At 60.1% G+C, this 55594-nt stretch carries 54 protein-coding genes, 4 tRNA genes and 1 pseudogene (1 of these 59 cut by a window edge); 40 read left to right on the forward strand and 19 right to left on the reverse strand.

Annotated features, from left to right (window positions below; translation table 11 throughout):
• Positions 1-492, reverse strand: the 5' portion of a protein-coding gene (locus PMI31_RS04500; RefSeq protein ID WP_008016508.1) for a Yip1 family protein. It extends 111 nt beyond the left edge of the window; 492 of the gene's 603 nt are visible here — the first part of the coding sequence; the start codon lies at positions 490-492; its stop codon lies beyond the left edge, outside the window.
• A 281-nt stretch (positions 493-773) separates the two neighbouring features.
• On the opposite strand from PMI31_RS04500, the gene ttcA reads away from it, so the two are divergent.
• Together ttcA and PMI31_RS04510 are read left to right on the forward strand one after the other, a co-directional pair.
• Complete coding sequence (ttcA, locus tag PMI31_RS04505) at positions 774-1598, forward strand: tRNA 2-thiocytidine(32) synthetase TtcA (RefSeq protein ID WP_008016509.1); 825 nt, start codon at positions 774-776, stop codon at positions 1596-1598.
• A gap of 64 nt (positions 1599-1662) precedes the next feature.
• Positions 1663-2337 carry a DNA-3-methyladenine glycosylase I gene (locus PMI31_RS04510; protein WP_008016510.1) on the forward strand — a complete coding sequence of 225 codons (675 nt, stop codon included), beginning with the start codon at positions 1663-1665 and terminating at the stop codon, positions 2335-2337.
• A gap of 88 nt (positions 2338-2425) precedes the next feature.
• Here PMI31_RS04510 and PMI31_RS04515 read toward each other — a convergent pair whose 3' ends face one another.
• Genes PMI31_RS04515 through arsC form a run of 3 tightly spaced genes read right to left on the reverse strand, consistent with a single transcriptional unit; the run spans position 2426 to position 3800 of the window.
• On the reverse strand, positions 2426-2851 hold the full coding sequence (locus PMI31_RS04515) for a DUF2069 domain-containing protein (protein ID WP_008016512.1): 426 nt from the start codon (positions 2849-2851) through the stop codon (positions 2426-2428).
• A 2-nt stretch (positions 2852-2853) separates the two neighbouring features.
• The gene (wrbA, locus tag PMI31_RS04520) at positions 2854-3450 is read right to left on the reverse strand and encodes an NAD(P)H:quinone oxidoreductase (RefSeq protein ID WP_008016513.1); all 597 of its coding nucleotides are present in this window, start codon (positions 3448-3450) and stop codon (positions 2854-2856) included.
• Positions 3447-3800, reverse strand: a complete 354-nt coding sequence (gene arsC, locus PMI31_RS04525; protein ID WP_008016514.1) for an arsenate reductase (glutaredoxin) — start codon at positions 3798-3800, stop codon at positions 3447-3449. Before arsC ends, wrbA begins: the two co-directional genes overlap by 4 nt.
• Before the next feature lie 114 nt (positions 3801-3914).
• Between arsC and PMI31_RS04530 the strand changes: the two genes are divergently transcribed.
• Positions 3915-4382: a TlpA family protein disulfide reductase gene (locus PMI31_RS04530; protein WP_008016515.1), complete on the forward strand. Its 468-nt coding sequence runs from the start codon at positions 3915-3917 to the stop codon at positions 4380-4382.
• Between the two features lie 102 nt (positions 4383-4484).
• Here PMI31_RS04530 and PMI31_RS04535 read toward each other — a convergent pair whose 3' ends face one another.
• The 4 genes from PMI31_RS04535 to PMI31_RS04550 all read right to left on the reverse strand — a co-directional run bounded on the left by PMI31_RS04535 (position 4485) and on the right by PMI31_RS04550 (position 9303).
• Positions 4485-4889 (reverse strand): META domain-containing protein, encoded by a 405-nt coding sequence (locus PMI31_RS04535; protein ID WP_008016516.1) that lies wholly within the window; start codon positions 4887-4889, stop codon positions 4485-4487.
• The gene (locus PMI31_RS04540; RefSeq protein ID WP_007988765.1) at positions 4889-5323 is read right to left on the reverse strand and encodes a hypothetical protein; all 435 of its coding nucleotides are present in this window, start codon (positions 5321-5323) and stop codon (positions 4889-4891) included. The genes PMI31_RS04535 and PMI31_RS04540 overlap by 1 nt, the downstream gene beginning before the upstream one ends.
• A 77-nt stretch (positions 5324-5400) precedes the next feature.
• Positions 5401-6393: a 2-hydroxyacid dehydrogenase gene (locus tag PMI31_RS04545; protein WP_008016518.1), complete on the reverse strand. Its 993-nt coding sequence runs from the start codon at positions 6391-6393 to the stop codon at positions 5401-5403.
• A gap of 156 nt (positions 6394-6549) precedes the next feature.
• Positions 6550-9303 carry a response regulator gene (locus tag PMI31_RS04550; RefSeq protein ID WP_008016519.1) on the reverse strand — a complete coding sequence of 918 codons (2754 nt, stop codon included), beginning with the start codon at positions 9301-9303 and terminating at the stop codon, positions 6550-6552.
• Between the two features lie 220 nt (positions 9304-9523).
• Between PMI31_RS04550 and PMI31_RS04560 the strand changes: the two genes are divergently transcribed.
• The 7 genes from PMI31_RS04560 (at position 9524) to PMI31_RS04590 (ending at position 17989) form a co-directional block, all read left to right on the forward strand.
• Complete coding sequence (locus PMI31_RS04560; RefSeq protein ID WP_008016521.1) at positions 9524-10243, forward strand: response regulator transcription factor; 720 nt, start codon at positions 9524-9526, stop codon at positions 10241-10243.
• On the forward strand, positions 10233-11621 hold the full coding sequence (locus tag PMI31_RS04565) for a sensor histidine kinase (protein WP_008016522.1): 1389 nt from the start codon (positions 10233-10235) through the stop codon (positions 11619-11621). Before PMI31_RS04560 ends, PMI31_RS04565 begins: the two co-directional genes overlap by 11 nt.
• 224 nt (positions 11622-11845) lie before the next feature.
• The gene (cysM, locus tag PMI31_RS04570; protein WP_008016523.1) at positions 11846-12748 is read left to right on the forward strand and encodes a cysteine synthase CysM; all 903 of its coding nucleotides are present in this window, start codon (positions 11846-11848) and stop codon (positions 12746-12748) included.
• Entirely contained in the window at positions 12748-14100 is a 1353-nt protein-coding gene (rlmD, locus tag PMI31_RS04575; RefSeq protein ID WP_008016524.1) for a 23S rRNA (uracil(1939)-C(5))-methyltransferase RlmD, read from the forward strand. The genes cysM and rlmD overlap by 1 nt, the downstream gene beginning before the upstream one ends.
• Before the next feature lie 121 nt (positions 14101-14221).
• Positions 14222-16465 (forward strand): GTP diphosphokinase, encoded by a 2244-nt coding sequence (gene relA, locus PMI31_RS04580; RefSeq protein ID WP_008016525.1) that lies wholly within the window; start codon positions 14222-14224, stop codon positions 16463-16465.
• Positions 16466-16584: 119 nt separating this feature from the next.
• A complete protein-coding gene (gene mazG / locus PMI31_RS04585) occupies positions 16585-17418 on the forward strand; it encodes a nucleoside triphosphate pyrophosphohydrolase (RefSeq protein WP_008016526.1) in 834 nt (277 codons plus the stop codon).
• A 28-nt stretch (positions 17419-17446) separates the two neighbouring features.
• Entirely contained in the window at positions 17447-17989 is a 543-nt protein-coding gene (locus PMI31_RS04590; protein WP_008016527.1) for a DUF2058 domain-containing protein, read from the forward strand.
• 71 nt (positions 17990-18060) lie between these two features.
• Here PMI31_RS04590 and PMI31_RS04595 read toward each other — a convergent pair whose 3' ends face one another.
• From PMI31_RS04595 to PMI31_RS04620, 6 genes are all read right to left on the reverse strand, one after another.
• A complete protein-coding gene (locus PMI31_RS04595; RefSeq protein ID WP_008016528.1) occupies positions 18061-18249 on the reverse strand; it encodes a hypothetical protein in 189 nt (62 codons plus the stop codon).
• A 377-nt stretch (positions 18250-18626) separates the two neighbouring features.
• On the reverse strand, positions 18627-19847 hold the full coding sequence (gene fabB / locus PMI31_RS04600) for a beta-ketoacyl-ACP synthase I (protein WP_008016529.1): 1221 nt from the start codon (positions 19845-19847) through the stop codon (positions 18627-18629).
• Positions 19848-19858: 11 nt separating this feature from the next.
• Entirely contained in the window at positions 19859-20374 is a 516-nt protein-coding gene (fabA, locus tag PMI31_RS04605; RefSeq protein ID WP_008016530.1) for a 3-hydroxyacyl-[acyl-carrier-protein] dehydratase FabA, read from the reverse strand.
• A gap of 247 nt (positions 20375-20621) precedes the next feature.
• On the reverse strand, positions 20622-22523 hold the full coding sequence (locus tag PMI31_RS04610) for an ATP-binding protein (protein ID WP_008016532.1): 1902 nt from the start codon (positions 22521-22523) through the stop codon (positions 20622-20624).
• Positions 22520-23452, reverse strand: coding sequence for an ABC transporter substrate-binding protein (locus tag PMI31_RS04615; protein WP_008016533.1), 933 nt, complete (start codon positions 23450-23452; stop codon positions 22520-22522). Before PMI31_RS04615 ends, PMI31_RS04610 begins: the two co-directional genes overlap by 4 nt.
• A 1-nt stretch (position 23453) precedes the next feature.
• Positions 23454-25577 carry a TonB-dependent receptor plug domain-containing protein gene (locus PMI31_RS04620; RefSeq protein ID WP_008016534.1) on the reverse strand — a complete coding sequence of 708 codons (2124 nt, stop codon included), beginning with the start codon at positions 25575-25577 and terminating at the stop codon, positions 23454-23456.
• Between the two features lie 195 nt (positions 25578-25772).
• On the opposite strand from PMI31_RS04620, the gene PMI31_RS04625 reads away from it, so the two are divergent.
• From PMI31_RS04625 to pyrF, 11 genes are all read left to right on the forward strand, one after another.
• Positions 25773-26798, forward strand: a complete 1026-nt coding sequence (locus PMI31_RS04625; protein ID WP_043302208.1) for an NAD(P)H-dependent glycerol-3-phosphate dehydrogenase — start codon at positions 25773-25775, stop codon at positions 26796-26798.
• A gap of 31 nt (positions 26799-26829) precedes the next feature.
• On the forward strand, positions 26830-27177 hold the full coding sequence (locus tag PMI31_RS04630; protein ID WP_008016536.1) for a DUF4389 domain-containing protein: 348 nt from the start codon (positions 26830-26832) through the stop codon (positions 27175-27177).
• On the forward strand, positions 27174-27629 hold the full coding sequence (sixA, locus tag PMI31_RS04635; protein ID WP_008016537.1) for a phosphohistidine phosphatase SixA: 456 nt from the start codon (positions 27174-27176) through the stop codon (positions 27627-27629). The genes PMI31_RS04630 and sixA overlap by 4 nt, the downstream gene beginning before the upstream one ends.
• 133 nt (positions 27630-27762) lie before the next feature.
• Complete coding sequence (locus tag PMI31_RS04640) at positions 27763-29430, forward strand: AMP-binding protein (protein ID WP_008016538.1); 1668 nt, start codon at positions 27763-27765, stop codon at positions 29428-29430.
• 32 nt (positions 29431-29462) lie between these two features.
• On the forward strand, positions 29463-29906 hold the full coding sequence (locus PMI31_RS04645; protein ID WP_008016539.1) for a hotdog fold thioesterase: 444 nt from the start codon (positions 29463-29465) through the stop codon (positions 29904-29906).
• Positions 29907-30019: 113 nt separating this feature from the next.
• Positions 30020-30826, forward strand: a complete 807-nt coding sequence (locus PMI31_RS04650; RefSeq protein ID WP_008016540.1) for an alpha/beta fold hydrolase — start codon at positions 30020-30022, stop codon at positions 30824-30826.
• A complete protein-coding gene (locus PMI31_RS04655; protein ID WP_008016542.1) occupies positions 30823-31677 on the forward strand; it encodes an alpha/beta hydrolase in 855 nt (284 codons plus the stop codon). Before PMI31_RS04650 ends, PMI31_RS04655 begins: the two co-directional genes overlap by 4 nt.
• 50 nt (positions 31678-31727) lie before the next feature.
• Positions 31728-32387, forward strand: coding sequence for a glutathione S-transferase family protein (locus PMI31_RS04660; protein ID WP_008016543.1), 660 nt, complete (start codon positions 31728-31730; stop codon positions 32385-32387).
• Between the two features lie 8 nt (positions 32388-32395).
• The gene (locus PMI31_RS04665) at positions 32396-33202 is read left to right on the forward strand and encodes a DUF4892 domain-containing protein (protein WP_008016544.1); all 807 of its coding nucleotides are present in this window, start codon (positions 32396-32398) and stop codon (positions 33200-33202) included.
• A 69-nt stretch (positions 33203-33271) separates the two neighbouring features.
• Positions 33272-34327 (forward strand): AI-2E family transporter, encoded by a 1056-nt coding sequence (locus tag PMI31_RS04670; RefSeq protein ID WP_008016545.1) that lies wholly within the window; start codon positions 33272-33274, stop codon positions 34325-34327.
• A gap of 213 nt (positions 34328-34540) precedes the next feature.
• Positions 34541-35239, forward strand: a complete 699-nt coding sequence (pyrF, locus tag PMI31_RS04675) for an orotidine-5'-phosphate decarboxylase (RefSeq protein WP_008016546.1) — start codon at positions 34541-34543, stop codon at positions 35237-35239.
• A 106-nt stretch (positions 35240-35345) separates the two neighbouring features.
• On the opposite strand, the gene PMI31_RS04680 is transcribed toward pyrF, so the two are convergent.
• Complete coding sequence (locus PMI31_RS04680) at positions 35346-36350, reverse strand: NADP-dependent oxidoreductase (RefSeq protein WP_008016547.1); 1005 nt, start codon at positions 36348-36350, stop codon at positions 35346-35348.
• A 236-nt stretch (positions 36351-36586) separates the two neighbouring features.
• Between PMI31_RS04680 and PMI31_RS04685 the strand changes: the two genes are divergently transcribed.
• From PMI31_RS04685 to PMI31_RS31780, 4 genes and pseudogenes are all read left to right on the forward strand, one after another.
• On the forward strand, positions 36587-37348 hold the full coding sequence (locus tag PMI31_RS04685) for an SDR family oxidoreductase (RefSeq protein WP_008003267.1): 762 nt from the start codon (positions 36587-36589) through the stop codon (positions 37346-37348).
• A gap of 264 nt (positions 37349-37612) precedes the next feature.
• Positions 37613-38998 (forward strand): aminotransferase-like domain-containing protein, encoded by a 1386-nt coding sequence (locus tag PMI31_RS04690; protein WP_008016548.1) that lies wholly within the window; start codon positions 37613-37615, stop codon positions 38996-38998.
• A gap of 987 nt (positions 38999-39985) precedes the next feature.
• Positions 39986-40210, forward strand: a pseudogene (locus tag PMI31_RS31775) (HAMP domain-containing protein); the annotation flags it as partial.
• The gene (locus tag PMI31_RS31780; RefSeq protein ID WP_443216979.1) at positions 40208-41071 is read left to right on the forward strand and encodes a methyl-accepting chemotaxis protein; all 864 of its coding nucleotides are present in this window, start codon (positions 40208-40210) and stop codon (positions 41069-41071) included. The pseudogene PMI31_RS31775 and the gene PMI31_RS31780, both read left to right, overlap by 3 nt.
• Before the next feature lie 375 nt (positions 41072-41446).
• Here PMI31_RS31780 and PMI31_RS04700 read toward each other — a convergent pair whose 3' ends face one another.
• Complete coding sequence (locus PMI31_RS04700; RefSeq protein ID WP_043302209.1) at positions 41447-42205, reverse strand: hypothetical protein; 759 nt, start codon at positions 42203-42205, stop codon at positions 41447-41449.
• A gap of 382 nt (positions 42206-42587) precedes the next feature.
• Here PMI31_RS04700 and PMI31_RS04705 point away from each other — a divergent pair.
• The 4 genes from PMI31_RS04705 to PMI31_RS04720 all read left to right on the forward strand — a co-directional run bounded on the left by PMI31_RS04705 (position 42588) and on the right by PMI31_RS04720 (position 43000).
• Positions 42588-42663: transfer RNA gene (locus PMI31_RS04705), tRNA-Glu, on the forward strand.
• A 2-nt stretch (positions 42664-42665) separates the two neighbouring features.
• A tRNA-Gly gene (locus PMI31_RS04710) sits at positions 42666-42741 on the forward strand.
• Between the two features lie 104 nt (positions 42742-42845).
• Positions 42846-42921, forward strand: a tRNA-Glu gene (locus PMI31_RS04715).
• Positions 42922-42924: 3 nt separating this feature from the next.
• A tRNA-Gly gene (locus PMI31_RS04720) sits at positions 42925-43000 on the forward strand.
• 59 nt (positions 43001-43059) lie between these two features.
• On the opposite strand, the gene PMI31_RS04725 is transcribed toward PMI31_RS04720, so the two are convergent.
• A complete protein-coding gene (locus PMI31_RS04725) occupies positions 43060-43929 on the reverse strand; it encodes a helix-turn-helix transcriptional regulator (RefSeq protein WP_008016552.1) in 870 nt (289 codons plus the stop codon).
• A gap of 410 nt (positions 43930-44339) precedes the next feature.
• Here PMI31_RS04725 and PMI31_RS04730 point away from each other — a divergent pair, with 410 nt between their 5' ends.
• The 11 genes from PMI31_RS04730 to PMI31_RS04780 all read left to right on the forward strand — a co-directional run bounded on the left by PMI31_RS04730 (position 44340) and on the right by PMI31_RS04780 (position 54302).
• Positions 44340-44543, forward strand: coding sequence for a Flp family type IVb pilin (locus tag PMI31_RS04730; RefSeq protein WP_008016553.1), 204 nt, complete (start codon positions 44340-44342; stop codon positions 44541-44543).
• A gap of 36 nt (positions 44544-44579) precedes the next feature.
• On the forward strand, positions 44580-45110 hold the full coding sequence (locus PMI31_RS04735; RefSeq protein WP_008016554.1) for an A24 family peptidase: 531 nt from the start codon (positions 44580-44582) through the stop codon (positions 45108-45110).
• A gap of 2 nt (positions 45111-45112) precedes the next feature.
• A complete protein-coding gene (locus tag PMI31_RS04740; RefSeq protein ID WP_008016555.1) occupies positions 45113-46441 on the forward strand; it encodes a hypothetical protein in 1329 nt (442 codons plus the stop codon).
• Between the two features lie 15 nt (positions 46442-46456).
• Positions 46457-47266, forward strand: coding sequence for a Flp pilus assembly protein CpaB (cpaB, locus tag PMI31_RS04745; RefSeq protein WP_008016556.1), 810 nt, complete (start codon positions 46457-46459; stop codon positions 47264-47266).
• A 75-nt stretch (positions 47267-47341) separates the two neighbouring features.
• Positions 47342-48676 (forward strand): TadE/TadG family type IV pilus assembly protein, encoded by a 1335-nt coding sequence (locus PMI31_RS04750; protein WP_008016557.1) that lies wholly within the window; start codon positions 47342-47344, stop codon positions 48674-48676.
• Positions 48677-48684: 8 nt separating this feature from the next.
• Positions 48685-49170, forward strand: a complete 486-nt coding sequence (locus PMI31_RS04755; protein WP_008016558.1) for a TadE/TadG family type IV pilus assembly protein — start codon at positions 48685-48687, stop codon at positions 49168-49170.
• Positions 49170-49664 (forward strand): TadE/TadG family type IV pilus assembly protein, encoded by a 495-nt coding sequence (locus PMI31_RS04760; RefSeq protein WP_008016559.1) that lies wholly within the window; start codon positions 49170-49172, stop codon positions 49662-49664. The genes PMI31_RS04755 and PMI31_RS04760 overlap by 1 nt, the downstream gene beginning before the upstream one ends.
• Positions 49658-50878: an AAA family ATPase gene (locus tag PMI31_RS04765; RefSeq protein ID WP_008016561.1), complete on the forward strand. Its 1221-nt coding sequence runs from the start codon at positions 49658-49660 to the stop codon at positions 50876-50878. The genes PMI31_RS04760 and PMI31_RS04765 overlap by 7 nt, the downstream gene beginning before the upstream one ends.
• A 3-nt stretch (positions 50879-50881) precedes the next feature.
• A complete protein-coding gene (locus tag PMI31_RS04770; protein ID WP_008016562.1) occupies positions 50882-52324 on the forward strand; it encodes a CpaF family protein in 1443 nt (480 codons plus the stop codon).
• Positions 52321-53307: a type II secretion system F family protein gene (locus PMI31_RS04775; protein ID WP_008016564.1), complete on the forward strand. Its 987-nt coding sequence runs from the start codon at positions 52321-52323 to the stop codon at positions 53305-53307. The genes PMI31_RS04770 and PMI31_RS04775 overlap by 4 nt, the downstream gene beginning before the upstream one ends.
• A gap of 29 nt (positions 53308-53336) precedes the next feature.
• Entirely contained in the window at positions 53337-54302 is a 966-nt protein-coding gene (locus PMI31_RS04780) for a type II secretion system F family protein (RefSeq protein WP_008016565.1), read from the forward strand.
• 199 nt (positions 54303-54501) lie between these two features.
• On the opposite strand, the gene PMI31_RS04785 is transcribed toward PMI31_RS04780, so the two are convergent.
• Together PMI31_RS04785 and PMI31_RS04790 are read right to left on the reverse strand one after the other, a co-directional pair.
• The gene (locus PMI31_RS04785) at positions 54502-54771 is read right to left on the reverse strand and encodes a DUF3613 domain-containing protein (RefSeq protein ID WP_008016566.1); all 270 of its coding nucleotides are present in this window, start codon (positions 54769-54771) and stop codon (positions 54502-54504) included.
• Between the two features lie 18 nt (positions 54772-54789).
• Complete coding sequence (locus PMI31_RS04790; protein WP_008016567.1) at positions 54790-55503, reverse strand: tetratricopeptide repeat protein; 714 nt, start codon at positions 55501-55503, stop codon at positions 54790-54792.
• Positions 55504-55594 lie beyond the last annotated feature (91 nt).

Raw genomic sequence — 55594 nt, forward strand, 5'->3', positions numbered from 1 at the left:
GCCCTCGTCAGATGGAATGTTCATGAATGTCGGTAAGCCCACGTACAGCAAGTACACCGTGTAGCAGATGGCTGCGGTGCCGACGATCATCCCCAGCCACAAGTGCGGGTACAAGGCGGCGAGGCCGCCGATGAACAACGGTGTAGCGGTGTAGGTCGCAAACGCAATGCAGCGGGCCAGGCTTGGGTTGGCGTCATAGGTGCGGGCCATCCAGTGAATGAATGCGCCCATTACCGCAACACCGCCGAGCATCGCCACGTACGACATGATCGTCATCCATATCGCGCTTTCTACGGTCAGCATCACGGGAGCCCGATTGCCGATGACCCAGCCAACCTGTGTGGTGCCTATGAAGGCAGACACGGCGGGGATTGCCGCCAGGATCAGCGTATGGGTCAGGTACATGTGGCTGATGCTTTCCTCCTGGTCGCCACGGATCTCTTTCCATTCTTGGTCAGGGTGGGTGAAGAGCCCCACTACGTGATGGATCATGCCAGTCACTCCTCTTTTTTACCGTCGCCCCCCAGTGGAGCGCCTACGGGCCAATGCGGCCAAGCAAGTCACAGGTCTGTAATTTTCATGAGACCTTATGTCGCAGTATAGGGAGGAGTTTCCCCAGAAGGAGTAGGGGCTTTAGAGCAAATCGCGCTGTAAACACAATTGTTAATCGCCGCCGGGTCTGTGGCGAACAGCCCTTTTGGCGAGGCACTTCGCCCCTGAGGTGTTTTTGCGTAAAATGCCCGCCTTTCGTCACACCTCACGGATTTCGCGTCATGGGCACTCTCACGGTCAACCAGAACAAACTGCAAAAGCGCCTTCGCCGACTGGCCGGTGAGGCGGTTGCCGATTTCAACATGATTGAAGACGGCGACAAGGTCATGGTCTGCCTGTCCGGTGGCAAGGACAGCTACACCATGCTCGATGTGCTGATGCACTTGCAGAAGGTCGCGCCGATCAAGTTCGAGATCGTGGCCGTGAACATGGACCAGAAGCAGCCGGGCTTTCCGGAGCACGTGCTGCCGGCCTACCTGAAAGAACTGGGTATCGAGTACCACATCGTCGAGAAAGACACTTACTCGGTGGTCAAGGAGCTGATTCCGGAAGGCAAGACCACTTGCTCGCTGTGCTCGCGCCTGCGTCGCGGTACGCTCTACACCTTTGCCGATGAAATCGGCGCGACCAAGATGGCCCTCGGTCACCACCGCGACGACATCGTCGAAACGTTCTTCCTGAACATGTTCTTCAACGGTTCGCTCAAGGCCATGCCACCGAAGCTGCGCGCCGACGATGGGCGTAACGTGGTGATCCGCCCGCTGGCCTACTGCAACGAAAAAGACATCCAGGCCTACTCGGACTTCAAGCAATTCCCGATCATTCCGTGCAACCTCTGCGGCTCCCAGGAAAACCTGCAGCGTCAGGTGGTCAAGGAAATGCTGCAGGACTGGGAGCGCAAGACTCCGGGCCGTACCGAGAGCATTTTCCGCAGCCTGCAGAACGTGATCCCGTCGCAACTGGCGGATCGCAACCTGTTCGACTTCACCAGCCTCAAGATCGACGAGTCCGCGGCTTCGCGCTTCGTCAACGTGGTCAACCTCTGATTAAAACTGTGGGAGCAAACCCGCTCCCACATCAGGTTTTTCGTTTTACTCCTCAGGAGAGGGCATGCGCGACTACAAGTGGCTGAACGAATACTGCTTGAACCGCTTCGGTTCGGCCGCTGAACTGGAAGCCCATCTGCCCGTTCCCAAGACTCCCGAGCAACTGCGCAAGATCAGCGACGATCGCTACCTCTCGATGATGGCGCTACGGGTATTCCGCGCCGGGCTCAAGCACAGCCTGGTGGATGCCAAGTGGCCGGCCTTCGAAGAAGTGTTCTTCAGGTTCGACCCGGAAAAAGTCGTGCTGATGAGTGCCGAGCACCTTGAGCGCCTGATGCAGGACACGCGGATCATCCGTCACCTGGGCAAGCTCAAGAGTGTGCCGCGCAATGCGCAGTTCATTCTGGACGTGGCCCATGAAAAGGGCAGCTTCGGCGCGTTGATCGCGGACTGGCCGGTGACCGATATCGTCGGGCTCTGGACCTTCCTGAAAAAACGCGGACATCAGTTGGGCGGGCTGTCCGCCCCGCGCTTCCTGCGAATGATCGGCAAAGATACCTTTGTACCAAGCTATGACGTGGTGGCGGCATTGAATGCGCAGGACATCATCGACAAGGTGCCGAGCAGTCTGCGTGACCTGGCTTTGGTGCAGGACGTGTTCAACCAGTGGCACGAGGAAAGTGGCGGGCGGCCGATGAGCCAGATTTCGATGATGCTGGCCTACACCGTCAATCATTGAAACCGAGTCGCACCCATCGCTGGCAAGCCAGCTCCTACAAGTTCACCGCATACCCTGTAGGAGCTGGCTTGCCAGCGAAGGCGTCCGGTCAGGCGATAGAAATCTCGCCCTCGCCAGCCAGCTTGCGATTCAACTGATACCGCCACCGCACATACAACAGCGCCGAGCAGAACACCGCCAGGCTCGCGCCCATCTCCAGCAAACCGAAGATTTGCCGGTTCGGGTCGTAGGCAGCCAATGCGCCCTTGATGAAATACAGGTTCACCACAAAGCACATCCACGAATGCCCGCGAGGGCTGCCGAGGATCATCCCCGGCGCCAGGATCAGCAGTGGCACCAGCTCGATCAACAGAATCACCCAAGGCCGTGCACCATGCAGGTCGGCGATGGCAAGGTAGTAAACGCAAAGCAACCCGACCAGGCCGATAAAACACAGCAGGCTGATAACGCGCATCGCCTTGACGCGTGGTTCGAGCCATTCGAGTGCGGGCAGAATCTTCGGCTTCCTGGCCACCCTCAGCCCTCCAGTTTCTGTGCAGTCTTCGCCAGGCGCATACCCAGCGCGCGGCACAGCGCCACTTCATGGGCATCCAGGCCGCTCTTGCCGTCGGCACCGGCGTGGTGGCTGGCGCCGTATGGCGTGCCTCCGCCCTGGGTTTCCAGCAGTGCCGATTCGCTGTACGGCAGGCCGGTGATCAGCATGCCGTGGTGCAACAACGGCAGCATCATCGACAGCAGGGTCGTCTCCTGGCCGCCGTGCAGGCTCGCCGTGGAGGTGAATACACCCGCCGGTTTGCCCACCAGGGCACCGGTCAGCCACAGGTTGCTGGTGCCGTCGAGAAAATACTTGAGCGGCGCGGCCATGTTGCCGAAGCGGGTCGGGCTGCCGAGTGCCAGGCCGGCGCAGTTCTTCAGGTCGTCGAGGCTGGCATAAAGCGCACCTTCGTCGGGAATCTCCGGCGAAACGGCTTCGCACTCGGTGGAAATCGCCGGCACCGTGCGCAGGCGGGCCTCAAGCCCGGCCTGTTCGACGCCACGGGCAATCTGCCGGGCCATCTCGTTGGTCGAGCCGCTGCGGCTGTAGTACAGAACCAGAATGTAGGGCGCACTCATGGCAACAGTTCCAGGATCTGCTCCGGTGGGCGGCCAATGATGGCTTTGTCACCGACTTCGAGAATCGGTCGCTCCATCAGTTTCGGGTGGGCGGCGATGGCGGCAATCAATTGCGCTTCGCTCAGGCTGCTGTTGGCCAGGTCGAGGGTTTTGTACTCGTCCTCGCCGGTGCGCAGCAATTGCCGGGCGTTGATCCCGAGTTTGCCGAGCAGGCTCTGGATTTGCGCGGCGTCCAGCGGAGTGTCCAGGTAACGGACCACGGTCGGGGTCAGGCCACGGGCTTCAAGCAGTTCGAGCGCACCGCGGGATTTCGAGCAGCGCGGGTTGTGATAAAGCGTCAGATCGGTCATGAGCGGGTCGCATCTTGCGTAAGGTGGCGGCTATTCTAACTGTGCAGCGCGCAATCCAGAACTGTGAGAGGCGATGGGTCGCAGGTGCATTCAATTTTTGACAAGGAACACGACATGACAAGGCGACTGGCAGCAGCATTGGCGATCATCGGAGCGTTGATGCTGGGGGGCTGCGGTAATGACTATGGCATCGACCAGGACGGCCACAAGATCGCCTCCGACCGACTGGACGGCAAATGGCTGGTACTCAACTACTGGGCTGAATGGTGCGGGCCTTGCCGTACCGAGATCCCGCAATTGAACACCCTGGCCGAGCAGCTCAAGGACAGGAAAATCGGTGTGTTCGGGGTCAACTTCGACAATGTCCAGGGGCAGGAGTTGAAGGGCGCGAGCGAAAAACTGGGGATCAGGTTCACGGTGCTGGCCCAGGACCCTTCCGAACTGTTCGAGCTGCCGCGCAGCGAGGCGTTGCCGGTGACGTACATCATCGATAACAAGGGCAAGGTGCGTGAGCAGTTGATGGGTGAACAGACGGCGGCGGGGGTGATGGCGAAGCTTGAGGCGTTGCAGGCGAAGAATTGACCTTGCAGGAGCCGGCTTGCCGGCGATAGGGGCGTGTCAGACACAGCAATGCAGATGGGTTCGCCGCCATCGCCGGCAAGCCGGGCTCCTACAGGTTTACGATCAACCCTCCTCGAGCCACCAACGCAGCGGCTTGCCTTCGGCTGGCCAGAAGCGGATTTGTTCGATCGGGGAGACGTCCCAGCGCTGGACGTCTTCCAGGGCCTGCAGGAAGCGTTTTTCCTGTTCCATCAGCGCCGGCGCACACAGTTTGCGGGTGCTGCCGATTTTGCCGAAGGTCAGTTTTTCGCCATCAAGGGTGTACGGCGCGAACCAGTGGTTGCAGCCGCCATTGCCGTAGGCCCGGCCGTCCTCACCGAGGGTGATGGTCAGATGGCTGTAGTCCATCAACGGCCGCTCGCCGATCCATTCCAGAATGTAGCTGCGATTGTGTTCAAGTTGCACCGGCTCGGCGGCGCAGCCCAGCAGGCTGGCGCCGACCATCGTGGTCAGAGCAAGGCGTTTCATCACGCAGGCTCCTGGCATTTCGGGCACAGGTGTTTCTCGCCAACGGTGGTCCAGCCCAGCTCGGCAATGCGCGCGGTGGCGGCAGGCTTTTCGGCCTTGTTGCCCAGTTTGGCATCGACGGCGAATTCGAAGCTCAGTTCTTTGGCGCAGCTGTCGCAGTTCACTTGCCAGGTGTGGATCGCCAGTTCGCCGAACACCGGGCCACTGGCAACCGCGACCCATTGGCCGGGCGGGTTGATCAGGTGGCGAACCGTTTCGACGGTCAGGCGCATGGACAAGTCCTTGGCGCCCTTGAGGGTCACGACCAGCACGTCGTTGTTGCGAATCGAGCCACCGTTGCCGGTGACCTGATAACGCCCCGGCACCAGGGCGCGGCATTCGGTGAGGGTGTGTTGCGGGTTCATCAGGCTGTAGCGGAAATCGTGTTCGACCATGGGTCCTCCAAATATGCGCGATATGCTAGCACGGGCTTGCACGCCGCATCGCGCAGGCAGATGACCTTCGATCCGTTTCAGTCTCCTGTCACCAGGTTTTCCGGGGTGCCGGTCGCCCAGGCTGCAATATTGCGCAACGTAGTAGCGGCAATCGCGTCCAGCGCTTCGCGGGTCAGAAAGGCCTGGTGCGCGGTGACGATCACGTTGGGGAAGGTCAACAGCCGTGCCAGCACATCGTCTTGCAGCGGCAGGTCGGAGCGGTCCTCGAAGAACAGTTGCGCCTCTTCCTCATACACGTCCAGTCCCAGGTAACCCAGGCGACCGTCTTTCAAGGCGTCGATCAGCGCGGGGGTGTCCACCAGGCCACCACGCCCGGTATTGATCAGCATCGCGCCCGGTTGCATCTGCGCCAGTGATGCACGGTTGATCAAGTGCTTGCTCTGTTCGTTGAGCGGGCAGTGCAGGCTGATGATCTGCGATTCGGCCAACAGTTGCGGCAGGCTCAGGTAGCGCGCGCCGAGGGCTTCGACCTGCGGGTTGGGGTAGGGGTCACAGGCCAGTAACCGGCAGCCAAACCCGTTCATGATCTTTGCGAATGTGGCGCCAATCTGCCCGGTGCCAACCACGCCGACAGTCTTGCCCACCAAGTCGAAACCGGTCAGCCCCTGCAGTCTGAAATCCCCTTCGCGGGTGCGGTTGTAGGCGCGGTGCAGACGCCGGTTGAGCGCGAGGATCAGCGCCACCGCGTGTTCGGCCACGGCGTGGGGCGAATAGGCCGGGACGCGCACGATGGCCAGCCCCAGACGCTTTGCCGTCGGCAAGTCGACGTGGTTGTAACCGGCCGAGCGCAAGGCGATCAGGCGTGTGCCTCCAGCGGCCAGGCGTTCGAGCACCGCCGCGCCGAGGTCATCATTGATGAACGCGCAGACCGCTTCATATCCTTGAGCGAGCGCCACGGTGTCGAGGCTCAGGCGCGCAGGCTGAAAGTGCAGCTCGATGCCGGCCGGTTGCCCGGCCGCAAGAAAACTGTCGCGGTCGTAGTTCTGGCTGCTGAAAAGAATCGTACGCATGATTTCCTCCTTGTCCCAATCCCGTAGGAGCCGGCTTGCCGGCGAAGGCGGCCTCAAGGGCTACGTAGATTTTGAGGCCGTCATCGCCGGCAAGCCGGCTCCTACAGTGTTTGTGGTGAGTTTGCGCTGATGTTCAATCCGCGCGATTGCGCTGCATCAAGCATTCATGCGCGCCTGGGCTGCCAGCCGATTGATCGCCCGGTCGAGCTCATCAAGTGCCACGCCAGCTTTCGGGTCCTGTTGCTTGAGCAGGGTTTCGCTGCGCTGGCAGGCCGCTCGCAATTGCGGTACGCCGCAGTAACGCGTCGCGCCATGCAGGCGATGGACTCGTTCGATCAGGGCGTTGTGGTCATTGCTTTGCCGAGCAAGACGGATGGCTTCGCGGTCAGCCTCCAGGGAGGCCAGCAGCATCGCCAGCATGTCCGCAGCCAGGTCAGCCTTGCCGGCGGCCAGGCGCAATCCTTCCTCGTGGTCGAGCACCGACAGGTCATGGGCGCCGCCATGCCCATCGCCGGAGCGCTCCGGGCTGTGGTTGCGCAGCGCCAGGCCGCTCCACTTCAACACCACCTGCGCCAATTGCCGTTCACTGATCGGTTTGGTCAGGTAGTCGTCCATGCCGCTTTGCAGCAGCGCGCGTTTTTCGTTGGCCATGGCGTGGGCGGTGAGGGCCACGATCGGCAGTGGCGTGCAATGCCGTTCGCTTTCCCACTGACGGATCGCCTCGGTGCTTTGGCGGCCGTCCATGCCAGGCATCTGCACGTCCATCAACACCAGGTCGAATGTCTCGTTCTGTACCGCCTTGACGGCGGCATAACCACTTTCCACCGCGAGTACCTTGGCGCCCATGTCTTCGAGCAGCGTCTGTACCAACATCAGGTTGGCCGGGTTGTCGTCGACGCATAGCACCTTCGGGGCACGGCTGGGCACCGGTTCGCCCGGCTCGCTGCGCATCGGACGCGGGCTGACCAGGTCAGACAGGGAGCGTCGCAGCTTGCGGGTGCAGGCCGGTTTCGCCTGGAGCTGGCTGTGGGGGTTGGGCACGGAAAGATGGAACAGCGTCTGTTCCGTGGTCGGGCACAGCACCAGCACTTTGCAGCCAAGATGCTCAAGGTCCCAGATGTGTTGATTGAGGCGCTCCGGCGGCATGTCGTTGCTGGTGATGCCGAGCACGGCGAGGTCGATCGCCTGCTCGGTCTGGTGGGCGGCGGTGACGCCATTGGTCAGGCTTTCCAGGGTATTGAACGGCGTGGTGCTGAGGCCGCAGTCTTCCAGTTGATGCTGCAGCGCCTGCCGCGCCAGCTCGTGGTTTTCCAGCACCGCCACCCGGCGCCCGAGCAAGGGCGCGGCGGGCAGGTCTTCGGCATCGTCGCGGGTTTTTGGCAGGCTCAGGCTGATCCAGAATTCCGACCCTTCCCCAGGCGTGCTGTCGACGCCGATCTCGCCGCCCATCTGTTCGATCAGGCGCTTGGAAATCACCAGGCCCAGGCCAGTGCCACCGGGTTGACGCGACAGCGAGTTGTCGGCCTGGCTGAAAGCCTGGAACAGGGCGCGCACGTCCTGGTTCGACAGACCGATGCCGGTATCCTGAATGCTGATGCGCAACTGCACAGTGTCTTCGTGCTCTTCTTCGAGCATGGCTCGGGCGATGATGGTGCCCTCGCGGGTGAACTTGATCGCGTTGCTCACCAGGTTCGTCAGGATCTGCTTGAGCCGCAACGGGTCGCCCACCAGTGACAGCGGTGTGTCCCGGTACACCAGGCTCACCAGTTCCAACTGCTTGGCGTGGGCGGCCGGGGCGAGGATGGTCAAGGTGTCCTGCAGCAGGTCGCGCAGGTTGAACGGAATATGGTCAAGCACCAACTTGCCGGCCTCGATTTTCGAGAAGTCGAGAATCTCGTTGATGATGCCCAGCAGGCTGTCGGCGGATTTTTCGATGGTATCCAGATAGTCGAGCTGGCGTGGGGTGAGTTCGCTTTTTTGCAGCAGATGGGTAAAGCCGAGAATGCCATTGAGCGGCGTGCGGATTTCATGACTCATGTTGGCCAGAAATTCGGACTTGATCCGGCTCGCTTCCAGGGCTTCCTTGCGCGCCAGGTCCAGCTCGATGTTCTGGATCTCGATGGTTTCCAGGTTCTGGCGCACGTCTTCGGTGGCCTGGTCGATGCTGTGCTGCAATTCTTCCTGGGCGTTTTGCAGGGTGCCGGCCATGCGATTGATGCCGGAAGCCAGCTCATCCAGCTCCTGACTGCCGAGGGGCGGCAAGCGGGTTTCCAGATGACCGTCCTTGAGTTGAGCCACAGCCTGCTTGATCTGGCTCAGTGGCCGATTGATCGTGCGACCCATGCGCAGGGCCAGCAGCGCCGCACCCACCAGTCCCGCACTGATCAACATCAGGCTGGCGAACAGGCTGCGGTAACCGCGCAACAGCATGCCGTTATGGGACAATTCAAGTTCGACCCAGCCCAGCAGGCGGTCGGCTTCTTCGGGAATCAGGTCGCCTGCCAGGTTGCGGTGTTTGCCGAATACCGGCAGCAGATAGCGGGTCGCATCGTTGCCACTGCGGCGCAGCATCTGCGTACCAGTGCCGGAGGGCGTCTGATTGAGCATGGTCGGGCCGGCGTGGGCCAGCAGCGTGCGATCGGGAGACAGGAAGGTCACGGCCCGTACGTCGGTTTGTTCCAAGGCCTGGGTGGCGATGCGTTCGAGCAGATCGTTGTCCTGATGGGCCATCGCTGTCGCCGCCAGTGGAGCCAACTGCTCGGCGATCATTTCGCCGCGCTGCATGAGTTGGGAGTGCAGGTCAGCCTGTTGCATCCAGGTAAAATACCCCCCCAGCACCAACGCCATCAGGCTGGTTGGCAACAGGGTCAGCAACAGCACGCGGCCTTTGATTCCCAGTTTCTTGAGCACGCCTCTCTCCTGCATCCCGCTGCTTATTTATAGACCGGCACATGCATCCACCATGCACCACTTGCGCAGTGTAGCGATTTGCTCGCGGGCAATCTTCGTAAAAATGGTGCCGTCATTCGTCGGCCCGGGCGGCTCATGGGTGATACGGATAAACCGTGGGTTGCCCCTGGCGTGGCAATCTTGAATAATCACCTCAACTGAGAATTGTTTGCAGATAGTCATGACTCCCATCACTGCCGGCCTCCCCCGAATCCTGTCCATCGAAGACGACCTTGTGCTCGGCGCCTACGTCCATGAGCACCTGGACCGCAGTGGCTTCCAGGTGACCTGGTGCCAGAACGGCCAGGAGGGCCTGGACATTGCCCGCCGGCAACCTTTCGACGTGGTGCTGATGGATGTTCTGCTGCCGGGCATGGACGGCCTGGCGGTACTGACCGAGTTGCGCCAGAGCCATTCCACCCCGGTGCTGCTGATGTCGGCGCTCGGTGCCGAGGCCGATCGCATCAGCGGCTTTCGCCTGGGGGCCGATGATTACCTGCCAAAGCCTTTCAGCATGGTGGAGTTGCGGGTACGTATCGAAGCCATTCTGCGGCGGGTGGCCCTCGACCGGCGGCCCGCACCCGCAGTGCCGGCCCCTTCGATGGATAGCCTGCGTTTCGACGATGAACGCTTCGAGGTCTTTTATGGCGAACAGGCCGGCGGCCTGACCCGCAGCGAGTATCGGTTGCTGGAGACGCTGCACCGCAGCACCGACGAAGTATTGAGCAAAGCCTTCCTTTATCAACAGGTGCTGCAGCGCGGTTACGCGGCCCATGACCGCAGCCTGGACATGCACATCAGCCAGATCCGCCGCAAGCTCAAGGCCATTGGCTACACCGAGCGCGAAGTGCGCACGGTATGGGGCAAGGGCTACATCCTGAGCGCCGCCGATGAAATGTAACTTGCCGGGCAGGCATTCGCTGTTCTGGAAGCTTGCTTGCCTATTGGTTGCGTTCTGCTTGTTGATGATCTGGCTCAGCTGGTCCTGGGGACGCTATATGGAGGAACGCAACCAGTTCCTCTCGGATGAAGCCCGCGGCACCCTGACGGGCTATGCCGCCGAAGCCGAGCAGGCGTGGCAGCAGCGCCAGAGCGCCGGTGTCGATGATTGGCTGCATGGCATGTATCAGCGGGAAAAAGGCTGGGTCGGTGTCGTCGGTGGTGATTTGCAGTCCTTGAGCAACCAATCGCTGACGGACAAGGAAGTCGAACGCCTGACTTTTTTGCGCGGCCTCGATTGGCCGGTCCACAAGAAAGGCCGGCCGTGGATGCGCATACCGTTTCCCGGCGACCCGTCCGCCGGCAGCCTGGTGATCGAACTGCCCAAGCGCTTTGTGCCGGGGCATTACCGGGTGTTCTGGCGCGTGATCACCAACGGCGTGATTCCGGGGTTGTTCACCTTGCTGCTGTGCGTCGGCCTGTATCGCTTGCTGGTGGTGCCGCTCAACAGCCTGCGTGAACAGGCCAATGCCTGGCGTGCCGATCAGCTGAGCGTACGGCTGTCGACCCGGACCACTAATCGCTCGGATGAACTCGGCGAGTTGGGCAGGGCGTTCGATCACATGTCTGAACGCCTGCAAAGCACCGTGGCCTTGCAGCAGCAACTGCTGCGCGATTTGTCTCACGAATTGCGTACGCCCTTGAGTCGCCTGCGGGTGGCCAGTGAAAGTGAGCAGGGACTGGAGCTCTTGCGCGAACGTATCGGCCGTGAGGTCGATGGCATGCAGCGCCTGGTGGAAGACACGCTGCAGCTGGCATGGCTGGACACCGAGCGCACCCGATTGCCCGACGAAGCGATCCAGATCCAGGCCCTGTGGGAAATGCTCACGGAGAATGCCTGCTATGAAAGTGGCTGGCCCGATACCCGGCTGCAATGCACGGTGGATGCATCCTGCTGGGTGCGAGGTCATCTCAACACCCTGGCCCAGGCACTGGAAAACATTCTGCGTAATGCGATTCGGCATTCGCCGACCGGAGGCATTGTCCAATTGGGCGGGCGGCGTGATGGCGATTGCTGGCACCTGTGGCTGGAGGATCACGGCGGCGGTGTGGCGGAAGCTGATCTGGAACGGATCTTCCTGCCATTCACCCGACTTGACGGTTCGCGGCCGGGGGATGGTGGGTTTGGCTTGGGGTTGAGTATCGCCAGGAACGCGATGCAGCGTCAGGGCGGGAAGCTTTGGGCGCAGAACACCGGGAATGGGTTGCGGATGAATATGCGGTTGGTGGCGGAGGATGGCGATCCCACATTGACCGTGCTCCAACCGCAAAACCCATGATCACCCCGGTACCCTGTGGGAGTGGGCTTGCCCGCGATGAGGCACTCACTCCCACCACAACAACCCCTGTTTTTCACACTCCGAGTGGCACCGCGACTTGCCGCTTGCAGCTCAAAACCTGTCGCTTATTCCCATAAACCATAAGCACCACACTTTGCGTGATATGGCCTGCGAACGTTTGCCGGTATGATAGTCGCCCCCGCAGTCTGGATTGCGAATACGCCATGACCTTGCAGTACCCAACCATCGCCGATTGCGTCGGCAACACTCCGCTGGTCCGTTTGCAGCGCCTGCCCGGCGCCACCAGCAATACCCTATTGCTCAAGCTCGAAGGGAACAACCCGGCGGGTTCGGTCAAGGACCGTCCGGCGCTGTCGATGATCACCCGCGCCGAATTGCGCGGGCAGATCCACGCTGGCGATACGCTGATCGAAGCGACCTCGGGCAACACCGGGATCGCCCTGGCCATGGCCGCCGCGATCAAGGGTTACAAGATGATCCTGATCATGCCGGACAACTCCAGTGCCGAACGCAAGGCGGCCATGACGGCCTATGGCGCCGAGCTGATTCTGGTCAGCCAGGAACAAGGCATGGAAGGCGCCCGTGACCTTGCGCAGAAGATGGAAGCCGAAGGTCGCGGCAAGGTACTGGATCAGTTCGCCAACGGTGACAACCCCGAGGCGCACTACACTGGCACCGGCCCGGAAATCTGGCGCCAGACCCAGGGCACCATCACCCATTTCGTCAGCTCCATGGGCACCACCGGTACCATCATGGGCGTCTCGCGCTACTTGAAAGAGCAGAACGACAAGGTGCAGATCATCGGTCTGCAACCCATGGAAGGTTCGGCGATTCCAGGCATCCGTCGCTGGCCCCAGGAATACCTGCCGAAGATCTACCAGGCCGATCGTGTGGACCGCATTGTCGACATGGCTCAGAGCGAAGCCGAAGACGTGACCCGTCGTCTGGCTCGCGAAGAAGGCATCTTCTGTGGCGTGTCGTCGGGTGGTGCGGTGGCAGCCATGCTGCGCCTGTCCCGGGAAGTTGAAAACGCGGTGATCGTCGCGATCATCTGCGACCGCGGCGACCGCTACTTGTCGACCGGCATTTTCGACGCGCCCAACTGATGGCCAAGCATGAAAGAGGCCTGCGCTTCCAGCCCACCGGCGGCAGCAAGGCCCCGCAAATCCCGACCGGCAAAAAGCAGCGCCTGACCATCGAGCGCCTGGCCAATGACGGTCGCGGCATCGCGTTTTTCGAAGGCCGCACCTGGTTCGTCATTGGCGCGTTGGCCGGCGAAGAAATCGAGGCGCGGGTGCTCGGTGCCCACGGCAAAGTGGTCGAGGCGCGGACCGAGCGGGTGTTCACGGCCAGCGAATTGCGCCGCCCGGCGCCGTGCGCCCATGCCGGCCGTTGCGGCGGTTGCAGCGTGCAGCATTTGCCTCACAACGAACAACTTGCCCTGAAACAGCGCATGCTCGCCGAGCAGTTGGCGAAGGTCGCGGGCGTCGAACCCGAAGAGTGGGCGGCGCCATTGAGCGGTGCGGAGTTCGCTTACCGACGTCGCGCCCGTGTGGCGGTGCGCTGGGACATGAAGGCGAAAAAACTCGAAGTCGGGTTCCGCGCCGCCGGCAGCCAGGACATCGTGGCCATCGATGATTGCCCGGTGCTGGTACAGCCTTTGCAACCGATCATGAGCCGTCTGCCGGAGATGCTGCGACGCTTGAGCAAACCTCAGGCACTCGGGCATGTGGAGTTGTTCAGCGGCTCGACGTTGGCGGTTTTGCTGCGGCACATGGCGCCGTTGTCCGACGCCGACCTGACGATCCTCAAGGAATTCTGCGCGTTCCACGAAGCCCAGTTGTGGCTGCATGGCGATGGTGAACCGCAGCCGGTCGAGGCCGGTCAGTCGTTGGGCTATCGCCTTGAACAGTGGGATCTGGAACTGGCGTATCGTCCCGGGGATTTCATCCAGGTCAACGCCGGAGTCAACGAAGCAATGGTCGCCCAGGCGCTGGACTGGTTGAAGCCGACAGCGGATGAGCGTGTACTCGACCTGTTCTGTGGCCTGGGCAACTTTGCCTTGCCGCTGGCCAAAGCCGCTCGTGAAGTGGTGGCGGTGGAAGGCGTGCAGGTGATGGTCGAGCGGGCCGCGGCGAATGCCGCTAGCAATAATCTGCATAACGCGAAGTTTTTTCAGGCCGATTTATCCCAGCCTTTGACGGACGCCGAATGGGCCGCCGAAGGCTTTTGTGCGGTACTCTTGGACCCACCGCGTGACGGTGCTTTCGAGGTTGTGCGCAAGCTCAAGACCCTGGGCGCCGAACGGTTGGTGTACGTGTCGTGCAACCCGGCGACTCTGGCGCGCGATACGGTCGAATTGATCAAGCAGGGCTACCGGTTAAAACGTGCCGGGATTCTCGATATGTTTCCTCAAACGGCACATGTCGAGGCCATGGCGTTATTTGAAGCGAGCTAGGATGCTCGTCTGGTCCGACTGGCCCGCCCGTGCAGCCGCGCACCAGCCCGACGTGGGCTCACAGGCAACGAAGGTCAGCGATTTGACGCATTGAATCTGCGTCGTAGGGAAGGTAAGCAAGATGGTACAGGTGAGAGCACACCAGCCGATCAACACCGACGGCAGTATCAATCTCGAGGCTTGGCTCGATCACGCGGTGAGTGTCGACCTGGCACTGGATCGCGAAGCCTTGAAAGAAGCCTGCGAGTACGCTCGCGAGGCCGAACAACAAGCCAATGCGGCACAGAATCTGTGGTCGGAAGGTAACTCGACTTTCCGTACCGGCCTTGAGATCGCCGAGATCCTCGCCGATCTCAAGCTCGATCAGGATTCACTGGTCGCCGCGATCCTGTATCGAGGCGTGCGCGAAGGCCAGATCAAGTTGCCGGCGGTCAGCCAGCGCTTCGGTCCGGTGGTGGCCAAGCTCATCGACGGCGTGCAGCGCATGGCCGCGATCAGCGACAGCCTGAGCCCGCGCAAATCCCTGGTGCTGGGCACCCAGGGCCAGGTTGAAAACCTGCGCAAGATGCTGGTGGCCATGGTCGACGACGTTCGCGTCGCCCTGATCAAACTGGCCGAGCGCACTTGCGCAATCCGTGCGGTGAAAACCGCAGACGATGAAAAGCGCAACCGTGTGGCCCGTGAAGTCTTCGACATCTACGCGCCACTGGCCCATCGCCTGGGTATCGGTCACATCAAGTGGGAGCTGGAGGACTTGTCCTTCCGCTACCTGGAGCCGGACCAGTACAAGCAGATCGCCAAGTTGCTCCATGAGCGGCGACTGGATCGCGAACGCTTCATCAGCGACGTGATGAGCCAGCTGAAAAACGAATTGCAGGCCACCGGCGTCGATGCCGACATCAGCGGTCGGGCCAAACACATCTATTCGATCTGGCGCAAAATGCAGCGCAAGGGTCTGGAGTTCAGCCAGATCTACGACGTGCGTGCCGTTCGCGTGCTGGTGCCGGAAATGCGCGATTGCTACACCGCGCTCGGCATCGTCCACACCCTGTGGCGACACATCCCGAAAGAGTTCGACGACTACATCGCCAACCCCAAGGAAAACGGTTATCGCTCGCTGCACACGGCGGTGATCGGGCCCGAGGGCAAGGTGCTGGAAGTGCAGATCCGCACTCACTCGATGCATGAGGAGGCCGAACTCGGCGTGTGCGCGCACTGGCGCTACAAGGGTACCGACGTCAAGTCCGGCTCCAATCACTATGAAGAGAAAATCTCCTGGCTGCGTCAGGTCCTTGAGTGGCATGAAGAACTGGGCGACATCGGTGGCCTGGCGGAACAGCTGCGGGTCGATATCGAGCCGGACCGAGTCTACATCTTCACCCCGGACGGTCACGCCATCGACTTGCCGAAGGGCGCGACGCCGCTGGACTTCGCCTACCGCGTACACACCGAAATCGGTCACAACTGCCGCGGCGCCAAGATCAACGGGCGTATCGTACCGCTCAACTACAGCCTGCAAACCGGTGAACAGGTCGAGATCATCACCAGCAAGCACGGCACCCCGAGCCGCGACTGGCTGAACCCGAACCTGGGTTACGTCACCACGTCGCGGGCACGGGCGAAGATCGTTCACTGGTTCAAGTTGCAGGCGCGTGACCAGAACGTCGCGGCTGGTAAAACGCTGCTTGAGCGCGAACTCAATCGCCTCGGTTTGCCTGCGGTGGATTTCGACAAGCTGGCCGACAAAGCCAACATGAAAACCGCCGAAGACCTGTTCGCTGCCCTCGGTGCCGGGGATTTGCGCCTGGCGCAACTGGTCAACCTGGCGCAGCAACTGGTCGAGCCGGAGCGCGGCAACGAACAGCTGGAACTGATACCGCGCAAGGCCACCGGCTACAAGCCGGGCAAGCGCGGCGATATCCAGATCCAGGGTGTTGGCAACCTGATGACCCAGATGGCCGGCTGCTGCCAGCCATTGCCGGGCGATGCAATCGTCGGCTACATCACCCAGGGCCGTGGCGTCAGTATTCACCGCCAGGACTGCGCCTCGGTGCTGCAACTGGCCGGACGCGAGCCCGAGCGAATCATCCAAGTCAGCTGGGGGCCGGTACCGGTGCTCACCTATCCGGTGGACATCATCATCCGCGCCTACGACCGTTCCGGTCTGCTGCGTGACGTCTCGCAGGTGCTGCTCAACGAGCGGATCAACGTGTTGGCGGTCAACACCCGCTCGAACAAGGAGGACAACACTGCATTGATGTCCCTGACCATCGAGATTCCGGGGCTGGATGCATTGGGGCGGTTGCTGGGGCGGATTTCCCAGTTGCCGAACATCATCGAAACCCGGCGTAACCGGACCCCCTGACCCATCCCACCCTGTAGGAGCCGGCTTGCCGGCGAAGGCGATCAACAGGCCAGCGCAAGACTTGAGGCCGCCTTCGCCGGCAAGCCGGCTCCTACAGGGGTGTTTGACGAGAATCACGGATGTACACACTTGAAGACTTGCTACACCTGATGAACCGCCTGCGTGACCCGCAGTACGGTTGCCCGTGGGACATCAAGCAAACCTGGGCCACCATCGTCCCGCACACCCTTGAAGAGGCCTACGAAGTTGCCGACGCCATCGAACGCGGCGACTTCGATCACGTGCAGGGTGAACTGGGGGATCTGCTGTTCCAGGTGGTGTATTACAGCCAGTTGGCCCGGGAAGAGGGGCGCTTCGAGTTCGCCGGCGTGGTCGACAGCATCACCCGCAAGCTGATCCGCCGTCATCCCCACGTATTCCCCACCGGTGACCTGTATGCACCGCTGGATGTCCCTCGTCTGAGCGAGGAACAGGTCAAGCAGCGCTGGGAAGAGATTAAGGCCGAGGAGCGCACGGAGAAATCTTCGGCACCCGAACAGTTGTCGCTGCTCGATGACGTCCCGGCTGCATTACCGGCGCTGTCCCGCTCGGCCAAATTGCAGAAGCGCGCAGGGCAGGTCGGCTTCGACTGGCCGGACGCCTTGCCGGTGCTCGATAAAGTGCGTGAGGAGCTCGATGAAGTCCTCGAAGCCATGTCGGAAAACGATCCCGAAGCCGTGGCCGACGAAATCGGCGACCTGCTGTTTTCCGTGGTCAATCTGGCGCGGCATCTCAAGGTCGATCCGGAAACCGCGCTGCGTGGCGCCAACGGCAAGTTTGAACGACGCTTTCGTTTTATCGAACAGGCATTGCGCGATACCCGCCGTCCCATGGAAGATTGCACCCTCGAAGAGTTGGACGCCTTGTGGGGCGAAGCCAAACGTCAGGAAAAGAATTTGCCCAGCTGCGGTTGAGCAGTGGCCTAAGTGAGTAATAAGCACCATGAGCATTTCCCTTCGCGACCAGTTGCTCAAAGCAGGACTGGTCAACCAGAAGCAGGCCAAGCAGGTCAGCAAAGACAAGCAGAAGCAACAACGCCTGGCCCACAAAGGCCAGATCGAGCTGGATGACTCCCAGCAGCGCGCGGCACAGGAAGCCATGGCCGAAAAGGTCAAGCGCGATCAGGAACTCAACCGCCAGCAGCAGGAGAAAGCCGAGGCCAAAGCCCGTGTCGCGCAGATCAAGCAATTGATCGAAGCCACGCGCCTGCCGAAGTTGACGACCGAGGACTACTACAACTTCGTCGACGACAAGAAGGTCAAGCGCCTTTCGGTCAACACCTTGATGCGCAACAAGCTCAGCAACGGTTCGCTGGCCATCGTGCATCACGCCGGCGGCTATGAAGTGATCCCGCGTGAAGCGGCGCTGAAGATTCAGGAGCGCGATCCACAGCGTATCGTGCAAATGAACGTGAAGACCGAAGAGGTCAGCACCGAGGACGATCCGTACGCGGCCTACCAGATTCCTGATGATCTGATGTGGTAAGCCGTTAGCGGCTGCAACAACGACAAACCCCGCTCATGGCGGGGTTTGTCGTTTTCAATGCTGTGGCAGGTTCAGGCGGATCGTAAATCCCGTTGCTGTTCTTGCAGTTCCAGTTCGGCCTTGTAGTTGTGGGCGTCGATTTCGTTGTGGAACATGCCGACCAGCAAGTCTTGTTGATGCACATCCCAGATCCGTACACCGGCGGCTACGCCTTCATGGGACATGTGTGAATCGTCGCGTTCAGTTACTTTTACAGTCATCTGCTAGCTCCAATCTCTGTTATCTGCAGCAAGGCGTGTGCAGGCCTTTGTTATATATTTTGATAGCTTGCTAAGTAAACTCTTCGATTTGGAAACAGACTTTTGCAAAATTGGAGAAAGTCCCGCAGCCCGCTAAACACGCGACATTCGGTCGCAGCCCCGTGAGTTTCATGACAAACGTTTCATGTTCAGCGGGAGGGAAGAGCTAGCAAAAACATCACCTGTAGGAGCCGGCTTGCCGGCGATGGCGTCCTTGAAAATGCTATCGCCGGCAAGCCGGCTCCTACAGATAGCGATTCTTGGCGCAATGTTTTTGAGGCAAAAAAAACGCCCCGAACCAGTCGGGGCGTTTTCATGTGCGGCTCAGCAGCGGGAAATTACTTGCCTTCCCAGCGCTTCAGTACCAGCGTGGCGTTGGTGCCACCGAAACCGAAGCTGTTGCTCATCACGGTGTTGATGGTGGCGTTTTCACGAGTCTTGGTCAGCACCGGCAGGTCGGCCACTTCAGGGTCCAGCTCGTCGATGTTGGCGGAGCCGGCAATGAAGTTGCCTTCCATCATCAGCATGCAGTAGATCGCTTCGTGAACACCGGCGGCGCCCAGGGAGTGACCCGACAGGCTCTTGGTGGAGCTGATGGCTGGAGCCTTGTCGCCGAACACTTCACGCACACCTTTCATTTCCGCGACGTCGCCGACCGGGGTCGAAGTGCCGTGGGTGTTCAGGTAGTCGATCGGGGTATCGACGGTGGACAGCGCCTGCTGCATGCAGCGGATCGCGCCTTCGCCGCTCGGGGCCACCATGTCGTAGCCGTCGGAGGTTGCGCCGTAGCCAACGATTTCCGCGTAGATCTTCGCACCACGGGCCAGAGCATGTTCCAGCTCTTCGACCACGACCATGCCGCCACCGCCGGCGATGACGAAACCGTCACGGTCGGCGTCGTAGGCACGGGAGGCCTTTTCCGGAGTGTCGTTGCGCTTGCTGGACAGGGCGCCCATGGCGTCGAACAGGAACGACTGGCTCCAGTGCTCTTCTTCACCGCCACCGGCGAAGACGATGTCCTGCTTGCCCATCTGGATCTGTTCCATGGCGGTACCGATGCAGTGAGCACTGGTGGCGCAGGCAGAAGCGATGGAGTAGTTCAGGCCCTTGATCTTGAACGGAGTGGCCAGGCAAGCGGAAACGGTGCTGCTCATGGTCCGCGTTACGCGGTATGGGCCGACGCGCTTGACGCCTTTCTCGCGCAGGATGTCCAGCGCTTCCATCTGGTTCAGGGTCGATGCGCCACCGGAACCGGCGATCAGGCCGGTACGCGGGTTGGACACCTGCTCTTCGGTCAGGCCCGAGTCGGCGATGGCGTCTTTCATGGCCAGGTAGGCATAAGCTGCCGCGTGGCCGACGAAGCGATAGATCTTGCGATCGATCAGTTCTTCAAGGTTGAGGTCAATGGAGCCGGAAACCTGGCTACGCAGACCCATTTCGGCATATTCCGGGTTGAACCGGATGCCAGGGCGGCTTGCACGCAGGTTAGCGGAGACGGTCTCTTTGTCATTGCCCAGGCAAGAAACGATGCCCAGACCAGTGATAACGACGCGGCGCATGCGGATAACCCTTAGAAGTTGTCAGTGGAGGTGAACACGCCGACCCGGAGGCCTTCGGCGGTGTAGATTTCGCGCCCGTCGACAGTGACCGAACCGTCGGCGATGGCCAGGTTCAGCTTGCCCTTGAGGACGCGCTTGATATGAATGTTATAGGTGACTTTCCTGGCGGTCGGCAGGACCTGGCCGAAGAATTTCACTTCGCCCGAACCCAGCGCACGACCACGGCCTGGCAGGCCTTGCCAGCCCAGGAAGAAGCCGACCAGTTGCCACATGGCGTCGAGGCCCAGGCAGCCCGGCATCACCGGATCGCCTTCGAAGTGGCAGGCGAAGAACCACAGGTCCGGAGTGATATCCAGCTCGGCGACCAATTCACCTTTGCCGTACTTGCCACCTTCTTCGCTGATCAGGGTGATGCGGTCAACCATCAGCATGTTCGGGGCGGGCAGTTGCGCGTTACCTGGGCCGAACAGCTCACCGCGACTGCAGCGCAGCAGGTCTTCCCGGGTAAAGGCGTTTTGTTTGGTCATGCGAGCTCCTCAATAGTCCCATGCGGCAGGTGGGGCAAATCTTCCCGGCCGATCGAAGCGTTCATGCCTCGAACCGGCAGCCTACTCATAGACTATTGCGTTGTGGTGAAAGTCACAGCAACAAGGACATGAATGTACACTTGTGCACTGAAATTATTATTCAAGCCCCTTTTCGGGCCTGTCGAGGTGCCTAAGACTGCCGCACTTTCGCCTTTCACGCCAGTCGCAGATGCTCGAAAGGCCTGTACTACTGCACCCAACGTTGCAGAATTTGCTGCAGGTCAGTCCGTTTGAAGGGCTTGGCCAGGTAATCGTTCATTCCCACCGACAGACAGGCTTCGCGATCGCCCTGCAAGGCGTTGGCGGTCAAGGCAATGATCGGCAGGTCGGTGCAACCGGGCAACTGGCGGATCTGCCGGGTGGCTTCATAGCCATCGATGATCGGCAAGCGGCAATCCATCAGGATCGCTTCGAAAATCAGGCTTTCGGCACTGCGTACCGCCTGCGCGCCGTCGGTCGCGACACTGACCTTGAAGCCCAGGCTGCGCAACATGCCTTCTATGACTGTCTGGTTGACCGGGTTGTCTTCGACCAGCAGCACATTGCGCCCTTCGCCGTCGCTGTTGCGGGTTTGCGCGCGCGGGGCCAACGGCGGCTGCGTCTGCTGGTGCAGTGCCAGGGGAATTTCCAGGGTGAACACCGAACCGCGGCCTTCCTCACTCTGCGCGCGCAAGGTGCCGCCCATGCGCTCGGCGAGCGTGCGGGCAATCGGCAGGCCCAGTCCGGTGCCGCCATAGCGCCTTGAAATGGAGCTGTCGGCCTGCTGGAAAGCGTTGAACATCAACTCCAGGCTTTGCGCCGGGATGCCGATGCCGCTGTCGCGCACGGTGCAGGTGAACCACAGCAACTCGTGGTCCAGCGACTGCCACTGAGCTTCGATGGTAACGCGGCCCTGCTCGGTGAACTTCAGCGCATTGCCGACCAGGTTGACCAGTATCTGCCGGATACGCGTCGGGTCGCCCTTGACCTGCAAGTCGCGCATGTCGTCGGGGATCATCAGTTGCAAATCGAGACCGCGCTGCGCGGCACTGTGCTGGAACGACTGGGCGCAACTGCCGATCAGGTCGACGAGGTTGAACGGAATGTGCTCCAGTTCCAGTTCCGAGCGTTCGATCCGCGAAAAATCCAGGATGTCGTTGATGACCTTGAGCAAGTGCTCGGTAGATTCCGAGGCCAGCGCCGCGTACTCCACCTGTTCCTCGGTCATGTCGGTGGTTTCCAGCAACTGCAGCATGCCCAGTACGCCATTCATTGGCGTACGCAGTTCATGGCTCATCATGGCGAGGAAGTCGGATTTGGCGTTGTTGGCCTTTTCCGCCTCTTCGCGGGTCTGGATCAACTGCGCCATGGCCTGATGTTGTTCGCGGCTGGCCTGCTCGAGACCGCTGGCGAGGTTGTTGATGTGTTGCGACAGCGCCCCCAGCTCGGCGTCGTCGACAATGGGCAACGGTGTTTTGTAGTTGCCGCCCTGGATTGCCTTGACCGCATTGCCGATATCACGGATCGGTTGCGACAGGCTGCCCGCCAGACGCCGGGCCACGAGGAAGGTAAACAGCAGGGCAAACAGCGCCAGGATGGCGGCCTTGAGCACGATTTCCTGCTGACGCTGGCTGAAGGCATCGTTGGACAGCCCGACGATCACCCGACCGAGGTAGTCTTCCGTGGGGGCCGCGCTGGCGTTTTTGCTGCTCTGGAAAAAATCATTGTGCAAGGCGATTCGCTGAAGCCGTATCGGTGCCTGGAACACTTCGAGCTGTTGCGCGCGATTGTGGTGTTCGCTCGGTTGTTCGACGTACACCAGAACCCGGTTGGTACTGTCCTGGATTTCCAGAAAGCTCACGTTGGGTGTGGCCAGCGTCGCCTTGAGCAAGGTTTCAAGCACTTCGATGTTGCCAGAAATCACGCCGTACTCGGTGGCCGGGGCCAGTTGATTGGCAATCAACTGGCCGGTGTGGGTAATTTCCTGACGCAGATCCTGGATGCGCACGAACGTGAAAAAACTGATCAGCAACAAGGTCAGCAGCAGGGCAGGGCCGAGGCTGATGAGTTGGGTGCGAGTGTTGATGTCCCAGCGACGGCGCAAGCTCATGGACGGCGTTCTCCTTCAGCCAGCAACGTGGCGACAGACGCTTCGTTTATCTGCTCGATACCCAGCGAACGCGCCACCTGCGGATTGCTCGCGACCTTGAATCGATGGGGGTAATGTGCGCGCGGCCAAGTGGACGGTGGCTGGTCGAGCAATTCGTTGAGTATCGTCAGCCAATCGCTCTGATCGCTATAGGTGCTGGCCAGGCTCCCGGCCTTGACGAATCCGGCATTGGGTCCGATCAGCGCCACTTGCTGCGAGTAGCTGCTCAGCAGCAGGTTCTTGGCGGTTTGCGGGTTGTACAGGTCGGCGTCGTCCAGGCCCAGCAACACGTCGCTGTTTTTCAGCAAGGCCTGTAGCGGGCGACTGTCGTGAATGTTGTCCCAGCGCTGGGTAACCACCTCAAGGCCCAAGGGGAGGGCGGCCTGACGCAACTCATTCAACAGGAATTCACTGTGGTTGTCGTAGAGCACGCCGATGCGTTTGGCTTGTGGCAACAGGGTACGGGCCAAGCGCAACTGGCGGTCCAGCGGTGGATCGCTCCATAGCAGGCAAAGGCGCGCAGGCAGCGTGTTGTTCAAACGTTGCCGGGCTTGCAGGCGGCTGATGCGCAACACCAGCGTCGCCGGGCCCTGGGCGTCTTGCAGGCGCCAGTCGAGGCTGGGCAGGTCGAGCAGTATCAAGCGGATGTTTTCCGGCAGCTTGTCAGGAACCGGCAAACTGGCCAGTGTCTGGAATCGTACATTGTCGCTGGGTCGTAACTCCCTCAGTGCCTGAGTAAACGCCCGCACACCGGGGCTGTCTTCGGCCCCGGTGAGCAAGATGTCGGCCGCGTTACTCGCCAGGCTGCCCAGCAGGCCGCTTGTCAGCAGGCAAAGCATGGCCAGCAGCCGACCCAGGGTCGGCGTTCTCCACGCCGGACGACACGGCATCTTAAAGCTCCAGCTCCGCGCTGAAATACATCACGTGGCGCTGCTCATAATTGTTGTCGATGAAGGTGGTTGGCTGATTGTCCAGGCGTTGCTGGAGCACTCCAGCCAGCTCCAGGCTGGCCTTGCCCAGGGCGATCCGTTTGGCGATGCGCATATCGACCCGTTCAAAGCGGTAGCCATTGAGGGCGTCATCGCCATAGTAGAAAAGGGCACTGTTCCAGCCCCGGCCCCAATCGCGCAGCCATCCGGCCGAACCACTGTTGCTTGCAGTCTGTCTGGCATCCAGCGGATTGCTGGTGTCGGCATCGACGTAGGCATAGGTCAGTCGCAGGCGATCGAGGCTGCCGACACGCCAGTCGAGCTGGGTTTCGGCGCCGGTAAATCGCGCCTCGTTGGCATTGCTGGCGATGTACTGATTGTTGCGTAGCGGTTCACTGATCATGCCGGTGATTTCGTCGTGGAACAACTTCACGTCGACCGCCAGCCCCGGTTCGGGAAAGTAGCCGTTGTAGCCCAGTTCCCGGGAGCGCATGTGCTCTTGATCGAGGTTGCCGGGGCCACGGGTCTTGACGAAATAGCGGGCGCTGGACTGGCCAAAGGCACCGGGACTGAGGTTGGTGACCTGATAACTCCAGTTGACGTTGTTCTCGAACATGTCCGGCGAACGGATGGCCTCGGAATACACCGCACGCAAGCCGTGGCGCGGGTTGATCAGGTAGTTGACCGCCATGCGAGGTGTCAGCGAGCTGCCGATCAACCGGGTGTCCTCGAACATGGCACCGCCCTGCAGCAGCCAGTGTTCGGTGGCACGCCACTCGAGCTGGCCGAACGCCCGCCAGATCCTGTCATCGAGTGTGCCATTGAAGTAGGTTTCGGAATCCGCCCGGTCGTAACGATAGTTTATCCCGCTGACCAGCCGCAGGTTATCGGCAAGGCTCAGAGTGTCCTGCAGTTCGAGGTCGTAGCGCGACTCCCGGGTGCTCTGGTCGATGTCACCGCAAACGGTCTGGCTCGCGCCGTTGCGCCACTGATCGAGTACCTGGTTGGCCAGCGCCTGTTCGGCGGGTGTGCCGGCCGGTGCACCAGGACCGATGAAGCGCGTGATGTTGCGGGCCAGGCGTTCGGTGTAGTTCGGGTTCAATTGCCAGAGCTCGGTCAGTTGCGGGCTGAACGAAACCTCTGCGTCGCAGGCGCGCCAGGTTTGCTGACGATCCCAGTGTTGGGCCGAACCCTGGATATAAAGGCTGTGGTCGGGATTGATGTCCAGATTCCAGCGCAATGACCCGGCGTAGTCCTTGGCAGTGACGTCGGAGTCGTCGCCCGCGCGGGTAATCCCCGGGAACACCGGCCGATAGGTATAGGGCCGCTGGTTGGTGCCGTCCTTGGCATTCAATTGCCAATCGAGGCTTTGCCGTTCGTCGAGGCTCTGGCTGACGGCGAGGTTGAAGCGATTGAGGCGACGACTGTCACGGTAGTCGGCACCGGTTCGGTCGGTGTCGAAGCCGTCGTCTTGCTGGCCGGACAGGGACAGGCGCAAGTCTCCGTCCTCCCAGCCCATGCCCTGGCTGGCATAAAAGTCGTTGATGCCGCGCTGGCCCTGGGTGACCTTCATGCGCGTACCGTGACTGTCGGCGGGCCGTCGGGTAATGATGTTGACCACTGCCATCAGGGCATTGGCGCCGTAGCTGACGGTATTCGGCCCGCGAAAGACTTCGATGCGCTCGATATCTTCCATGGCCACCGGAATGTCACTCCAGTCCACGGTGGCCAGGCCGGCGCGATACACCGAACGCCCGTCGATCAGCACTTGCAGGCGCCGCGCTTCAGTCGCATTTGTGCCGTGGTAATTCACCGCCGCCTGATTGCCGCTGATGTTGCCGACCATCATCCCCGGCACCAGACGCAGCAGTTCGCTGATGTCGCGGGCGCCACTGGCGTGGATCAGGGCACTGTCGATGACCGTCATGCTGCCCGGAACGGCCGCCGGCGACTGCTTCAGGCGCGTGGCCGTGAGCACCTGCGGCAGCGGTTCGCTGTCCAGGAACAAGTCGTCGGCCAGCAATGGCGAGCTGAAAATCAGCGCCAGTACCAGAGGCGAACGCGGTGAAGGAGCAGCCGGAGACACAACACATCCCTGTCAGTGATTGAAGGCGCGCATGTTAACCGAGCCGAATGACTTTTCCATTCACGATGTCTGCATTTTCCCAGGTTTTATTGGTCTTCTTCCTACAGGTGCCGGTATTTGATGTCGGGGCTGGCCGCCGATGGGCTGCCCCGTATAATGCCGACATCGCCACTGGTATGGATTAACGGATTGCATATGACTGAACAGCGCCCGATTGCGGTCCTGGGAGGCGGAAGTTTTGGAACCGCCGTGGCTAATCTGCTGGCCGAGAATGGGCATCAGGTCCTTCAGTGGATGCGTGACCCCGAACAGGCCGAGGCCATTCGGGTCAATCGCGAAAACCCGCGTTACCTCAAGGGCATCAAGATTTTGCCGGGTGTGACTGCAGTCACCGACCTGCAAGCCACCCTGGACGCCTGTGACCTGTGTTTTGTCGCACTGCCCTCCAGCGCGCTGCGCTCGGTGCTGGTGCCGTACGCGGAACGCTTGACCGGCAAATTGCTGGTGAGCCTGACCAAAGGCATCGAAGCCCACACGTTCAAGTTGATGAGCGAGATCCTCGAAGAGATCGCCCCGCAAGCGCGCATCGGTGTCTTGTCCGGGCCGAACCTGGCCCGTGAAATCGCCGAACATGCACTGACCGCCACAGTGGTCGCCAGTGAAGACGAAGAACTGTGCCAGCAGGTTCAGGCCGCGCTGCACGGGCGTACCTTTCGTGTCTATGCCAGCGCCGACCGTTTCGGCGTGGAGCTGGGCGGAGCATTGAAAAACGTCTACGCGATCATCGCCGGCATGGCGGTGGCAATGGGTATGGGCGAAAATACCAAGAGCATGCTGATCACCCGGGCTCTGGCGGAAATGACCCGTTTCGCGGTGAATCAGGGCGCCAACCCGATGACCTTCCTGGGGCTGGCGGGCGTGGGCGATCTGATCGTGACCTGTTCGTCGCCCAAGAGCCGCAACTATCAGGTCGGCTTCGCCCTCGGCCAGGGCTTGAGCCTGGACGAGGCCGTCACGCGCCTGGGCGAAGTCGCCGAGGGGGTCAACACCCTTAAAGTGCTCAAGGCCAAGGCCCAGGAGGTTGGCGTGTACATGCCGCTGGTCGCCGGGCTGCACGCGATCCTGTTCGAAGGCCGCACGCTGGAGCAGGTTATCGGTCTGTTGATGCGTGGCGAGCCGAAAACCGACGTCGACTTTATTTCCACCAGCGGTTTCAACTAATCACGCTTGCCAGAAAAGCAGGGAGTTGCACATGAACGATCCAAAAGTAGAAGCCAGTTACGAATCCATCCTGCTGCGCGTGTTGTGGATGATCGTCTTCGTGCTGGTGTGGCAAGTGGCGCAGTTCATCCTCGGCGCCGTCGTGCTGGTGCAGTTGATCTATCGTTTGTTCTATGGCGCCCCGAGCGCCAGCCTGATGAATTTCGGCGACAGCCTGAGCCAGTTTCTGGCGCAGATCGGTCGTTTCGGCAGCTTTCACAGCGACCAGAAGCCCTGGCCGTTCGCCGATTGGCCGACGCCGCGTACGCCGGAAGGTGAAGCGCCGCATGTCGTGGCACCGGCACCGCATCCGGCTCGAGATGAGGAACCCAAGCTATGAAACTCTGGGTATTGCGTCATGGTGAAGCCGAACCACACGGTTCCAAACCCCACGATTCGGAACGGGAACTGACTGCCAACGGTCGTGAAGAAGTGCTGCGCGCCGCCGCCAACCTGATGGGCCAGCCGCTGACAGCGATCTATGCCAGCCCTTACATGCGAGCGCAGCAGACGGCGCAACTGGTGCGCGAAACACTGGGATTCGAACCGGAAATCCGCATCGTCGAATGGCTGACCCCGGACACCGACCCGGACAAGGTCGCCGAGCAACTGGTTTCCGTCAGTGAAGCCCTGCTGGTCAGTCACAACCCGCTGGTGGGTAACCTGCTGAGCTACCTGCAACATGGCGCAGGATATCCCCCGGAGAGAGTCAGCACCGCCGGGCTGGCCGAACTCAAGGGCGATGAACTGTTGGTCGGTTCGATGACGCTCGACAGCATCAAGCACCCGTAGCCAGCCTTTCAAAGGACACTGCTTGACCTGAAGACGGCTTCCACAGGGATAGAAAATTTTTGAATGAAATAGTCAACCAAGCACTTGCTTGGTTGACTACGCTTGCTCCAGACCAAAAAAACAGGAGCGAGTCATGTCTGCTGCGTTTCGTTTGCCACTGGACGTTTTCTACGAGCGTGAGGCCCGTCATCCCCGCCAGCGCTTTCTGGTCCAGCCTGTCGCAGGCGCCCAGGTCGAGACGTTGACCTGGGCAGACGTCGGTCACCAGGCCCGGTGCGCGGCCCATTGGTTGCGAGCGCGGGAACTGCCGCAGGGCAGTCACATCGCCCTGATCTCGAAGAACTGTGCGCACTGGATCATTGCCGACCTGGCGATCTGGATGGCCGGGCATGTGTCGGTACCGTTGTACCCCAACCTCACCGCCGAATCGGTTTCCCAGGTACTTGAACACTCGGAAGCGGTGCTGGCGTTCATCGGCAAGCTCGACGACTGGCCAGGCATGTCCCGTGGCGTCAGCCCCGACCTGCCGACCATCAGCCTGCCCCTGCACCCGCCGGGCACGTTCGATTTCAGCTGGGCCGACCTGCAATGCAGTTCACCGATCCAGGACGATCCCAAACCTGCCGCCGATCAACTGGCAACCATCATTTACACCTCCGGCACCACGGGCATGCCCAAAGGCGTGATGCACAGCTTCGGCACCCTGGGGTTCGCCACCACACATGGCACTTCGCTGTTCGGCCTCAACGAGTCGGACCGGCTGTTGTCCTATCTGCCGTTGTGCCACGTTGCCGAACGGATGTTCGTCGAACTGGCGTCGATCTATACCGGCCAAACGGTGTTTTTCGCCGAAAGCCTGGACACCTTTCTCACCGATCTGCAGCGTGCACGCCCGACTGCGCTGTTTGGCGTGCCGCGCATCTGGACCAAGTTCCAGATGGGTGTGTACAGCAAGATCCCGGCAAAACGCCTCGACTTCCTGCTCGGCCTGCCGATCATCGGCAAGCGGGTCGGGCATAAAGTCCTCGCCGGGTTGGGGCTCGATGCGTTGCGCATTGCGCTGTCCGGCGCTGCGCCGGTACCGCAGACCTTGTTGCTGTGGTACCGCAAACTGGGGCTGGATGTGCTGGAGGTCTACGGCATGACTGAAAGCTGCGGCTATTCCCACATCTGTATGCCGGGCCAGAACAAACCGGGCTGGATCGGCAAGCCGTGCCCGGAAGTCGAGGTGCGGATCGCCGAGACAGGGGAGGTCATGGTGCGCAGTGGCGCGACCATGCTCGGCTATTTCAAGGAGCCGGAAAAGACCGCCGACACCCTTACCGAGGACGGCTTTCTGCGTACCGGCGACAAGGGCGAGGAGGACGCAGAAGGCAATCTGCGCCTGACCGGTCGTCTGAAGGAAATCTTCAAGACCAGCAAAGGCAAATACGTGGCGCCGGCACCGATTGAAAATCGTCTGGCCGTGCATTCGCGCATCGAGCAGGTCTGTGTAGTGGGCGATGGCTTGAGCGCGCCGCTGGGGTTGTGCGTGTTGTCGGCGGTCGGCCAGCAGGATGCCGGCGGGGCCGCGCGCGCCGGCTTGCATTCGAGCCTGGAAAAACTGCTGGAAGAGGTCAACGGCGCCCTCGACAAACACGAGCGCCTGCGGCGACTGGTAGTGGTCAAGGACAGTTGGGCCGTGGAAAACGGCTTTCTCACCCCGACCCTGAAGATCAAGCGCAACGTGATCGAAGCGGCTTACGGTAAGCGCTTTGAAGAATGGAGCGAGCGCAGCGAAGCGGTGCTGTGGCAGGATTGATTCACGAACAAGACCAACAAGGAAACTCTGCGATGAGCCTGTGGCGCACCACTCCCAGCATCGAGCAAATGAACGCACTCCAGAAAAACACCATCGGCGAAGTGCTGGACATCCGTTTCGAGGCCTTCGACGATGAGTCCCTGACGGCAAGCATGGTCATCGATCACCGCACCCATCAGCCTTACGGCTTGCTGCATGGCGGCGCCTCAGTGGTGTTGGCCGAGTCGGTCGGCTCCATGGCCAGCTTCCTGTGCATCGATGCCAGCAAGTTCTATTGCGTGGGCCTGGAAATCAACGCCAACCATTTGCGCGGCTTGCGCAGCGGGCGGGTGACGGCGGTGGCCAAGCCGATCCATATCGGCCGCACCACCCATGTCTGGGACATTCGGCTGACCAGCGATGAGGGCAAGGCCAGTTGCGTGTCGCGACTGACCATGGCGGTGGTGCCGTTGGGTGAGACGCCACCGACGCGTTGAACTCAAGCCATGGCCTTGACCGGACTGTCATCATTCCTGGCAGTTACGGTCATTGCCGCAGGACGCGGTCTTGCGGACAATCAACGCCTGTTCTCGCTCATGGATTTGCAGGTATGTCGCAACAGATCTTTTTCGCCCACGCCAATGGTTTTCCTTCGGGAACCTACGGCAAGTTGTTTGCGGCGCTGGCACCCGAATATCAGGTGACGCATCTGGAGCAGCACGCCCACGACCCGCGTTTCCCGGCAGACGACAACTGGTACAACCTGGTGGATGAGTTGATCCATCACCTGCAACAACAGGCCGAGCCCGTGTGGGGCGTCGGTCACTCCTTCGGTGGCGTGTTGCATCTGCATGCGGCCTTGCGCTGCCCGGAACTGTATCGCGGCGTGGTGATGCTCGACTCGCCAGTGCTGACCCGAGCCGATCGATGGGTGATCCGGGCGGCCAAGCGCTTCGGTTTCATCGACCGCTTGACCCCGGCCGGCCGCACCCTGGGCCGTCGTGAAGAATTCGCCGACCTGGACAGCGCCCGGAAATATTTCGCCGGTAAAACCCTGTTTCGCGGCTTCGACCCGGAATGCTTCGACGCCTACCTGCAACATGGCTTGCACCAGGTCGGCGACAAGCTGCGCCTGCGCTTCGACCCGGCCACGGAAATCAGCATCTATCGCGGCGTGCCGCACACCAGCCCGGGCAGCACCCGGCAGCTGCAAGTGCCGCTGGCGGTGGTTCGCGGCCACAACAGCCGCGTGGTGATGCGTCATCACGCCAGTTCGGTCGACCGCCTGCCGTTGGGCGAGTCGCTGACCATGCCCGGCGGCCACATGTTTCCGCTGGAACGTCCCCTTGATACCGCTGAAATGCTCAAAGGCCTGTTCTACCGTTGGGACGGCCGTCGACAACAGGATTGCGCATGAACCACGTCGTCGAAGAGGTCCGCCTGAGCCTGCCGCACATCGAACTGGCGGCGCACCTGTTCGGTCCTGAAGACGGATTACCGGTCATTGCCCTGCATGGCTGGCTGGACAACGCCAACAGCTTTGCCCGCCTGGCGCCAAAGCTTAAAGGTCTGCGCATCATCGCCCTGGACATGGCCGGTCACGGTCATTCCGGGCATCGCCCGCCGGGAGCCGGCTACGCCATGTGGGATTATGCCCATGATGTGCTGCAAGTGGCCGAACAGCTTGGACTGCAGAAATTCGCGTTGATGGGGCATTCGATGGGCGCCATTGCTTCGCTGATCATCGCCGGATCGCTGCCCGAGCGGGTCACTCACCTGGCGTTGATCGACGGCATCATTCCTCCTACAGACAAAGGTGAAAACGCGGCCGAGCGCATGGGCATGGCCCTGCAAGCGCAACTGGATCTGCGGGAAAAGCGCAAACCGGTCTATGACACCCTCGACCGTGCCATCGAAGCGCGTATGAAGGGCCTGGTGGCGGTCAGCCGCGAGGCGGCCGAACTGCTGGCGCAGCGTGGCCTGATGCCGGTACCGGGCGGTTATACCTGGCGCACCGACAGTCGCCTCACGCTGCCATCGCCACTGCGTCTTACCACCGAGCAGGCGATGGCCTTCGTCCAGCGGGTCAAATGTCCTGCAACACTGGTGGTCGCTGCTGACGGCATGCTCGCCAAACACCCGGAGTTGCTGGAGCGTCTACCCTTTAGCCGTGAACAGCTGCCCGGCGGCCATCATTTGCACCTCAATGACGAGTCCGGCGCCGATCTTGTCGCAGACTGTTTCAATCGGTTCTTCGCCATTCCTTGACTTGCGCCGGGCAACTGTCGAGGCTGGGCGGGTTGAAATGGGAGACAACCATGATAGATCTCTACACCGCTGCGACCCCGAATGGCCACAAGGTCTCTATCGTGCTCGAGGAACTCGGCCTGCCCTACACGGTGCATGCCTTGAGTTTCGAAAAAAAGGAGCAGAAGTCCGCGGACTTCCTCAAGATCAACCCCAATGGACGGATTCCGGCGATTGTCGACCGTGCCAACGGCGATTTCGCCGTGTTCGAGTCCGGCGCCATCCTGATTTACCTCGCTGAACAGACCGGCAAACTGATGCCGAGCGACCCGAAGGGACGTTCGCTGGTATTGCAGTGGCTGATGTTCCAGATGGGGGGCATCGGCCCGATGCAGGGCCAGGCCAACGTGTTCTTCCGCTACTTTCCGGAAAGACTCCAGGGCGCCATCGACCGCTATCAGCATGAAACCCGTCGCCTCTACGAAGTGCTCGACACGCGTTTGCAAAGCGTGGAGTTCCTTGCCGATGAGTACAGCATTGCCGACATCGCCACCTTTCCGTGGGTACGCGGTTACGAGTGGTCGGGCGTCTCGGTGGAGGGCTTGACGGCGTTGCAACGCTGGATGGCAACCATGGAGGCCCGGCCTGCGGTGCAGCGTGGTCTGCAGGTACCGCAACGCGCCGATGAAGCCAGTGTCATCAAGGGCGCCCAGGCCATGCTGATCCGATGAGTCTATCCATGCGTTCATTCAGTTTGCTGGTGCTGTGCAGTTTCAGTCCCTTGTTGTTCGCCGCCGATGTCCCGGGCAGTCAGGACCTCCCGATAGTGCCGCGCATGGTCGATGCCCAGATTGTCGACTATCGCCCCGCCGCCGAACTGGAGCGGATCTACCCATTGGGTTCGATCCGCAAAATCAGTGGCCAGTTACGTTTCGACGGTCAGGTCAGTGCCCGCGGCAAGGTCACTTCGGTGACCTACGAATTGCCCTCGGAGCATTCATCCATCGAGGCGTTCACCGCTGCCCGCGAGGCTTTGCAACAGCAGGACGCCGGGTTGCTCTTCTGGTGCCAGGCGCGTGATTGCGGTGAAAGCAGCCTCTGGGCCAACCAGGTCTTCGGCAACGCCAAGCTGTACGGTGCCGACGACCAGCAAGCCTATTTGCTGCTGCGACTTGCTGCTCCACGGGACAACACGCTCGTCGCGCTGTACAGCATCACCCGTGGTAATCGCAAAGCCTACCTGCATGTCGAGCAGTTCGATGCTTCGGCCCCGCTGGGCGAGTTGTTGCCGACCTCCGCGACCTTGCTGCGTGAACTCAAGAGTACCGGGGAGCTCGATTTTTCCACATTGAACAGCGCACCTGACGAGGCCTGGCTACGCCTGATTTCTCGCGGACTGAATCTGGACACCACCTTGCGGATCAGTATTTCCGGAGCGAACGCCGAAGCCTGGCGTCAGGCCCTGATTGGTCAGGGCGTGCGTGCCGCGCGGATGGAAGCCGGCAGTGTCGAAGGCTCTGGCCTGCATATCGAGCTATTGCGGTAGGCTGTATCGGGCGAACGTGCACGCTACGTTCGCCTACTCTATTGCTGACTGACTTTTTCGAGACTCTTGATGATCAATAACGATCGCCTGTTGGTGCAGATCCTGCTCGTGGTGTTGTTCGGCGCGAGCTTCTGGGTGATGGCGCCGTTCTGGTCGGCGATGTTCTGGGGCGCGGTCCTGGCGTTCGCCAGTTGGCCACTGATGCGCTTGCTGACTCGTTGGCTCAATGGCCGCGAGTCCCTGGCGGCGGCATTGTTGACGCTGGGCTGGATGGTGCTGGTGGCGGCACCGCTGGTGTGGCTGGGTTTCAACCTTGCCGACCATGTACGCGATGCCACGGCATTCATCAAGGATGCGCAGGTCGAGGGGCTGCCCGAAGCACCGGTCTGGCTGGGTTCGATTCCCCTGGTAGGTGAGCGGCTGGTCGGGATCTGGAACAGTATCGATGAGCAGGGCGCGGCGATGATGGTGTCGCTCAAGCCTTATCTGGGGCAGGTGGGTAACTGGTTGCTGGCGCGCAGCGCGCAGATCGGCGGCGGTATTCTCGAACTGACCCTGAGCATCGTCTTCGTGTTCTTTTTCTATCGTGACGGGCCGCGCCTGGCGGCGTTTGTACACACATTGCTGGAGCGGCTGATCGGCCAGCGGGCCGGCTACTACATTGAGCTGGTGGCTGGCACGGTACAGCGGGTGGTGAACGGTGTGATCGGCACGGCAGCGGCCCAGGCGATCCTGGCGCTGATCGGCTTCCTGATTGCCGGCGTGCCGGGAGCGTTGGTGCTCGGTATCGTGACGTTCATGCTCAGCCTGATTCCGATGGGTCCGCCGTTGGTATGGATTCCGGCGACCGCGTGGCTGGCCTGGAAAGGCGAGTACGGTCTGGCCATATTCCTCGGAATCTGGGGCACATTCATCATCAGCGGTGTCGACAACGTGCTCAAGCCGTACCTGATCAGCCGCGGCGGTAATCTGCCGCTGGTCATTGTGCTGCTTGGGGTGTTTGGCGGGTTGATTGCCTTTGGCTTTATCGGCCTGTTCATCGGCCCGACATTGCTGGCGGTGGCCTACAGCCTGTTGATCGACTGGAGCAAGACCCAGGCACGGGTTGAAGATCGCCGGCCCTGAGGCGGGAAGTGCTGTTGCAAGGACCTGTTGCGGTTGCCGAGGGTAGCGGGCCCGGGTGTTACGGGCGTGTCGTGTGTGTATCGAGCTCGACACAATGGCCTCGAGGGCTAGTCTTGCCTGAAGCGTCGCGACGATTTACCGATCATCGGGTCCCGCAGCGGCGTTGGTTCCGCTACAATGCGCGCCGATTTCGACTTGCCTGAGAGCCCACTCATGTCCGCCTGCCAGACTCCTATCATCGTCGCCCTGGATTTCCCTACCCGTGACGCCGCACTGAAGCTGGCCGATCAGTTGGACCCGAAGCTGTGCCGGGTCAAAGTCGGTAAGGAACTGTTCACCAGCTGCGCTTCGGAAATCGTCGGGACCCTGCGCGACAAGGGTTTCGAAGTGTTCCTGGACCTCAAGTTCCACGACATCCCGAACACCACCGCGATGGCCGTCAAGGCGGCTGCGGAAATGGGCGTGTGGATGGTCAACGTGCATTGCTCCGGCGGCCTGCGCATGATGGCCGCGTGCCGTGAAGTGCTGGATCAGCGCACCGGTCCGAAACCACTGCTGATCGGCGTGACTGTGCTGACCAGCATGGAGCGTGAAGATCTGGCGGGTATCGGTCTGGACATCGAGCCGCAAGAGCAGGTTCTGCGCCTGGCCGCCCTGGCGGAAAAAGCCGGGATGGATGGCCTGGTGTGCTCGGCCCTGGAAGCCCAAGCCCTGAAAGCGGCGCATCCATCGCTGCAACTGGTGACCCCGGGGATTCGTCCGGCGGGCAGCGCCCAGGACGACCAGCGCCGCATTCTGACTCCGCGTCAGGCGCTGGATGCCGGTTCCGACTATCTGGTAATCGGTCGTCCAATCAGCCAGGCAGCGGATCCGGCCAAGGCGTTGGCTTCGGTCGTGGCTGAGCTGGCTTAAACACCCAACCTGTAGGAGCCGGCTTGCCGGCGATTGCATTACCACGGTTTACCTGAGTAACCGCGGTGCCTGCATCGCTGGCAAGCCAGCTCCTACAAAGGCTGCGTCAAACCTTCAACACCAGCTTGCCGAAATTCTCCCCGCTGAACAATTTCATCAGCGTTTCCGGGAAAGTTTCCAGTCCTTCGACGATGTCTTCCTTGCTCTTGAGCTGCCCCTTGGCCATCCAGCCGGCCATTTCCTGTGCGGCACTGGCGTATTGGGCGGCGTAGTCCATCACCACAAAACCTTCCATACGCGCGCGGTTGACCAGCAGCGACAGGTAATTGGCCGGCCCCTTGACCGCTTCCTTGTTGTTGTACTGACTGATGGCACCGCAAATCACTACCCGCGCCTTCATGTTCAGCCGGCTCAACACCGCGTCGAGGATGTCGCCACCCACGTTATCGAAATACACGTCGACGCCTTTCGGGCACTCGCGCTTGAGACCGGCGAGGACGTCTTCACTCTTATAGTCGATAGCACCATCGAAACCCAGTTCATCGATCAGGAACTTGCACTTGTCCGCGCCGCCGGCGATCCCAACCACCCGGCACCCTTTGATCTTGGCGATCTGCCCGGCAATGCTGCCCACGGCGCCGGCCGCGCCCGACAGCACCACGGTGTCACCGGACTTCGGCGCGCCGACGTCGAGCAGGGCGAAGTACGCCGTCATCCCGGTCATGCCCAGTGCAGACAAGTAACGTGGCAGTGGTGCCAGTTTCGGATCGACCTTGTAGAAGCCCCGTGGCTCGCCGAGGAAGTAATCCTGCACGCCGATGGCGCCATTGACGTAATCCCCGACTGCAAAGCCAGGGTTGTTCGACGCTATGACTTTGCCTACACCCAATGCGCGCATGACTTCGCCAAGCCCGACTGGCGGGATGTAGGACTTGCCCTCATTCATCCAGCCACGCATGGCCGGATCCAGGGACAGGTATTCGTTTTTGACCAGGATCTGACCCGCCGCCGGTTCGCCGACCGACACCTCCTGGTAAGTGAATGTCTCGCGGGTCGCCGCGCCGACCGGACGTTTGGCGAGCAGGAATTGGCGATTGGTCTGGGAGGTCATGGCAGGCACTCAGGATGAATGAAGCTTTGTTGATAGCCGGTCAGTGCCAATGCCGCAAGTTCGGCTGATGCGGCGAATGCACGTTGATCCAGTGCAGTGATAGTTGGTACAGCAGTTCCATCACTGCAACTCATGGGCGCCCAAACGGAGTCTTGATAGTGCTGCCGTGTTCAAGACCTCCATGGCTAGACTGGTCATGCGCGATTCCCCGCTTTCTTCTCTTCGAGGACATAACAATGAGCATGACGTTTTCCGGCCAGGTGGTCGTGGTGACGGGTGGGGCGGCCGGTATTGGCCGCGCGACCGCCCAGGCATTTGCTGCCGAGGGCCTGAAAGTAGTGGTGGCCGATATGGACACGGCGGGCGGCGAGGGCACGGTGGCGCTGATTCGTACGGCCGGTGGCGAAGCAACCTTCGTGCGCTGCAACGTTACCCTGGAAAGCGATGTAAAAAATCTGATGGATGAGGTGATCAATACTTACGGTCGCCTTGACTATGCCTTCAACAATGCCGGCATCGAAATCGAGAAAGGCAAGCTGGCCGAGGGTACGCTCGACGAGTTCGACGCGATCATGGGCGTCAACGTCAAAGGCGTCTGGCTGTGCATGAAATACCAATTGCCGCTGCTGCTGGCGCAAGGGGGAGGCGCGATCGTCAATACGGCATCGGTGGCCGGCCTTGGGGCAGCGCCGAAAATGAGCATCTACGCCGCCTCTAAACATGCGGTGATCGGCCTGACCAAATCGGCGGCCATTGAGTACGCCAAGAAAAAGATCCGGGTCAACGCAGTGTGTCCGGCGGTGATCGACACGGATATGTTCCGTCGAGCCTATGAAGCCGATCCGAAAAAAGGCGAGTTCGCCAACGCCATGCATCCGGTCGGTCGCATCGGCAAGGTCGAAGAGATCGCCAGCGCGGTACTGTACCTGTGCAGCGATGGCGCGGCATTCACCACGGGGCACTCATTGGCGGTGGATGGTGGCGTTACCGCGTTCTGAACCCATGCATCCCGACTGAGAAAAAGCTGCAACCTGTGGGAGCGAGCCTGCTCGCGAAGAGGGAGTGTCAGTCAACATTAACGTTGGCTGCTGCACCGCATTCGCGAGCGGGCTCGCTCCCACAGGTTTTTTGGTTCTGCTAAAGGGCCAGGCAATGTGTTTCGAATAATGAGATCGAATGGTTTTGGCGGCGTTGTCGCACAGGCCCTCGAACACTCCTGTGATTAACTGCTTCTCGCAAAACCAACAGGAGTTTGATTGCTCATGGAATTGAGAATCGACCGACAGGCGCTGGTACCTGTCGTACAGCAAATTGTCGATGCGCTGACTTGCTGGCTTCATTCCAGCGGGATAACGCCCGGTACGCGCCTGCCTTCGGTGCGACAGATTGCGCGAATCAATTTGCTCAGTCAGGTAAGCGTCGCTCAGGCCTGCGAGCGTCTGGTGGCGCAGGGGATGCTGGTGTCAGGTCATGGGGCCGGCTATACGGTTGCCGACCCGGCATTGGCCATGGGTGCAAGGCACGAGCCTGCGTGGTTCGAGGGGGCTGAGCCCGAACACGGGGTATGTTCGAGTGCGTTGAGGCTGGGGTGTGGCGGGCTGCCTGAAAGCTGGCGCGAGACCGACGATCTGATTTATGCGATTCGGCAAATCAGTCGTGCCGATACGGCCAGCCTGTTCAACTACAGCTCGCCGCTGGGTTTGCCAGCCTTGCGACAGCAGATACGCAAGCGCCTCAGGCAACTGGACATCCGGGTGCAGGACGACCGGATCATGACCACGGCGGGTGCCAGCCAGGGACTCGACCTGATTGTGCGAACACTGTTCAAGGCCGGTGACTGTGTGGTCGTGGAGAGTCCCGGTTATCCGGTGCTGTTCGATCTGCTCAGGCTGCACGGCATCCACATGGTCGATGTGCCGCGAACACCGCGCGGGCCGGACGTGGACGTGCTCGAATCGGTGCTGGTCAAACACCGGCCTCAAGGGCTGCTCATCAATAGCTTTTATCACAACCCGACTGGCAGCAGCCTTGCACCCTCGGTGGCGCGCCGCGTGTTGCAGTTGGCCAGGACCTTTGGCGTGCAGGTGGTCGAAGACGACGTTTATGCGGATTTGCACAGCGGTTCCGGTATGCGGCTGGCTGCGCTGGACGACAACGTGATCTACGTGGGCAGCTATTCCAAGACCCTCAGCAGTTCCTTGCGGGTCGGTTTTGTGGTGGCCGGTTCCGAGGCCATTACGCGTCTGGCCGAGGTCAAGATGACCACCGGTATGGGCGCCTCACGATTTTGCGAGTCGGTGCTGGCGTGCCTGTTGGCCAACGGTGCCTACGGCAAACTGGTGCAGCGTCAGCGCCAACGCTTGAACAGCGACCGGCTGGCCGCGTTGCAGTTGCTTGAAGATGCCGAATGGGAGGTTTTCGGCAAACCGGCGGGAGGCCTGTTCATCTGGGCGCGATCACGAATGTCCGACTACGATCAGGTGCAGACCCAGGCACGGCGTCTGGGTGTACTGCTGTCGTCGAAGAGCGCCTTCAATCCCTTGGGTGAGGCCAGTGACTGGCAGCGGATCAATGTGGCATACGCCTGCGACCCACGTGCCCGTGCGTTCCTTCAGGCCACTGCTCGGGATCGACCTCAAGCGTTCTGAAAACGACGTTGGCGTAGCTTTTTGCCATTATTCCGGCGCCAGAGCCTTGTGTTGCTACTGGCCCGTTGCGAATCTGCGTCTACAGACTTTGGCAGGGGACTAAGTGCAATGATTTCGGCCGTGCAAGGACGTTTTGCCAACCTCGGTATGGCAAAAAAACTGGGTGTCGGGTTTGTCCTGGTGCTGTTGTTGACTGCGCTGGTGGCGGGCATTGGCGTTTGGTCCCTGCAAACCATCAGCCAGCGCTTCGACGGGCTCAAGCAAATGTCATCGCTTAACAGCGGTTTGCTCAAGGTGCGGTTACTGGAGCAGGAATACGCCTTGCACGGCAATCCGAAAACCGTCGATGCCCTGCACGAGGGTGTCGATGGCCTGATCGCCCTGGCCGGCCAGCTCAAGGCCGCGTCTGCGGCCAACGTGCCGGTGATGAATGACTTCGAACAGTCTTTGGGGGCCTATCGCAAGGCCTTCGACGAGTTTGTCTCGCTCACCCAGGCCAAGGACCTGGCGCTGGAAATGGCCAGTTGGTCGGTGTCCAGCGTGGCCAACAATCTTGATGTTTTGCAATCCGGGCTCGCCGATGACGGTGCCTATACGCTGAAAGATTCCGAAGGCAAGGACGGGGCGCAATTCATCGAGCAGGCCAGTCAGGTCAGCCAGGTTTCACGCTTGATGCTGCAAGCCATGAATGAAGCGCGCGTGCGTCTGGATCAAAGCCGCAAAGGCGACGACAGCGCCGGGCAGGGCAAGATCGAACAGGCCAGCCAGGCCTTGGCCCAGGCCGAACAGCTCAAAACCACGGTCAAGGATGAGGGTTACCAGACCGTCCTCAACGAGGTGACGGGTCATATCGCCGGTTTCAGTGACAAGCTTGCCGAGTACACCGGTCTGCTGGAACAGGAAAAAACCGTCTATCAACAATTGCACCAGCGCGCAGCCCAAGTGGTCGAGCGGGTGGATCAGGCTTATGTCGCCGAAGACCTGGCGATGCAGGCTGAACTGAAAAAGAACTCGCTGCTGATCATCGGCTCTTCCGCATTGGCCTTGCTGGTCGGGCTGGTTGCCGCGTGGTTCATCACCCGGTTGATCGTGGCACCGCTGCGCAGCGTGATTCATGTGGCGCAGCAGATTGCCTCAGGGGATTTGAGTGCGACCATTGACGTGACCCGCCGTGACGAAATCGGTCAGTTGATGCAGGCAATGCAGCAAATGGGCGCGGGGCTCAGTCATATCGTCAGCGGCTTGCAGTCGGGTATCGAGCAGTTGGCGACTTCTGCCCAATCGCTGTCGGCGGTGACTGAACAGACCAACCTCGAAGTCAGTACGCAGAAGGAGGAAACCGAACAGGTCGCCACCGCGATGAATCAGATGACGGCCACGGTGCATGATGTCGCACGCAATGCCGAAGAAGCGGCGTTAGCCGCGCAAACGGCTGACGGCAAGGTTGAAAGCGGTCAGCAGGTGGTGCGCCAGAGCATGGTGCGGATCGAGCAGTTGGCGGATTCGGCCTCTTCGGCCAGTTCGAGCATCGAAAGCCTGAGTGCGGAAATCCAGAACATCGGCACGGTTTTGAGTGTGATCAAAAGCGTGGCCGAGCAGACCAATCTGTTGGCATTGAACGCGGCGATCGAGGCGGCCCGGGCTGGCGAGCAGGGCAGGGGTTTTGCCGTGGTGGCCGATGAAGTACGTGCACTGGCCCGGCGAACCCAGCAATCGACCGAGGAAATCGAACTCCTGGTCAGCGCTTTGCGCTCGGCGGCGCAGTCGTCGGTGCAGCAGATCCAGAGCAGTGGCGAGTTGGTGAAGCTGGCAGTCAGCGATGCCTTGCAGACAGAGAGTGCGCTGGGAAGTATTGCGGCAGCGGTGTCGTTGATCCAGCAGATGAACCAGCAGATCGCCGCGGCAGCCGAGGAGCAGAGCTCGGTGGCCGAAGAGATCAACCGCAGTGTCACCAGTATTCGCGCCAGTGCCGATCAGTCATCGCTGGCGATGCAGGGCAATGCCGCATCCAGTATCGAGTTGGCGCAACTGGGGGTTGAGCTGAAGGGGATGGTGGGGCATTTCAGGCTTTGAAATGATCATCGGCCAGACCAAAAAAAGGTTCATCACACAATCCAGGGAAACACAGATAACGCAATACCTGTAGGAGCCGGCTTGCTGGCGATAGACTCAAGTGCGCCGCGTTTATTCAGTTCATACGCGTTATCGTTAACGACCATCGCTGGCAAGCCAGCTCCTACACGAGACCGCGTCTGAGTCGAAAATGAAGTGACCTCCAAACCATTGCGCAATAAAAAAGCCACCTCTCGATTAAAGCTTCCTGTAGGAGCGAGCATGCTCGCGATGGTCGCAAAAGATAACGCGTGTTTACTGGCTGAACGCGGCGTTCTGGAGTCCATCGCGAGCATTCGAGCGTCGACCGGCTGCTCCTACAGTGGTTTTCGCTGATCAGTCGTAGATCACTTTCTTTTTCCAGTCCGCGTCGGCCTCGACGTCTTTGAGGCCTTCGGTCAACTGGTTGACCTCACCTTCGACCGGCGCAGTGCGATCCATGACCTGGTCATTGGCGCGGGCCAGGAGTTTTTCCAGGTATTCCAGTTGCTCGGCGTAGACCTGTGGTTCCTGTTGTTTGCGCAGGTATTGCACGCCACGCTCGAATGCCAGACGAGCCTGCCCGGGCTGGTTCTGTTGCAGGGAATGCTGGCCGAGGTTGTTGAAGAACTCGATGTGCAGCAGCACGAGGATGTGGCGCACTTCACGGATCCAGCGTTTGGCCTCGTTGGGGGCCAGGAAGCCGTCCTGTGCCGCGCGGGTGATTTGGCCGTGCAGGGCTTCGAGCAGGAAGCGTACATCCTTGGCCTTGGCTTCGGTCTGGATCGGTGCCGGTGGATTGTTGACCGGGATGGATTCACCCTGGCCGACAAGGGTTTCCAGTTCGGCGATCCGCGCCTTGAGGTTGGCGCTGGATTTTTCCAGATTAAGCAGGCGCTGGCAGACGTTCAGTTCCAGGCGGGCCAACAACAGCTTGAGTGCCGGGGTCATCAGCTGGCCGGGGAACGTCTCGGTGATCTCTCCGCAGCGTCGCAACCGATCGTTGAGCTCAATCTTGGTACGGGCCTTTTCCAGCTTGTTGTTTTCCACCACATGGTTGATGTAACCAATGGCGATCAACAGTGCGATCCCGGCTACAACGAGCAGGGTGATCATGAGTGGCGTCACCGGTAAGACCTCTTTTTAGGGTACGCATGCGAGTTTAGTGACCTGGCATTTGAGCGCCCAGGCCCGCATGACGGGTTGGATCGGACATGCCTGCGCTTATATCGGCCGCAGCCCCGCTTCTATAAATGGTGGCACGCGATATACAGATTGCCATCACTGGTGGACTATAACGTCTTGGCGGGTGCCAGAATATAGGCGTCAAACGCCGGGCAGCGGAAAAACCTCAACAGCCCCCAAAGCAGGGCGAAGTCATTGATTTAAATAAATTTATATCAGGGGGTTGACGACCTCTCAATCCATCCATAGAATGCGCGCCACTTGCAGCGTAAAGCACACAGCGAAACGCGGCAGGGAGTGAATGTTGTAGTGTGTCCCCTTCGTCTAGTGGCCTAGGACACCGCCCTTTCACGGCGGTAACAGGGGTTCGAGTCCCCTAGGGGACGCCAATGCGGGAATAGCTCAGTTGGTAGAGCACGACCTTGCCAAGGTCGGGGTCGCGAGTTCGAGTCTCGTTTCCCGCTCCAATTTTAAACAGCGTTGCTTTCGGGCAGGGCTGAGTGAAACCAGAACCAAGTCTTCGGATGCGGATCTGGGCACCGAAACACACACCATGTGTTCCGGGCAGCGTGTCCCCTTCGTCTAGTGGCCTAGGACACCGCCCTTTCACGGCGGTAACAGGGGTTCGAGTCCCCTAGGGGACGCCATTTGCGGGAATAGCTCAGTTGGTAGAGCACGACCTTGCCAAGGTCGGGGTCGCGAGTTCGAGTCTCGTTTCCCGCTCCATATTTAACGAAAACGCCGCTCACTGAGCGGCGTTTTCGTTTGCGCGTAAAAAACCAGCCTCATCCGCTGAGGCTTTGTATCAGGCTTTCGAGCACTTCAATGGTTTTTTCATCCTGCACCGGTTGCGTAGCTGCAGCCGCTTTGAGTTGACGTGCCAGGCGGTATTCGCTGGGCGTGCAGTTGGCGAACTGCTTGAAGGCACGAGCGAAGTAGGAAGGGTCCCTGAAGCCAGCCTCATAGCCGATACTGGTAATCGGCATCTGGCTGTTGTCGAGCAGTTCTTTGGCGAAGTTCATGCGCTTGTTCAAGATGTAATCCGTGAAGCCAAGCCCATTGGCTTCCTTGAACAGGCGGCTGAAGCGAAATGTCGTCATGCCGCAGCGCTGCGCCAGTTCCCTCTGATCGATGCTGTCTCGAAAGTGCTGCTCGATGTACAGCATGACATTGCTCAGCGCTTGGTGTTTTTGGTGTCCTGAGGTCCGCCGGATGCTGTCCGGCAGGGTCGGGGAGTGGTCGATCTGCGATGACTTGCCCTGGCCGCTGGCATTTCGGCGCAACTCGCAGAGCTGCACCACCGCCGTCAGGTAACGCTTCTTCTCGCTGCTCGAGAGCGGGAGCACCATGTATTCCCAGACGCTGGAACGCATGGCCCATACCGCCAGTTCCTCCGAGTGCTGCACGGTGAACATGGTGATCGGGATGCTGGGGGTGGTGCGTTTGATCTCCAGCAAAAACCTCAAACCTTGCGTGTCGGGGCGATCAAAGTGGATGCAGAACATGTCTGCCTGTTCTCTGATGGGCAGCACGGAGTTTTTCGCCAGATTGCAGTCACAGGTGTCCTCGAACTGCACGACGAGTTCTTTCGTGGACCGATCATGAGTCAGATCGAACCACAGGAGCGATGGCCTTTTGGTCAAATTGGACGTCATGTCTCTACTCTGGGGTTCTTGGTGACTCTCTCGCTAAGGAGTATTGCCAAGGTGCCATCACTTTGCAGATTTAATCCTGATAGGAAAGACGGTTTTTAGTTCTATTCGCTCTATGGGATTCCTGCAAGGCAGCCCCGGGCGAGTGTTTGTTGGTGTGTCTTCGACAAACCCGGGTTGAACCGCCTGTCGCTTGTGAATCAATGACAATTGCCTTTGCGTTTCAATGCCTTGTTTGCCCCCCCTCGTTACTTCTGCAAAGGCCAATGCTCCGTATTTGGCCGCCCCGCAAAAAAGTCCTAACGATGTGCAAAATCTTCCTAACGCCAATGCCTGCACCCTGACTAGGGTTGCATCAGGCAGCGCAGAAAGTACTGCCTCAGAAAAAACAACATTCGAGTGAGGTGGGCAAAATGATCATGCAAACAATCAAGGCATCGGTAGTGAAGTTCATCAAAGACGAAGATGGCTTGACCATTGTGGAGTATGCGGTGGCAGGTGGGATGATTACGGTTGCTGTTGCCACTATGTTCGGTCTTTTGGGCGACGAGGTGCTCGACAGGATCACAAAACTGTGCAACGCGGTCAAAGATGGCACCTGCACCGCAGCAGCATAAGCGGGATAAGTGCAAATCACAGTGGGGATACGCGCCATGTCCATGGAATTGCAGGTATCGACAGTTGTACTGCTAGGACTGCTTGGCGTGGCGGTGGTAAGCGATCTGCTTCGCCACCGTATCCCCAACGCGCTGGTCCTGTTGGGCCTTGCCCTGGGATTGGCCGGTCAGACCTATTCAGGTGGTATCAGCGGATTGGGTGACAGCCTGCTGGGCATCCTGATCTGTTTTGGGGTGTTTCTGCCCATGTACGTATCGGGTGGCATGGCTGCCGGCGACGTCAAATTAATGGCCATGGTCGGCAGTTTTTTACCGTTTCATTTTGCATTGTGGGCTGCCTTGTTCAGCCTGATAGCCGGTGGCGTGTGCGGTTTTCTGATCGTGCTGGTTCGCGGTCAACTGCGTCAGACCTTGGGACGCTATTGGCTGATTCTGAGGGCGCAAGCTTATCTGGCGCCGACTTCAGATGAAGTAGCCGGCAAGCCTTTCCCTTATACGATTGCAATCTTGATAGGCACTTTGACCAGCGTCTACTGGCAACTTGTTGCCGGTGGATTGGGAGGTTAGACATGCACGTCATCGTCGATAGTGATGCCTACCCCAGCGATCGGAACGCGGTGCAACGCCTGGCTCCTCAGCCCTGCACTGTCCGCGAAACTGGCCTGACCGACAGTTTTCTCGGCGAGTTGGTGTGCAAGCATTTGTTTGATGCCGGTGTGCTGGACATGTCGCGGTTGGTGGACCGCCTGGCGCTGACCGGCGCGGTACTTGAAGAGGTCCTGGCGTTTTTGCGCAAGGATGGCCGTGTCGAAGTGCTGGGCCAGGCGAGTCAAACCGGCGGGCAAATGCTGCGTTATGGCCTGACCGAACGTGGCCGCAGTGCCGCCCGCGATGCTCTGTCGCGCAGTGGCTATATCGGTGCGGCACCGTTCCCGGTGAGTACCTACCGGTCCCTGATCAAGCTACAGACCATTCACCATGGTCGCATCAACGCCAACGATATGCGCAATGCCCTGGCTGGCGTAGTGCTCACGGAGGAGATGCTCGATCAGTTGGGTGTGGCGATGAACTCCGGGCGCGCAATCATGATTTATGGCCCCGCGGGTACCGGAAAGACCTATGTCAGCAGTCGGTTGATCCGTCTGTTCGCCGAGGCCATTTGGGTCCCCCATGCCATCGTCATCAACGAGTCAGTGATCGAGATCTATGACCCGCAGGTGCATCAGCGGCTCGATGACAACACTCAGCAGAACAATCTGATGCTCAACGAAGGGATTGATCGTCGACTGCTGCGCTGCAAACGCCCGATCGTCATCACGGGCGGAGAGTTGAGCATGGAACAGCTGGACGTTCGTTATGACCCCTTCACCCGTCAATACCAGGCTGCCCTGCAGCTTAAGGCCAGCAATGGCCTGTTCATCATCGACGACATGGGGCGCCAGCGCATGGCACCCGCCGAGCTGTTCAATCGCTGGATCGTCCCGATGGAAGAGAAACGCGATTTCATCAACCTGGGCGGCGGTCGGCATTGCGAGCTGCCGTTCGATCTGATTCTGGTGTTTTCCACCAACCTCAATCCCCTGGAACTGGCCGATGAGGCCTTCCTGCGCCGGATTGGCTACAAGCTGCAGTTCGGTTACCTGAAGCCTGAGCAGTACGAAAAGATCTGGCGTCAGGAAAGCGAGCGTCTGGGCATTTCCTTTGACCCGCTGCTGGTGCGTTATGTGCTGCAAAGGCTATATGCAAGTGAAGGCATGCCCCTGGTGCCCTGCCATCCCCGCGATCTCCTGAGCATGGCGCTCGATCGCCAGCGTTATATCGGCGGTTCCGGACCACTGTCACCGAAAGAGTTGGAATGGGCCTGGCACAACTACTTCGTCCAGCTCGACTTTCTTTGATACGGAGATACTGACATGAGCTCTCGTACGCTTACCCTGATAGGCGTTTCCCTGGCCATGGGCCTAGGGGCTGCATGGATGGCCGACTCCTGGCTGAGCGCGCGGCTCAATGCCAGCCCGGATGACCACCTGCGAAGCGTGGTGGTCGCCACGGTAGAGATTCCTTTCGGGCAGAAGGTCGAGCCCCAGCAGGTCACGACCGTACGCATGCCCATGGATACGATCCCGAACGATGCCTTCGATACCAGCGAAAAAGCCGTGGGCAAGATCGCAACGTTCGACATTCTGCGCGGCGACATTGTGCGAGGCGCACGTCTGAGCGAGCACTTGGGTGGCAGCACCCTGGCCTCTTTGATTGCGCCAGACAAACGCGCCATTTCGGTACGGGTGGACGATGTGGTCGGCGTGGGCGGATTCCTGTTGCCGGGTAACCGGGTCGATGTACTGGCGACCAAACGCACGGATAGTGCCGGCAATAACGCCGAGTCCAAGACCATCCTCGAGAATTTGCGGGTGTTGGCGGTGGACCAGACTGCCGGTACCGACAAAACCCAGCCGGTGGTGGTGCGTGCAGTGACGCTGGAGATGACGACCGCCGAGGCTGAAACACTGGTCACGGCGCAATCGGAAGGGAAATTGCAATTGACCTTGCGCAACCCGCTGAACGCCGAGAAAAAAATCACGACCGTTGCGCCTGCCGCACCGGTCATGGCGGTGGCTACCGCCACAGAGCGAAAACGCGTGGTGCCACGTGGCAATGGAGAGGGTGTCAGAGCCGTCACCATTATCCGTGGAGTCGAGGCCAGTGTAGTGAACATGCGTTGACAGAGCGGTAGGGGCGCCTTGGCACCCAGGTATTGGCGGAGCCGATCCGGATCAGTATCGGCAATCGAGGGCTTGATGATGAATCTTCGTATTCAGCGGCCGTTCACTTCGACGCCAAGGCGCCAGGAAGGATCGGTGAGTGTATTGATGGTGTTCGCATTGGCGGCGATGGCCATGATGGCGGCGTTGGCTTTGGACGGTGGGCATATGATGCTGAACAAAACGCGCCTGCAGAATGCGGTGGACGCCGCCGCCCTCAGTGGCGCCAAAACCCTGAGTCAGGTGACGGGTGGTATCGACAGCGCCAGCACGACGCGTACTGCCGCGCTTAATACGCTGAGGCAAAATGCCATTGCCACGGGTAATAGCGAATTGGCAACGGCTATAGGTGGCAACGAAGAAACATTCGCGAAAGTGGAGTTGGCAAGCAGCGTTTATGGCCCGTTCGGCTATCCCGGACCGGCGGATGCCAAATACGTTCGGGTATCGGTACCGAACTATAGCCTGACAAAATTTTTCTGGAGCTTTGTCCAGACATTCGGCTCTGGCGGCTTGGGGGACAAAGCGGTATCGGCGATTGCCACTGCAGGCCCCAGCCCTGCAAGCCCCTGTGATCTTACACCTTTGATGGTCTGTGGCGACGCGACCAAGAGCAGCCCGTTCGGCTTCAACTTCGGTAATTTGCAGGTATTGAAGGCCGCCAAAAACGAAAAAGACTTAATTGGACCAGGAAACTTTCAGTTGCTCGATTTTGGTTCGGGCGGCAACACGGTCAGGGATGACTTGGCCGGAGAAATCTCGGAATGCCGGAATGTAGGGGACCATGTTCTAACCAAGCCTGGCAATACGGCTGGCCCTGCTGTTCAAGGCTTGAATACTCGCTTCGGCGATTACTCCGGTCCCCTCAAGGGTAGCGCCAGCACCTATCCGCCGGATCTGGTGATTAGCTACAGCACGCCGTTGATGACCGAGAAAGCGCATGGTAAGAACCCGCCGCAGGTGGAGTCCGGTGGCCAGCCAGTCACCGCGAGCAACGGCAATCTCTACGCTGGCGGCAAGCCGTTGCTCGATTATAACGACTGGCTTGCTAGCTTTGCTGCCTGTGTCGCTGGCTCGGGCACTGATTGTCAGTCCAATGGCGCGTCCGAACGGCGAATTCTGAAAGTCGTGATTGGTGACTGTTCCGGGAAAAATGATGGAGCCAGTTCGATTCCAGTTCTTGGTTTTGGCTGCTTTTTCGTGATTCAGCCAGCCACTAACGGAGATGCGTCGATCTACGGACAGTTCGTGAAGGAGTGCGAAGGCGACAACGTGCCCGGTCCTACACCGTCAACCGACTCCGGTCCGCAGATCATTCAGCTCTACAAAACCTATCTCAACGGCAGTGGCACTCCGAGCACTGACTCGTAGGAGGCGTCATGAGACGTCACGGATTTAAATATCGGCAGCGCCAGCAAGGCCTGGCCATTGTGGAATTCACCCTCGTCCTGCCGTTGTTGCTGTTGCTGTTGCTGGCCTTCGGTGAGTTCGGCCGCATGCTCTATCAGTACAACTTACTGCTGCAGGCCAGCCGCGATGCCGACCGTTTTGTAGCCAGCAAGGCTTGGAACTCGACCCTTGGCAAGGTCGTTCTGACCACTACGCTGCAGACCGAGACGAAAAACGTTGCGGTGTTTGGCGTGCCTGTCGACACCGGGCCTAATACTGAGGTGTTGTCAAAGTTGAAGACTGGCGACGTGGTCGTCGCCCCAGTGGGCACTGACCATGTGCGGGTCACCATCACTTACACGTTCTGCCCGGTGATTGGCGCCAGCCTTTGCGCCGGAGCGCTTCCCGGTTTTTTTGGTAATCGGATTGCACTGAGCATTCCGCTGGTTGCCACTACCGTGATGAGGGCACTGTGATGAATCGCAAACACATGCGCGGCACCTATACGGTGGAGTTCGCCATCGTTGGTCTGCTGGTGTTCACACTGTTGTTCGGCGTAGTGGAAATGGGCCGCCTGTACTTTACGGTCAATGCGCTGGATGAAGCCGTGCGCCGTGGTACGCGCTTGGCGGCGGTGTGCAATATCAGCGATCCGGTGGTTCTGCGGCGGGCCATCTTCAATGCCGCGACCGACGCAGGTACGAGCCAGTTGATCGGCAATCTGGCCACCACCAACCTGACGCTGACCTATCTGGATGTAAATGGCGCTCAGGTGGCCAACCCCGCTGACCTGGTCAGCGCCAACGGTTTTCGTGCCATCCGCTATGTCCGGTTGAGTCTGCAAAACTTCGTTTTCAATCTGTTCATTCCCGGGTTCGGCGTGCGCATTACCCTGCCTCCATTCAGGGCAACCTTGCCGCGCGAAAGCCTAGGGCGTCATTCCGATTCCGGGGAGATCACGCCATGCTGAATACCAAGGACACTCCACTCTCCAGTTCGACCGGAAAAGCCGGGCTCAGGTTGCTGATCAGCAGCCGAGATGCCACGTCATTGCGCGACCTGCAGAGCGTCTGCCAACGCATGCCCAGCCTGGAGGTGAGCACGCGCCTGGTGAGCAATGGGCACGTCGACCCGCTCTACGGTCTGGACCGGATGCCCGATCTGTTGCTGTTGCGCGTCAGCCACCTGTGGCGCGAGGAACTGTCGGCACTGTTGCAGCGCCCGGCCCATGAGCGTCCGCCGATGTTGGTGTGCGGACTGTTGAGCGAACAGGAGGGCATGCGCCTGGCGATGCAGGCCGGCGCCCGTGACGTGCTGCCGGAGCCCGTCGCCGAGACAGAACTGGTCGCTGCCTTGAATCGGCTGGTCATGGAGGTTCGGACCGGCAGCGGGACAGAAGGGAAATTGCTCGCTGTGATCAGCGCCAAGGGCGGATCCGGCGGCACCATGCTGGCCTGCAACCTGGCTCAGCAGCTCAGCATGAAGGGTGGCAGTACCCTGTTGCTGGACATGGACCTGCAATTTGGCAGCGTGACGCATTACCTGGATGTGGCGCAAACCCACAGCCATCTTGAGGTGTTGCATCAGATCGACGGCATGGACAGTGTCGCGCTACGGGGTTTTTGCAGCCACTTCAGCCCGACTTTGCATGTGCTGGGTGGCCGGGCCGGTGAGCTGTGTCTGCCACAGGATGCCCAACCCGAGCAACTTGACACCCTGATGCAGTTGGCCCGCGCCAGCTATGACTGGGTAGTGATCGATCTGCCACGGCAAATCGACCACCTCACCGGCTCCGTACTGGAGCAGGTGGATCGGGTGTACGTGGTGGTGCAGCAGAGCGTCAGCCATCTGCGCGATGCCAGCTCCCTGGTGCGGATTCTTCGCGAAGACCTGGGCGTGCGTGGGGATCAGTTGCAGATAGTGGTCAACCGCTATGACAAGACGGCAGCGGTCAGCCTCAAGGATATCGGCGAGGCGCTGCGCTGCACGAACCTGGCGAAATTACCCAACGACTTCAACCTGGTCAGCCAGAGTCAGAACACGGGCGTGCCGTTGGGTCTGCATGCGCCGAAGGCGGCGATCACCGTTGCCCTGCGCAACGTGGCCGATGACCTGCTCGGCAACCAGATGGCTGGAAAAAAAGGCGTGTTCAAACGCGCCTTCAACCGTTTTTTCGGGGGGTGACCCATGATCAGCGACTTTCGTAACCGCTTGCGCAAACAGTCCGGTAAACCCGCCCCGTCGTCGGCTAACCAGCCGGGTGACGACCTGCCTGATCCGGCAGAGGAAATAATGGCGTGGGAACGCGCAACGCCGGACATTCTTTACGAAACCAAAAGTCAGGTCACACCGGTGGAAGCCGAGTGGCGAGAAAAGATCTACCAGCAGTTGCTCAAGGTCATGGACCTGTCCTTGCTGGACTCCCTTGAACAGGCTGAGGCCACGCGGCAGATTCGCGATATTTGCCAGCGCCTGCTCGATGAGCATTCGGCACCGGTGAGTACGTCCAGCCGCCAGTTGATCATCAAGCAGATCACCGACGAGGTGCTCGGCCTTGGCCCACTGGAACCGTTGCTGGCCGATCACAGCGTGTCCGACATTCTGGTGAACGGCTTTGCCTCGGTCTATGTCGAGCGCTTTGGCAAACTGCAACGCACCGATGTGCGCTTTCGCGACGACCAGCATTTGCTGAACATCATCGACCGCATCGTCTCCAGCCTGGGTCGGCGTATCGACGAGTCCTCGCCCTTGGTGGATGCCCGGCTCAAGGACGGTTCGCGGGTCAACGCGATTATTCCGCCGCTGGCCATCGACGGCCCGAGCATATCGATCCGGCGCTTTGCGGTGGACCTGCTCAACACCGAAAGTCTGATCCAGGTGGGGACGTTGACCCCGGCCATTGCCCTGCTGCTCAAGGCGATTGTCCGTGGGCGCTTGAACGTGCTGATTTCCGGCGGTACCGGCAGCGGCAAGACCACCATGCTCAATGTGCTGTCCAGTTTCATCCCGCACAACGAGCGGATCGTCACCATCGAAGACTCGGCTGAACTGCAACTGCAGCAACCCCACGTGGTGCGCCTGGAAACCCGGCCTTCGAATATCGAGGGGCGCGGCGAAGTGAGCCAGCGGGAGTTGGTGCGCAACAGCCTGCGGATGCGTCCTGACCGTATCGTGATCGGCGAAGTGCGCGGCGTCGAGGCGCTGGACATGTTGACGGCGATGAACACCGGCCACGACGGCTCGTTGACCACGATCCACGCCAACACCGCGCGCGATGCGTTGGGGCGGATTGAGAACATGGTGTCGATGACCGGGGCGACCTTCCCGATCAAGGCCATGCGTCAGCAGATCGCATCGGCCATCGATGTGGTCATCCAGCTGGAACGCCAGGAAGACGGCAAGCGCCGCCTGGTCAGCGTGCAGGAAATCAACGGCATGGAAGGCGAGATCATCACCATGACCGAAATCTTCTCCTTCGCGCGCCATGGCGTGGGCGAAAACGGCGAAGTACTCGGTGAGTATCGGCCCAGCGGCATGATTCCCGCCTTCCGTGATGTGCTGGCCAAGCGCGGTATCGAGTTGCCGCTGACGATGTTCAGGCCTGAGTGGATGGAGGCGCGGCAGTCATGAACCAGATTCCCGGTGAATTCATTCTGATGTTTCTCGGCATGGTGTTTATCGCCGTCTTCCTCCTGTCCCAAAGCGTGGCGGTGCCGGTGTTTGGCGAGGCTGGCAAGATGCGCAAGCGCATTCGTGGTCGCTTGCATGTACTGGAGAAAGCCAACAATCAGCCCAACATGCAGACCGTGTTGCGACAGAAATACCTGACGCGTTTGTCGCCATTGGAGGCCAGGCTTGAGCAGCTGCCCCTTATGGAGGCATTGACGCAAATGATTGAGCAGTCCGGGCACGAATACCGGGCCTACCGGGTATTGCTACTCGGGCTGGTGTTGGGGGGCTCGACGGGTATCTTGATCTGGATGGTCTCGTCAGTCTGGTGGATGGCGCTGGTGGCGGGTTTCGCGATTTTCTGGTTACCCATACTGAAAATCTCTTACGACCGTGGCAAGCGTTTTGCTGAGTTCGAGGAAGGCCTGCCGGATGCGCTGGATGCCATGTGCCGCGCTCTGCGCGCCGGGCACCCCTTCAACGAAACCCTGCGCCTGGTGGCCGAGGAGCACAAGGGGGCGGTCGCTCATGAGTTTGGCCTGACCTTCGCCGATATCAACTATGGCAACGATGTACGTCGGGCCATGCTCGGCCTGCTGGAGAGAATGCCCAGCATGACGGTGATGATGATGGTGACCTCGATCCTCATTCATCGTGAGACCGGCGGCAATCTGACCGAGGTGCTGGAGCGTCTGAGTCGCCTGATCCGCGGGCGATTTCGCTTTCAGCGCAAGGTCAAGACCTTGTCGGCCGAAGGGCGGATGTCGGCCTGGATACTGGTGGCCATTCCCTTCGTGCTGGCGATCGCGATCCTGGTTACAAGCCCCAAGTACCTGCCTGTACTGCTCAATGATCCTCTAGGACACAAGCTGATCATCGGGGCTTTCTGCGCCATGTTGATCGGGATTCTCTGGATACGCAAAATTATCCGGATTCAGGTTTAAGCGGTATTCGCTACCGGGAGGTACAGGTCATGGACTTTTTGCTCGGGTTGTTCAGTCGGGTCACGGGGAACGAGGAGATGGCGCGCCTGTTGTTCCTCGGTGCGATCGGTTTCAGTACGGTGCTTGCGGTCGTCGCCGTGATCTTGCTGATGCAGGGGCTTCAGGACCCGGTGCAGCGCCGTCTGGCGCTGATCAAGCGTGGTCATTTAGGCAACACTACCGGACAGGAAGCTCCAGGTAACCTGCAACTGTTGCTGGAGCGGGTCGGCCAGCGTTTTGCCTCGGCCGAATCGACTCAGGCGTCTGCCACCCAGACGTTGTTGACGCATGCGGGGTACCGTTCCTCTTCGGCGGTGCAGATGTACTGGGCGGTGCGCTTGCTGTTACCGCTGGTGTTGGTCGGCATTGCGTTGTTGCTATTGCCGATGATTCCCAGGGTTTCGCTGAACATGGGGCTGCTGTTGGTGGCCGTAGTGGCTGGTGTTGGATGGCTGGTGCCAGCGCTGTATGTCGGCAAGCGCAAGCAAATGCTACAAGGTCGGCTGCGTGCCGCGTTTCCGGATGCACTGGATCTGATGGTGGTCTGTGTGGAGTCGGGCTTGGCCCTGCCCACGACCATTGAACGGGTGGCTGAAGAGATGTCGGTCAGTCAGGTTGAACTGGCTGAAGAACTGGCCCTGGTCAATGCGCAAATCCGTGCAGGCATTTCCAGCACCGAGGCGCTCAAGCAATTGGCCGTGCGCACCGGGCTGGAGGACATTCAAGGATTGGTCAGTCTACTGGCGCAAAGTATCCGCTTCGGCACCAGCGTGGCCGACACTCTGCGCATCTATGCTGATGAATTCCGTGACCGGCGTACGCAGGCTGCCGAAGAGGCGGGGGCGAAAATCGGTACCAAGCTGATATTCCCGCTGATTTTCTGCCTGTGGCCGAGCTTCTTCCTGGTCGCCATCGGCCCTTCCCTGATCGGCGTGCTCAGAACATTCGGTAAGTGAGCAGGAGTCGTTTGCTATCGGACAGGGTGGCTGTACTGCATAAGAACGAGGTGGAGCTGGCGAACGGAGTGCATTCACTCCAATCGCTTGCTCCACCTTTTAATACCTGGACTGTATTTTCCTGCACACGTGATTGAGCCCGGCTTTTCAGCCAGGCCTCTCTGGACTACGCCAGAGACTGATCACCCATCGCCATGCCTCAGTTGCCGATGGTCATTTGTCCCGCGGTATCCTGGTCAAAATATTGCGGAATAGGGTAGTTGAAGCTATTCAGCCAGCGCTGCATGGCCAGGTCACGTTCGGTGGCCGAAGCGGTTTGTAGTTTAGTGGAGGCAACCACACCGCGAATCTGCAACTGCAACCACTGTTCGGTGCCTTTTTGATACGGCGAAGAGGGGCCCGGCTCAATGGCCCAGGCAGTGGTGGACAGGCAAGTCATGCACACGATCAACAGCCTTTTGGTATTCATCTCGACTCCTCGTACGTTCTACTTGTTCGCACTGGAAGAGGCATCGGCTACCTCAGTCTTGCGATTCCCCTCGGCAGCCACCACTTTTTTAGCGGAGGCCTTGAGTTTTTCCGCACGGTTTTGAGCCTCTACGACTTGCTTGGGGCTCAAGTCGGCGCGGGTCACGAGTTCGGCGGCCGCTTTCCAGTTATCCTGGTAGATCAGCAGCGTCACCATATTGAGTGCCGCCAGTGTGTTGGCCTGCTTGAGTTCCATGGCGGTCATGAACTCAAAGCGTGCTTCAGGGATCCGTCGCTGATTGAGGTAGACGACCCCCAGGTCATTGCGCATCCTGTCGTCAGTGGGGGCCATCTTTACCGCACGCTCAAGGTGATTGGCAGCGCTGGCGTTATCATTCCTGGCGGCGGCCAACTGGCCCAGGCCATGTTCCCCTTCAGCCGCCAGACAGGTGCCGAGCAAGCTTTCGTATAACGGCTGCGCGTCGCCGCTATGCCCCATCAAGCGCAGCACCCGAGCCTTGCGCAGGCGAACCTGGACCAGGTTATCTGGCAATCCTTCCAGATTCGCCAGGCTGGCATACAAACGGCCTTCTTCGGTCATGTTGTCGGCCAGGTTAAGGGCCAGTTCTTGCTCCGAACCGGGCTTGGCACAACTGGCCGGCCGCGAAGACATGCCATTGCTGGCACAACCTGCGAGCATTAATGTCGCCGCTATTGCAATGACTGCTTTCATCGAAGGGCCTCTGGCTACAACAGATTGAACGCCTGGCCAATGGCAATACAGCTGGCCTGGCAAGCGTTCAAGGTCACCGTCAGGAGTGAGG

It is taken from the genome of Pseudomonas sp. GM55 (genome assembly GCF_000282395.1).
Classification (GTDB): Bacteria; Pseudomonadota; Gammaproteobacteria; order Pseudomonadales; family Pseudomonadaceae; genus Aquipseudomonas; species Aquipseudomonas fluorescens_CC.

Excerpts from the sequence above, each read along its gene's own strand:
- ttcA (WP_008016509.1), top strand. The coding sequence starts at position 774 with ATGGGCACTCTCACGGTCAACCAGAACAAACTGCAAAAGCGCCTTCGC.
- PMI31_RS04510 (WP_008016510.1), top strand. The coding sequence starts at position 1,663 with ATGCGCGACTACAAGTGGCTGAACGAATACTGCTTGAACCGCTTCGGT.
- wrbA (WP_008016513.1), bottom strand. The coding sequence starts at position 3,450 with ATGAGTGCGCCCTACATTCTGGTTCTGTACTACAGCCGCAGCGGCTCG.
- arsC (WP_008016514.1), bottom strand. The coding sequence starts at position 3,800 with ATGACCGATCTGACGCTTTATCACAACCCGCGCTGCTCGAAATCCCGC.
- PMI31_RS04530 (WP_008016515.1), top strand. The coding sequence starts at position 3,915 with ATGACAAGGCGACTGGCAGCAGCATTGGCGATCATCGGAGCGTTGATG.
- PMI31_RS04535 (WP_008016516.1), bottom strand. The coding sequence starts at position 4,889 with ATGAAACGCCTTGCTCTGACCACGATGGTCGGCGCCAGCCTGCTGGGC.
- PMI31_RS04540 (WP_007988765.1), bottom strand. The coding sequence starts at position 5,323 with ATGGTCGAACACGATTTCCGCTACAGCCTGATGAACCCGCAACACACC.
- PMI31_RS04545 (WP_008016518.1), bottom strand. The coding sequence starts at position 6,393 with ATGCGTACGATTCTTTTCAGCAGCCAGAACTACGACCGCGACAGTTTT.
- PMI31_RS04560 (WP_008016521.1), top strand. The coding sequence starts at position 9,524 with ATGACTCCCATCACTGCCGGCCTCCCCCGAATCCTGTCCATCGAAGAC.
- PMI31_RS04565 (WP_008016522.1), top strand. The coding sequence starts at position 10,233 with ATGAAATGTAACTTGCCGGGCAGGCATTCGCTGTTCTGGAAGCTTGCT.
- cysM (WP_008016523.1), top strand. The coding sequence starts at position 11,846 with ATGACCTTGCAGTACCCAACCATCGCCGATTGCGTCGGCAACACTCCG.
- rlmD (WP_008016524.1), top strand. The coding sequence starts at position 12,748 with ATGGCCAAGCATGAAAGAGGCCTGCGCTTCCAGCCCACCGGCGGCAGC.
- relA (WP_008016525.1), top strand. The coding sequence starts at position 14,222 with ATGGTACAGGTGAGAGCACACCAGCCGATCAACACCGACGGCAGTATC.
- mazG (WP_008016526.1), top strand. The coding sequence starts at position 16,585 with ATGTACACACTTGAAGACTTGCTACACCTGATGAACCGCCTGCGTGAC.
- PMI31_RS04590 (WP_008016527.1), top strand. The coding sequence starts at position 17,447 with ATGAGCATTTCCCTTCGCGACCAGTTGCTCAAAGCAGGACTGGTCAAC.
- PMI31_RS04595 (WP_008016528.1), bottom strand. The coding sequence starts at position 18,249 with ATGACTGTAAAAGTAACTGAACGCGACGATTCACACATGTCCCATGAA.
- fabB (WP_008016529.1), bottom strand. The coding sequence starts at position 19,847 with ATGCGCCGCGTCGTTATCACTGGTCTGGGCATCGTTTCTTGCCTGGGC.
- fabA (WP_008016530.1), bottom strand. The coding sequence starts at position 20,374 with ATGACCAAACAAAACGCCTTTACCCGGGAAGACCTGCTGCGCTGCAGT.
- PMI31_RS04610 (WP_008016532.1), bottom strand. The coding sequence starts at position 22,523 with ATGAGCTTGCGCCGTCGCTGGGACATCAACACTCGCACCCAACTCATC.
- PMI31_RS04615 (WP_008016533.1), bottom strand. The coding sequence starts at position 23,452 with ATGCCGTGTCGTCCGGCGTGGAGAACGCCGACCCTGGGTCGGCTGCTG.
- PMI31_RS04625 (WP_043302208.1), top strand. The coding sequence starts at position 25,773 with ATGACTGAACAGCGCCCGATTGCGGTCCTGGGAGGCGGAAGTTTTGGA.
- PMI31_RS04630 (WP_008016536.1), top strand. The coding sequence starts at position 26,830 with ATGAACGATCCAAAAGTAGAAGCCAGTTACGAATCCATCCTGCTGCGC.
- sixA (WP_008016537.1), top strand. The coding sequence starts at position 27,174 with ATGAAACTCTGGGTATTGCGTCATGGTGAAGCCGAACCACACGGTTCC.
- PMI31_RS04640 (WP_008016538.1), top strand. The coding sequence starts at position 27,763 with ATGTCTGCTGCGTTTCGTTTGCCACTGGACGTTTTCTACGAGCGTGAG.
- PMI31_RS04645 (WP_008016539.1), top strand. The coding sequence starts at position 29,463 with ATGAGCCTGTGGCGCACCACTCCCAGCATCGAGCAAATGAACGCACTC.
- PMI31_RS04650 (WP_008016540.1), top strand. The coding sequence starts at position 30,020 with ATGTCGCAACAGATCTTTTTCGCCCACGCCAATGGTTTTCCTTCGGGA.
- PMI31_RS04655 (WP_008016542.1), top strand. The coding sequence starts at position 30,823 with ATGAACCACGTCGTCGAAGAGGTCCGCCTGAGCCTGCCGCACATCGAA.
- PMI31_RS04660 (WP_008016543.1), top strand. The coding sequence starts at position 31,728 with ATGATAGATCTCTACACCGCTGCGACCCCGAATGGCCACAAGGTCTCT.
- PMI31_RS04665 (WP_008016544.1), top strand. The coding sequence starts at position 32,396 with ATGCGTTCATTCAGTTTGCTGGTGCTGTGCAGTTTCAGTCCCTTGTTG.
- PMI31_RS04670 (WP_008016545.1), top strand. The coding sequence starts at position 33,272 with ATGATCAATAACGATCGCCTGTTGGTGCAGATCCTGCTCGTGGTGTTG.
- pyrF (WP_008016546.1), top strand. The coding sequence starts at position 34,541 with ATGTCCGCCTGCCAGACTCCTATCATCGTCGCCCTGGATTTCCCTACC.
- PMI31_RS04680 (WP_008016547.1), bottom strand. The coding sequence starts at position 36,350 with ATGACCTCCCAGACCAATCGCCAATTCCTGCTCGCCAAACGTCCGGTC.
- PMI31_RS04685 (WP_008003267.1), top strand. The coding sequence starts at position 36,587 with ATGAGCATGACGTTTTCCGGCCAGGTGGTCGTGGTGACGGGTGGGGCG.
- PMI31_RS04690 (WP_008016548.1), top strand. The coding sequence starts at position 37,613 with ATGGAATTGAGAATCGACCGACAGGCGCTGGTACCTGTCGTACAGCAA.
- PMI31_RS31780 (WP_443216979.1), top strand. The coding sequence starts at position 40,208 with ATGGGCGCGGGGCTCAGTCATATCGTCAGCGGCTTGCAGTCGGGTATC.
- PMI31_RS04700 (WP_043302209.1), bottom strand. The coding sequence starts at position 42,205 with ATGATCACCCTGCTCGTTGTAGCCGGGATCGCACTGTTGATCGCCATT.
- PMI31_RS04725 (WP_008016552.1), bottom strand. The coding sequence starts at position 43,929 with ATGACGTCCAATTTGACCAAAAGGCCATCGCTCCTGTGGTTCGATCTG.
- PMI31_RS04730 (WP_008016553.1), top strand. The coding sequence starts at position 44,340 with ATGATCATGCAAACAATCAAGGCATCGGTAGTGAAGTTCATCAAAGAC.
- PMI31_RS04735 (WP_008016554.1), top strand. The coding sequence starts at position 44,580 with ATGTCCATGGAATTGCAGGTATCGACAGTTGTACTGCTAGGACTGCTT.
- PMI31_RS04740 (WP_008016555.1), top strand. The coding sequence starts at position 45,113 with ATGCACGTCATCGTCGATAGTGATGCCTACCCCAGCGATCGGAACGCG.
- cpaB (WP_008016556.1), top strand. The coding sequence starts at position 46,457 with ATGAGCTCTCGTACGCTTACCCTGATAGGCGTTTCCCTGGCCATGGGC.
- PMI31_RS04750 (WP_008016557.1), top strand. The coding sequence starts at position 47,342 with ATGATGAATCTTCGTATTCAGCGGCCGTTCACTTCGACGCCAAGGCGC.
- PMI31_RS04755 (WP_008016558.1), top strand. The coding sequence starts at position 48,685 with ATGAGACGTCACGGATTTAAATATCGGCAGCGCCAGCAAGGCCTGGCC.
- PMI31_RS04760 (WP_008016559.1), top strand. The coding sequence starts at position 49,170 with ATGAATCGCAAACACATGCGCGGCACCTATACGGTGGAGTTCGCCATC.
- PMI31_RS04765 (WP_008016561.1), top strand. The coding sequence starts at position 49,658 with ATGCTGAATACCAAGGACACTCCACTCTCCAGTTCGACCGGAAAAGCC.
- PMI31_RS04770 (WP_008016562.1), top strand. The coding sequence starts at position 50,882 with ATGATCAGCGACTTTCGTAACCGCTTGCGCAAACAGTCCGGTAAACCC.
- PMI31_RS04775 (WP_008016564.1), top strand. The coding sequence starts at position 52,321 with ATGAACCAGATTCCCGGTGAATTCATTCTGATGTTTCTCGGCATGGTG.
- PMI31_RS04780 (WP_008016565.1), top strand. The coding sequence starts at position 53,337 with ATGGACTTTTTGCTCGGGTTGTTCAGTCGGGTCACGGGGAACGAGGAG.
- PMI31_RS04785 (WP_008016566.1), bottom strand. The coding sequence starts at position 54,771 with ATGAATACCAAAAGGCTGTTGATCGTGTGCATGACTTGCCTGTCCACC.
- PMI31_RS04790 (WP_008016567.1), bottom strand. The coding sequence starts at position 55,503 with ATGAAAGCAGTCATTGCAATAGCGGCGACATTAATGCTCGCAGGTTGT.